This is a genomic window from Streptomyces mashuensis (assembly GCF_014654785.1).
GTDB lineage: Bacteria > Actinomycetota > Actinomycetes > Streptomycetales > Streptomycetaceae > Streptomyces > Streptomyces mashuensis.
On the sequence record NZ_BNBD01000019.1, the window covers coordinates 56377 to 103619 of the forward strand.

The window sequence follows — 47243 nt, forward strand, 5'->3', positions numbered from 1 at the left end:
CACCGTGAGGCCCTCGGCCCCCACCAGCTGCTGGGCCAGCGCGAACACCGTCGTCCCGCCGGCCAGGGCTATCGCCGCGCCCGGCGGCACCAGCCGGGCCGCCGCCCGTGCGATCTCCCGCTTGGCGCCCGGCTCCAGCGCCGCCTTCGCCTCGAAGTCCGCCTCCTGCGCGGTGGCCTCCACCACCGGGACCGCACCGCCGTGCACCTTCTCCAGCACGCCCTGCCGGGCGAGGGCGTCCAGGTCCCGGCGGACGGTCATGTCCGACACGCGCAGCCGCCGCGTCAGCTCGTTGACGCGCACCCCGCCGCGCCGTCTGACCTCGTCGAGGATCATCGCACGCCGCTGTTCCGCCAGCAGGTTGCGGTTGTCGCCCACCCGGTCCGTCCTTTCCCGGTCGACCCGTCACTCGCCGTGCGCGGCCTCATCCTCCCACGCGGCAACGGCCCCTCCCGGCGGGATCACGGCAGGTCGGGCAGGTCCTCCGGGTACAGCAGCGTCAGGTCGTCGGTGCTCGGCGCGGCCAGCTGCGCCACCCGCCCGGCGTGCCGCTCCACCATCGCCTCGAACGTCTGCCGGGCCGTACGGCCGTTGCCGAACGCCGGGCCCCGCGGAATCGCCGCGAAGTACCGCAGCAGCGCCTCGGCGGCGCCCTCCCCGATGCGGTACTCGTGCTCGTCGGCCTGCTGCCGCACGATGCGCAGCAGCTCCTCCGGCGCGTAGTCGCCGAAGGTGATCGTGCGGGAGAACCGGGACGCCACACCCGGGTTGACGGTCAGGAACCGCTCCATCTCGGCGGTGTACCCGGCGACGATGACCACCACCTCGTCGCGGTGGTCCTCCATCAGCTTCACCAGGGTGTCGATGGCCTCCCGGCCGAAGTCCCGGCCGGAGTCCTCCGGGCACAGCGCGTACGCCTCGTCGATGAACAGCACCCCGCCGCGCGCCCGGTCGAACGCCTCCTGGGTGCGCAGCGCCGTCGACCCGATGTGCTCGCCCACCAGGTCCACCCGCGACACCTCCACCAGGTGGCCGCGCTCCAGCACGCCCAGCGCGGCGAGGATCTCGCCGTACAGCCGGGCCACCGTGGTCTTGCCGGTGCCGGGGGAGCCGGTGAAGACCAGGTGGCGGCGGACGGAGGCGGCCTTGAGCCCGGCCTGCCGCCGCCGCCGGCCCACCTCGATCATGTCGGTGAGGGCGCGGACCTCGCGCTTGACGCTGTCCAGACCCACCAGCGCGTCGAGCTGCCCCAGCACCGCCGCGGCGGGCCGCACCCCCGGCGGCGCCACGGGCGCGGCCGTCGCCGGAGGGGCGGCGGGCGCCGGGACGCGCGGCGGGGCCAGCGGCGCCAGCACCGGCGGCCGGCGGCCCGCGGCGCGGCCGCCCGGAGCGGTGCCGACGGCCCGGGACGCCACCGGCTCGTCGCTCGTGCAGCCCTCGGCGACCGGGCCGCTCTCGGAGAACTCGTAGCCGCCCCGCGCGCACCGCTCGGTGCGGCAGCCCGTCAGCCGCGCCCGGCAGCCGTCGATGACGTGGAAGCCGTAGCCCCCGCTGCCGGTCACCCGGCACCCGTCGAACGTGCCCCGGCCCTCCGCCGACACGTAGAACCCGGCCTCCGTGGGCGAGGTCACCACGCACCGCTCGACCACCGGGTCCGCGCCGGTGGTGACGATGACGCCGGTGGACGTGGCGTCCACCACGCAGTCCGTGACCGTGCCGCCGCTGCCGTGACCGCGGAACCACACGCCGGTGGTGGCCTCCCGCACCCGGCTGTCCGCCAGCCGCGCCGTCGCGCCGCCGCTGACCGACACCGCCGTGCCCTTCACCCGCGTCAGGTCGCTGTCGGTGACCTCCGCGTGCGAACCGCGGTCGAGGACGAACAGGGCGTCCGGCACGTCGTGCACCCGGCTGGCGGTCAGGACGGCGCTCGCGCCGTCGCTCACCCACACCGCCGGGTAGTCGCCCGTGCTCTCGTGGATCTCGCACTGCGCGGCCTCGACCCGGGTGCCCGGGTCCCACACCGACAGGCCGTTGCGGCCGAAGCGGTGCACCGCCGTGCGGGTCATCGTCAGCACCGACCGGGCCCGCAGGTCGACGCCGTTCTCCGGTACGTCGTGGAGCCGGCAGCCCGACAGGTGCAGCACCGCGTCGGTGTCGAGCGTCACCCCGTCCCCCATGGTGCGGTGCACCCGGCACTCGGTCAGCCGCCCGGAGGCGCGCCCGGCCACCTGCACACCGGTGCCCCGGATCTCGTACACCTCGCAGCCCGTGGCCTCCAGGGTGCTGCCCTCGCCGGTCAGCGACAGGCCGGCGCCGCGCGCGTGGTGCACCCGGCAGCGCTCCAGCCGGGGCCCCGCCCCGTCGCGCACCGTCACGCCCGCCTGCCCGGCGGCCACCACCTCGCAGTCCTCGAACACGCCGCCCGCGCCGTCCCGCACGCCGATGCCGACGCCCGCCGGATTGTCGACCAGGCAGCCGCGCACGGTGGGCCGGGCACCGCCGCACACCTCGATGCCGACGGCCGAACGCGTCACCACCCGCAGCCCCGTCAGCTCCGGCGCCCCGCCCTCGACCAGCAGCGCGGGGACGGCCGCGTCGTGGCCCTCCACGCGCAGGTCCGCGAGCGTGGCCGAGCCGCGGACGGTCACCGGCACGCCCTCGGTCGGGGCGATCACCACCGCGCCGCGCGCCCCGTCGGCGCCGCGCAGCGTGACGGAACGGGTCAGCACCAGGTTCTCCCGGTACGTTCCCGGGGCCAGGGACAGCACGTCGCCGTCGGCGGCCGCCTCCAGGGCCGCGGCGACGGATACGTACTCCCCGGTGCGCCGCCGCCAGCGCGACGTGCCGGTGTGCGTCACCTGGACCGAGCCCTGTGCCATGGTGCTGATGTGCCCCCACCTCGAGTGTGCGTGCCTCCGGGACGGATGAGTACCGGCCGCACCACCGTAGCGCGGGCGGGGCACGGGAGTTGGCCGCTCAGCAGGTTGTGCGGCCGTAGGGGTCAGCTTCCGGTGTCCGCCCGGCCCCAGGTCTCTCCCGCCAGCTGCCAGGCCCGGTCCCACTGCTGGTACCGCTGCCGGACGAGGCGCCGGACGGCCAGCCGCCGCGCGCCCTCCACCAGCCCGGCCGCGGCGCCGGCCGCGGCGAGCCCGGCCAGCACGGCGTGCGCGGTGGCGGTGCCGGCGTCCAAGGGCCGGGACGAGGCCCGGCCGTGTTCGTCCGTCCACAGCGCGAACCGGCCGCCCGGGGCCAGGGCCTGACGGACGGCCACCGCGCCGGTGCGTTCCCGGCCGTCGGGGCCCGGCCAGCGGGCCAGCACCCGCCGGTAGCCGTCGCGCCCGGCCGCCGGCTCGCGGCCGGGCGCGTCGGTACTGCCGGGCAGCAGACGGACGGCGGTGGCGCTCACCGCGTGCCGGTGGCGCTGCTGCTCCCGCACGGTGTGCTGCAACGCCTGGTGGGCCCGCGCCCCGGCGGACCAGCCGGCGGCCGTGCCGAGGAGCAGCATCAGCACCACGGCGGCCACCCCCGTCCACGCCTCCAGGGCGTCGCTCCGGCGGCGCAGCGGGTTGCGCCGCCACCGCCACAGGGCCTTCGTCGCGGTCTTCGTCGCGCGCATGGTGCTCACCCCCTTACGCGTCCGTAAATACCTCACACAGGCCATCGCATGCGGAGGAAGGCGGCGGAGGGCGGAAAATCACCCCTCGTGGAGACCGTGCGCGGCGGCACGTTGACGCGCCGGCCGTCAGGAGAGGACGCCCCGGGCTTCCCGGGCCTCCTGGACCTCCTGCGTCTCCTGCGTCTCCACGGCCTCCAGGACCTCCACGGGGTCGCCGACGCGCAGCACGCCGCGGTTCTCGGGCACGAGGTTCTTGCCGAACACCAGCTTGTCGCCGATGCGGCGGTGCCGGCCCAGGGTGCGCAGCGGCTCGCCGCCCTTGGCGGCGGTGGCCTGGTCGACGGTGGTCACCACGCAGCGGCCGCAGTCCTTCACGGCACGGAAGGTGACCTCGCCGATACGGACGCGGCGCCAGCCGTCCTCGGCCCAGGGCGCGGTGCCGTCGACGACGATGTTCGGCCGGAAACGGCTCATGGGCAGCGGCCCCTCGTGCGCCCGGTCGCCCTCGGCGATCAGAGAGTTGAGGGCGTCGAGCGAGGCCGTGGTGGTGACCAGCAGCGGATAGCCGTCGGCGAGGCTCACGGTCTCGCCGGGGAGCGCGTACCGCGGGTCGATGGGGCGGCGCCGGGCCGGGTCGTCGAGGTGCACGAGGTGGGCCTCGGTGCCCAGGTGGGCGCTCACCCAGGCGTCGGCGGCCGCGCCGGCGCGGACCACCTCGACCTTGTCGCGGAACAGTTCGACGGTCATGGTGCCGTGCTCGGCGGCGTCCGGCACGGCCACGTCGAGGGGCCCGGCGCCGGGGCCGGTGAGGCGCACGCCGCCGCCGGGCAGCGGTGCGGCGGCCGCCAACGCCAGCCGGGGCCGCTGCCGTTGCGTGATCATGCGCCCGTCGGGGGCGGCCACCATCCACCTGCGGTCGCCGGCCAGGCCCCAGGGCTCCACGGCCGCCTCGGCGGGCGCGAGGCCCGTCATGGACTTGACCGGATAGAAGTGGATCGCGTTCAGCGCAGGCATCGACATGCGCCCATCTTGCCAGCCGTATATGCCGATCGGGGGTGGGCGGGTGGACGGGGCCGGCCGGCCGGACACGGGCGCCGGCGAGCGCACAAAACACCGGAACCGCCGGCGAGCGGCGGTTCCGGTGCGGTCGGTGCAGCGTGCTTCCAGTGCTTGGTGCTTCCCCCCGGGTGGACGGCGGTCAGTAGCCTCCCTGCTCGGGGTACGGGCGGTTGCCGTACGGGTCCTCGTACGGCGTGGGCTGCGCGGGCCGGGGCGCGACCGGGCGCATCGCGTCGAAGCCGGCCGGGCCGGCGCCCGCCGCGCCGGGCCGCTGCTGCTGGTACTGCTGCGGAGCGGCCGGGCGCGGGGCGCCCTGCTGCGGCACGTACGGGCCGGGGGCCTGCTGCAGGCCCGCGGGCGGCGCCGTCGAGGCGGCCTGCTGGCCGTACTGCGGCACCTGGGCGGCGACCGGCGTCGGCTGCGGGGCCTGCTGCGCGGAGGGGCCGGAGGGCAGGGCCGGGAGGGCGGGCAGGTTGCTGCCGCCCATGCCGGGACCCATGCCCGCGCCCATGCCGTGCATGCCGTTGCCGTGCGTGCCGGGGCCCATGCCGTTCATGCCCGGCCCCATGCCGCCGGCCGGGCCGGCGCCGAGCCCGCTGCCGAAGTCGTAGGGGGAGGACACCCGGATCGGGGCGATCTGCGGGGTGCCGCGCTCGGCGACGAGGCTGTCGTAGATGGGGGTGTCCGGGAAGGACGACGAGGCGTAGTAGCCGCCGCCGTAGGTGCTGCGGGGGGAGGTCATAGCCCATAAGTTAAGCCCTTGGTGTGTTGGTTGGGGAGGCCGGTATGGGGGTTGATTGCGGTGTTCGGAGGGGGCCCGCGTCACCAACCCGAGCGAACCCAGGAAAATCGGTCGTCAAGGTGCGTAGGGATCGTGTAAAGACGGCCGGTTCGATGCAGATTTCGGAGGGGTGGGAGCATGGGGATGTCCAAGGGCGCCAATGTCCGGATTGCCGCACGGTCGGTGCGGGTGGAGGTGGGCCGTGACGCCGGGCCGGGCGTGCCCGACGTCGACGCCTCGGCGCTGCTCCTGTCGGGCGGCCGGGTCCGCTCCGACGCGGACTTCGTCTTCTACAACCAGCCCGTGCACCCCTCGGGTGCCGTGCGCCACGAGGGCAAACGCGGCGGCGGGCCCGGCGGGGGAGCCGTGACCGACACCATCGCGGTCGACCTCGCCCGTCTGGAACCGGCCGTCGAGACCGTCGTGCTCGCCGCGTCGGCCGACGGCGGGCCCTTCGGGCGGGTCCCCGGACTGCGCGTCAGCGTCCTCGACGCGGACACCGGCGGCGAGCTGGCACGGTTCGACAGCCGGGACGCGACGGTGGAGACCGCCTTCGTGCTCGGCGAGCTGTACCGGCGGCAGGGCGAGTGGAAGTTCCGCGCCGTCGGCCAGGGCTACGACACCGGCCTGGCGGGCCTCGCCACCGACTACGGCATCACCGTCGACGAACCCCGGACGGCGGCGGCTGCCGTGCCGTCAGCGGCCGTCCCGGCGAGTGCTCCTGTCTCTCCCCCTCCCCCCGCCCCCACCCCCACCCCCGCCCCGCCCTCCCCTGTCCGGCTGACCAAGGTGACGCTCACCAAGGAGGCCCCGGCCGTCTCCCTGGCCAAGCAGGGCGGCACTTCCGGCGCCATGCGGGTGAACCTCAACTGGCGGATGCGCGACGACACCACCGGCGGCACCGGCGGCTGGGGCCGGCGGCTGACGCGGGCCCTGGCCGGGCCCGCGGCCGTCGACCTCGACCTGGGCGCGCTCTACGAGCTCACCGACGGCAGCAAGGGCGTGGTGCAGGCCCTCGGCAACACCTTCGGCGCCCTCCACCAGGAGCCGTGGATCCACCTCGACGGCGACGACCGCACCGGCGCCGTCGAGACCGGCGAGAACCTGACCATCAACCTCGACCACCGCGCCGCCTTCCGGCGCATCCTCGTCTTCGTCACCATCTACGAGGGCGCCCGCAGCTTCGCCGGCCTGCACGCCACCGTCACGCTGACCCCGCAGCACGGGGCGCCCGTGGAGTTCTCCCTCGACGAGTGCACCGTCCCCTCACCGGTCTGCGCGCTGGCGCTGATCACCAACGAGGGCGGCGACCTGGTGGTCCGGCGCGAGGCCCGCTACCTGGTGCCGCGCCCCGGCGTCAGCATGCAGCGCACCCTCGACGACACCTATGGCTGGGGCCTGTCCTGGACGCCCGGCCGGAAGTGACGGGGAAGCACGCGGGCCCCCACCCGGCCTGACGCCGCGCCGGCCGGTCACGGCGCGGCCTCGGGACGGGCGTACGTGCGCCCCTTCCAGGCGGCGCCGCGCCCGCGGTGGTGCTGCACCGCCGAGTCCACCGTCATCAGCGTGTACAGCAGCGCGGTGACGGGCAGCAGCGGGGCGAGCCACAGCGGCTGCCGGTAGTAGCGCAGCATCGGCATGTACGTCCCCGCCATCACCGCCCACGCCGCCGCACCCGCCACCGCCGTGACCACCGACCCCGTCACGGCACCGGCCACCACCGCGGCCGGCGGCACCAGGTAGATCACGACGAGGCCCACCACCGTGCCGGCGAGCAGCAGCGGGTTGTACAGCAGCTGCGCGTACGCGCTGCGGGCGACCATCCGCCACAGCGGGCCCAGCCCCGTGTACGGCCGTACGCTCTCGACCCCGTCGGCCAGCCCCAGCCAGACGCGGCCCCCCGAGCGCCGCACCACCCGCGCCAGCGACACGTCGTCGATCACCGCCTGCCGCACGCTGCCGGGATAGCCGGCCCGTTCCGCCGCCGCCCGTCTCAGCAGTGCACAGCCGCCGGCGGCCGCCGCCGTGCGCGAGCGCGGGCTGTTGACCCGGCGGAACGGGTACAGCTTGGCGAAGAAGTACACGAAGGCCGGGACGACCAGCCGCTCCCAGAACGTCACCACCCGCAGCCGCGCCATCTGCGACACCAGGTCCAGCCCCGCCGACTCCGCCGCGGCCACCAGCTCCCGCAGGCTGCCGGGCGCGTGCGCGATGTCGGCGTCGGTGAGCAGCAGGTACGTGGCGTCGGTCCGGGACGCGGCCAGCGCCATGCCGTGCTGCACGGCCCACAGCTTGCCCGTCCAGCCGGGCTCCGGCTCCCCGGGCCGGTCCACGGTCAGCGGCAGCCCGCCGTGTTCCGCGGCCAGCGCGCGGGCCAGCTCGCCGGTGCCGTCGGTACTCCCGTCGTCGACCAGGAAGACCTCCGCCCGGCCCGGATAGTCCTGCGCCAGCAGCGACGGCAGGCTGTGCGGCAGCGTCTCCGCCTCGTCCCGCGCGGGCACCACCACCGCCACCGACGGCCAGGCCGCCGGAGGTCTGCGCTCCGGCAGCCGCACGTCCGTACGCCAGAAGAAGCCCTGCCCCAGCGCCAGCCACACCCACGCGGCCAGCGAGACCACAGTGATCCACATCAGTGCGTTCACGCGCCGCAGTCTTCCGCACGGGGCGTGCCCGGCACGGGAGGCTGTGGAAAACCGCCTGCCACGGGGTGCGGAACCGCCTCCGGACGGCCCCCCGCCAGCCGCCGCGACCGGTCCCGCCTGCGGAATCCACAGCCCGATCGATTAAAGTGACCGGGTGAAGATCGCGCTCCTGGACTCCGGTACCGGCCTGCTGGCCGCCGCGGCCGCCGTACGCCGGCTGCGCCCCGACGCGGATCTCGTGCTCTCCAACGACCCCGACGGCATGCCGTGGGGCCCGCGCACCCCCGAGGACATCACCGGGCACGCCCTGGCCTGCGCCCGGGCCGCCGCCGCCCTCCGCCCCGACGCGCTGATCGTCGCCTGCAACACCGCGTCGGTGCACGCCCTCGAGGCCATACGGGCCGAGCTGGAGCCGGGCCTGCCGGTCGTCGGCACCGTGCCGGCCATCAAGCCGGCCGCGGCCGCCGGTGGCCCCGTCGCCATCTGGGCCACGCCCGCCACCACCGGCAGCCCGTACCAGCGCGGCCTGATCCGCGAGTTCGCCACCGGCGTCGACGTCACCGAGGTGCCCTGCCCGGGCCTGGCCGAAGCGGTCGAGCGTGCCGATGCCGAGGCCATCGGCCTCGCCGTCCAGGCCGCCGCCGCCCTCACCCCGCACCACGTGCGCGACGTCGTCCTCGGCTGCACCCACTACGAGCTCGTCGCCGACCGCATCCGGGCCGCGATCCGGGTCGCCGACGGTGTCGAGCTGCGGCTGCACGGCTCCGCCGACGCCGTCGCCGCCCAGGCGCTGCGCCGCATCGGCGCCGTACCGGCCCCCGGCGCCGAGCCCACCGGCCGGCTGACCGTGCTGCACACCGGACGGGAGGCGCAGCTCGACCCGGTCATGCTGGCCTACCCGGAGGGCCGTTCCCTCGTCGCCACCAGCCCGAGCCCCGCGCACTCGTAGCCGCCTCATCCGGCCACCTGTGCGCGGGGTCCTGCCGCGCCCGCGGAACGTGAGTAGGCTGCCCTCTATGAGGGACACCTCCCAGGACGGTCCCGGTCGCGAGGACCGGGCCGGCATGGTGCCGCCCGAGGTGTGGACCGGCCGCGCGACCAACCGCGGCCAGTGGCTGCTGGCCGTGATCGGTGCCGCCTGCCTGGCCCTGGGCATCGACCTGGCCGTGGACAGTGCCTGGACCTCGGGGCTCGCGCCGCTGGTCATGTCGGTGGTGGGCTGCGTCGCGGCCGGACTGCTGATCCTCTACGGCACGCTCGCCTTCGTGCACGTCGCCGTCCGCGTGGACCAGCACTGCCTGGAGATCCGCTGCGGCCACATCGGCGTACCCCGCAAGCGCATCCCGCTCACCCAGGTCGTCGACGCCGAGCTCGCCCCGCGCGTCACCCCCCGGCACTGGGGCGGCTGGGGCTACCGCTGGCGCCCCGAGCGGGGCACCGGCGTCGTCGTGCGGCGCGGCGAGGGCATCGTGGTGCGGCTCGGCGACGGCCGGACGATCACGGTCACCGTGGACGACGCCGAGGCCGCCGTCCGCGTGATCAGGGCCCGGCTGCTGCTGCTCGGCCGCAACGGCCGCCCGGCCTCCGCCTGAGCCGCCGTCCCCCTCGACGCCCCCGCATCCCCTCTGACCTGCTCCTTCCAGCGGTCTCCGGTGCCGGCCGGCGCCCGGTGAACCAGTAGGCTCGGCCCATGCCGATCCCCCATTTCCTCCAGGAACTGCGTGCTGCCGTCGGACCCACCCTGCTGTGGATGCCCGGTGTGAGCGCGATCGTCCTCGACGACGAGGACCGCGTCCTGCTCGGCCGCCGCGCCGACACCGGACAGTGGTCGATCATCGGCGGCATCCCCGAGCCGGGCGAGCAGCCCGCCGCCGCCCTGGTCCGGGAGGTCTACGAGGAGACGGCGGTCCGGTGCGTCCCCGAGCGGCTGCTGCTGGTCGAGGCCCTCAAGCCGGTCACGTACCCCAACGGCCACGTCTGCCAGTACATGGACATCTGCTTCCTGGCCCGCGCGGTGGGCGGCGAGGCGCGCGTCAACGACGACGAGTCGCTCGAGGTGGGCTGGTTCGCGCCGGACGCGCTGCCGCCGCTGGAGGAGTTCGCGCTGCGGCGGATCAAGCAGGCGCGGCAGGGCGGCCCGGCCTGGTTCCAGGGCATGGGCGAGCTCTAGCCTCGTATCGAACATTCGTTCCTCCGGCGACGTACCCTGGCAGGCATGGTGCTCCAGCTCCAGGGTTCGCTGTTCGACGTCGCGGACGACGTCGCGCTGCGGCGTCCCCTGGCCGAGGCCCGGCGCACACCGCTGACCGAGGGCGCCTGGATCGACCTCCTCCCCGGCTGGCTGGCCGGCTCGGACCTGCTGTTCGAAGCGCTGGCGCAGACCGTGCCGTGGCGGGCCGAGCAGCGGCACATGTACGACAACGTGGTCGCCGTGCCGCGCCTCCTCGCCTTCTACGGGCAGGACGACGAACCGCCCCACCCCGTCCTCGCCGCCGCCCGTGACGCGCTGAGCGCCCACTACGCCGAGGAGCTGGGCGAACCGTTCCGCACCCTGGGCCTGTGCCTCTACCGCGACGGCCGGGACAGCGTGGCCTGGCACGGCGACCGCCTCGGGCGCGGCGCCGCGGAGAACACCATGGTGGCCATCCTCTCCATCGGCGCACCGCGCCCCCTGCTGCTGCGCCCGCGCGGCGGCGGTGCCGCCCGCGTCCGGCAGCAGCTGGGCCACGGCGACCTCCTCGTCATGGGCGGCACCTGCCAGCGCACGTGGGACCACGCCGTTCCCAAGACGAGCCGGCCCGTCGGGCCGCGGATCAGCATCCAGTTCCGCCCCGCGGGCGTCGGCTGACGGCTCGTCAGGCCAGGCCCTGTGCCCGGCCCAGCGCCCCGCGCAGCGTGATGCCGTACCGAGTCCGGAGCCGGTGCAGCTCCCAGTAGGACAGCGCGGTGACGGACAGCGGGGGACCGGCCAGGAACAGCAGCCGTATCCAGAGGGGCGCGGACACGGGTGCGTCGTCGAGGACCTCGAACACGGTCATCGTCCACACCAGGACCGGCGAGACGAGGGGCGGCAGGACTTCGTGGACGTCGGCCGTGCGGAAGGTGTGGTGCACGCACATCAGCGCGCAGAAGAGGAAGAGGGGGATGGCCAGCAGGGTCAGCAACGGCCCGGCGAACATCCGGAGCGCGAACCCGGCCATGCCCGAGGCGCCGACCGCGTCCTCCAGGCCGTGGTGGATGAGGAACCACCAGCCGCCGCCCACCGCCGCCAGCGTCACGAACGCGAGCATGGGGTGGAGGAGCCGCGCCACGTACAGGGGCCGGACGGCGGGGCGTGCCGCGAGGGTGAAGGCGAGCAGGGCCAGGGGCCCGACGAGGCACATGACGCCCGCGCTGTACACGACCTCCACCAGCTTGTCGTTGAGGAACCTGCCCTTCGACTCGCGCATCGGGTAGGCGAACAGCAACCAGGCGGTGGCCGCGAGACCGATGACGGTCCGGCCCACCTGGGCGGCCGCGATGGCCTCGTCGCCGACCCGGTCCGGCCGGGACGGGCGGAAGGCGCGGAGCGCCAGGAGGAACGGTGCGGCCAGGCATCCGCCGCAGCCGGGCTCCTCGGTGTTCCCGTCGGCGTTTCCGGCGTTTCTCTCGTTGCCCATCGCTGTTCCGGTTCCCCCGTGCTGCACGACTCCAGGCGCCCGCCCGCGGGCGCGAACACCGCGGCTGACCTGCGCGGCGACAAGAGCTTGGAGCATACACGCGGAGGCCGGTGCCGCCGGGCGGCGGACGGGGGCAGCCGCCCGGCGGCAGGGTTCAGGCCCTCGCCGGGGCCGGGGTGTGGTGGCGGCTGATGTTCTTCTCCAGCAGCGCCAGGCACTCCGCGACACCGACGCCCGCCCCGTCGCCGGTCGCGGGCAGCCGCCCGTCGTTCCGGCGGAGCGCGCGCAGCGCCTCGTCCATCGCGGCCTGCGCCGCGAACAGGCACGGCGTGCTGTAGATGGCCACGTCGACGCCCAGCTCCGTCAGTTCCGGCAGGCTGAGCCGGGGCGACTTGCCGCCCGCGATCTGGTTGAACAGCAGGGGTTTGTCGCCGATGACCTCCCGCACCATGCGGATGCGGTCGACGTCGCGCACGCCGTCGACGAGCACGACATCGGCCTCGGTGGCCGCCAACGCCTTGGCGCGGCGCAGGATTTCGTCCTCGTCCGTGGCGTCCGTCCGTGCCACGACCACGAGGTCGCGGCGGGCGGAGAGCACCAGGTCGAGCTTCTCCAGGTACTCCTCCAGCGGCAGGATCTGCTTGCCGTCGACGTGCCCGCAACGCCGGGGCCGCTTCTGGTCCTCCAGGATGACGCCGGAGGCGCCGATGGCCTCCAGGTGCTGGACGGTGTGGCAGGCGGTCTCGGGGTCGACGTAGCCGTCGTCGATGTCGACGAGCAGGTGCTGGCGCGGGAACGCCAGCCGCAGCCGCTGGACGAACGCGACGATGTCCGGCCAGGCGATGAACCCGATGTCGGGCAGGCCGTAGTGGGAGGCGGCGAAGCCGAAGCCGGAGACGAACATGCCGTCGTAGTGCTGCGCCGCCACGGAGGCGGAGAACATGTCGAAGACGCCGATGAGGGGGGTGGTGCCGGTGGCCGCAATGGCCGTGCGTAGCCGGTCGGGATGGTTCACGGTACCCTCCGGGTTGGGTTGCGCCGACGCGTGGTGGTGATCGCTGCCCGCTACAGCTCGCGATCACTCGCCGGCGTCACGGACCGATGGAAGGAAAGTCCCCGGGCTGAGCTGTCGTCCCGTCAGGTACGGCGCGAACCCGGGGACTTCCTGTTGTGCGATGTGCCATGTGCGAGGTGCGCAGCGTGCGTGGTGTCGGCCGACTGCCCCCGGACGTTAGTCAAGACTTGGTCATGAAGCAATGATGCGAAGGTAAAGCGGGCGTGGTTGCGCCTGTTTTGCGCCGTCGCGGCCGACAAGCGGCCCGCCACGGCCCGCCGCCCCGTGGCCGTCCATGCGTCCCCCGGAGGCCCGTTCGCCAGTACGGCCGTTCCAGAATTCGAAGGCAATACCGGCGGGGAATTCAATGCGTGAAGAGATCCGGGGTGGCCCCGCGGCCGTCTCCAACCCTGTTGGGAAAGAGATCGCTTTGCTAAAGTGTCCTGTGCTCATTCTTCCTAGAGCCAGCCCGGGGGTCATACGGATGTGCTTCAAAAGCATATGATCGAACGCCCGCTCAAAGTCAGCGAGTGCGGCCGTTCCTGTGAACGGATAAGCGAGTCGACGATCTGGACGCCGGGGATGTCCTGACCTACGACCAGGCCCCTGATCAGGCCATTGATCAGGGAGATGCCACGGTCTCCCACGGCACCGTCCCAGCCGCTTGGCGCACCGTCAAACCCCCCCGGTCGTAAGGCGCGCCCTCAGTGCAGGGGCGTTCATGCCTTCCCGGGCTGGATCCAGGAACGCGCATGAGAAACATTCGGGCGTCCCGCGAGTTCTCTCTCGCATTGCGATTGCTATTGCTCAACCAGTTTGGCATCGACATTGGCTTCTATCTCCTGATGCCGTTTCTCGCGGCGTATTTGGAGCAGGGCCTGGGAATGTCGGCCGCACTGGTCGGCCTGGTCCTGGGGGCACGCAACCTCAGCCAGCAGGGCCTCTTCATCCTCGGCGGCTCCGCCGCCGACCGGCTCGGGCCACGCGTGGTGATCATCACCGGCTGCGCCCTGCGCACCACCGGTTTCGCCCTCTTCGCCTTCGGCAACTCGCTGCCGCTGCTGCTGGGCGCCTCGGTGCTCACCGGCGTCGCCGCGGCCCTCTTCTATCCCGCCGTGCGCACCTACGTCGCACTGGAGTCGGGCGACCGCAAGTCCGAGGCGTTCGCGCTCCTCAACGTGTACGCCACCACGGGCTCCCTGATGGGGCTGCTGCTCGGCAGCGTCCTCTTCCTGGCGGACTTCCGCATCTGGGCAATCGTCGTGGCGTCCGTCTTCGGCGTCCTGACCGTGGCCCAGGCCATGACCCTGCCCCCGCACCCGGTGGCGCCGCGCCGCACCTCCGGCTCGGTGCTGGGCGACTGGCGCGAGGCGTTCGGCAACCGCCGGTTCCTCCTGTTCTGCCTGGCGACCACCGGCATGTTCACCATGGAGAACCAGCTCTACCTGCTGCTGCCCGACGGCGCGTTCGACGCCTCCGGCTGGAAGGGCTCGGCCGGCGTGCTGCTGGCCGCCGGCGCGGTCGCCAACGTCCTCTTCCAGCTGCGCATCACCCGCGCCCTGGCCCGCAACGGCGGCGGCACCCGGTGGGTGAGCCCGGGCATCGTCGTCATGGGCCTGAGCTTCCTGCTCCCCCTCTTCGTCTGCCTCGGCGACCCACCGGCGAGCAGACGCGAGGCCGTGGCGCACATGGTGGTGATGGTGGCCGGTTCCGTGATGCTCTTCTTCGGCATCATGGTGGCCCACCCGACGGTGCTGGAAATGGTGCCCACCTTCGGGCGCGACACCCTCACCGGCACCTACTTCGGCCTCTTCTACGTCTTCTCCGGCCTGGCCGCCACGGCCGGCAACGCCGTCGTCGGCCGCACCATGGACCTCGGCGAGAAGGCCGGCCTGGGCTGGCTGCCCTGGGTGTGCTGCCTGACGTTCGGCCTGTTCTCCGCGGGGGCCGTCGCCCTCCTGGGCCGTACGGGGATGCTGCCGGCGATGCCGGTGCCGGCCCCCGCCGCCGCACCGGTGCCCGAGCGCCGCGCGGCCCCGGGATCGTCGCTGGTCAGGCGCGCCGGCTCCCGCGTGGTGCGGGTGGCCCCCATGGGCTCGAAGGCCATGAGGACCGCCGGAAAGGTGCCGGAGAACAGCACCGCGGCCCTGGAGTCCGGCCCGGCGGCCGGCGACGGGCGGCCGCCGGGCACGGCCCACCTGCCCGGCCCGTTCCGCGCCGGCGACGACACGGCGGAACAACCGCCCCGGTAGGAGGCGACCGGCAGGAGACGGCCGGCCGGCAGGACGTTTGCGCCGCCGGGCCCCACGGGGCCCGGCGGCGCACCCGTATGCCCGTCGTTCCCCACCCCTCCGCCCGGCGCGTACGCCTTGCGCGGGCGGACGGGCCGCCGCACAGTCGAGTCATGCCCATCGCAACGGTGAACCCCGCGACCGGTGAGACGCTGAAGACCTTCGACGCACTGGGCCCCGAGGAGACCGAGCGGCGCCTGGCCGCCGCCGCGGCGGCCTTCCGTACCTACCGCACCACCCCCTTCGCCGAACGGGCCCGCCTGATGGAGCGGGCCGCCGCGCTCCTGGACGAGGACCGGGACGACGTCGCCCGCACCGTCACCACCGAGATGGGCAAGCCGCTGGCCGCCGCCCGCGCGGAGGCCGCCAAGTGCGCCAAGGCCATGCGCTGGTACGCCGCCCGCGCCGAGGACCTGCTCGCCGACGAACGGCCCCCCGAGGACGAGGTCCGCGACGCGGGCGCGGCCCACGCCCGCGTCCACTACCGCCCCCTCGGCGTGATCCTCGCCGTGATGCCGTGGAACTTCCCGCTGTGGCAGGTCGTGCGGTTCGCCGCGCCCGCCCTCATGGCCGGCAACGTGGGCCTGCTCAAGCACGCCTCGAACGTGCCCCAGACCGCCCTGTACCTGGAGGACCTGTTCCGCCGGGCGGGCTTCCCCGAGGGCTGCTTCCAGACGCTGCTCGTCGGCTCGGGCGACGTCGAGACGATCCTGCGCGACCCCCGCGTGGCCGCGGCCACGCTCACCGGGAGCGAGGGCGCGGGCCGGGCGGTCGCCGCCGTCGCCGGCGACGAGGTCAAGAAGACGGTGCTGGAGCTGGGCGGCAGCGACCCGTACGTCGTGATGCCCTCCGCCGACCTCGACCGGGCCGTGGCCACGGCCGTCACCGCCCGCGTACAGAACAACGGCCAGTCCTGCATCGCCGCCAAGCGCTTCATCGTCCACACCGACGTCTACGACGCCTTCACCGAACGCTTCACGGAACGGATGGCCGCCCTGACCGTGGGCGACCCCATGGCCGAGGGCACCGACGTGGGCCCGCTGGCCACCGAACGCGGCCGCGCCGACCTGGAGGAGCTCGTCGACGATGCCGTACGCCGGGGCGCCACCGCCCTGTGCGGCGGACGGCGCCCCGGAGCACCGCCGGAGCTGACCCGCGGCTGGTACTACGAACCGACCGTGCTCACCGGCATCACTCCGGCCATGCGCATCCACCGCGAGGAGGCGTTCGGCCCGGTGGCCGCCCTCTACCGCGCCGACGGCCTCGACGAGGCCCTCGACCTGGCCAACGACTCACCCTTCGGCCTGAGTTCCAATGTCTGGACCCGCGACGAGGACGAACAGCGGCGCTTCGTCCGGGACCTGGAGGCCGGCGGCGTCTACTTCAACGGCATGACGGCCTCCCACCCCGCCCTGCCGTTCGGCGGCGTCAAACGGTCCGGCTACGGGCGCGAACTGTCGGGCCACGGCATCCGCGAGTTCTGCAACGTGACCACGGTCTGGCACGGCTGACCGGCCGGCGGCGGTCAGCAGCCCCAGCGCAGGGCGGGCGTGCACACCGGCGCGTCCCACAGCCGCAGCAGCTCGTCGTCCACCCGGCACAGCGTCACCGAGGCGCCCGCCATGTCCAGCGACGTCACATAGTTGCCCACCAGCGTCCGCGCGACCGGCACGCCGCGCTCCCGCAGCACCCGGTGCACCTCGCCGGCGAACCCGTACAGCTCCAGCAGCGGCGTACCGCCCGCGCCGTTGACGAGCACGAGCACCGGCCCGCCGGCGCCCAGCTCCTCCAGCACCGCCTCCACCGCCACGTCCGCGATCTCCCCGGACGTCATCATCGCCCGCCGCTCCCGGCCGGGCTCGCCGTGGATGCCCACGCCCAGTTCCAGCTCGCCGGCCGGCAGGTCGAAGGTGGGGCTGCCCTTGGCCGGGGTGGTGCAGGCGGCCAGCGCCACGCCGAAGCTGCGCGACGCCTCGTTGACGCGGCGCGCGACGGCCTCCACGCGCTCCAGCGGCGCGCCCGCCTCGGCCGCCGCACCGGCGATCTTCTCCACGAACAGCGTGGCCCCGGTACCGCGCCGCCCGGCGGTGTACAGACTGTCGGTCACGGCCACGTCGTCGTTCACGAGCACCCGGGCCACCTGCACGCCCTCGTCCTCGGCCAGCTCGGCGGCCATGTTGAAGTTGAGCACGTCGCCGGTGTAGTTCTTCACGACGAACAGCACGCCCCGCCCGCTGTCCACGGCCACGGCGGCCCGCACCATCTGGTCCGGCACGGGCGACGTGAACACCTCCCCGGGACAGGCGGCGTCCAGCATCCCCGCCCCCACGAACCCGGCGTGCAACGGCTCGTGCCCCGACCCCCCACCCGACACCAGCCCCACCTTCCCGGCCACGGGGGCGTCCCGCCGTACGACGACACGCCGCTCGACGTCGACGTTCAGCCCGGGATGCGCGGCGGCCATGCCACGGAGGGCATCGGCGACGACGGTCTCGGGGACGTTGATGAGCATTTTCATGCGGGGCTCCTCGGGCGATCGGGGCGATCACAGGATCACTCAGGATGACATGCCGGGCAACGCACGACGAGGATTCACTGTTCGAGCGCCCGGCAGCGCGCCCGCCCCACCGCCGCGGCCACCGTCAAGGGCACCGTGAGGACCGCCGCCACCCAGAACAGGGGGCGGTAGGCGTGGGCCTGGGCGGCGGGGGCCGCCAGGGCGCCGGCCGCGGCGCTGCCCACGTACAGGGCAACGCCGAACAGGGCCACGCCCGTTGCCCGGGCCGTCGGGGACAGGGCCGTGGCCCACGACTGGATCGTGGAGTGCATGAAGGACCAGCCGCCGCCGAGGAGCAGCGCGACCACGACGAGCGCGCCGGTGGACTGGCTGTACCCGGCGAGCAGGTACGCCACGGCCATCTGCACCCCGCCCGCCACGATCAGGCCCGCCGGGGACCACCGCCCGACGAGACGCCTGACCGTCTGTGCCGCCGCCATGGAGCCGGCCCCGTACAGGGCCGAGACCGCGCCGGCCACGGGGGTGGGAGCTCCATGCGCCTCCAGGGCCGGCGCCAGATAGGTCAGGAAACCGAGGAGCACCGCCCCCTCCAGCATCGCCACCGCCATCACGTACCACTGCCACGGCGAGGACAGGACCGTGCGGAAGGGCGCCGGCAGGGAGTCCGAAGGGACCCGTTCCGGCTCGGGTAAACGGCGGAGGGCCACCGCCAGGTAGGCGGCGAGAACGCCGGGCAGGGCGAACACCAGCCGCCAGGTGAGGTAGTGCGCCAGCACCCCGGCTACGGCCGTGGCCACGGCCGTGCCCAGCGCGAACGCGGTCATCAGCTCGCTCAGGGGACGCTGCCGTGTCGCGGCGGGCACCGTGTCGCCCACGTACGTCAAGGAGGCGGCGATGGAGGCGGCGAAGAACCCGCCGGCCAGGGCACGGGCCCCGATCAGTACCGGGGCGTCGGGGGCGAGGGCCGAGGCCAGGGCGGCCAGTGCCGCGCCGGTGAGCGACACCCGCATCACCCCTACGCGCCCCCACCGGTCGCCGGCCGCCCCCCACACCGGCTGCATCAGCCCGTAGGCGAGGTAGTAGCCGCTCGCGGCCGGCATCACGGTGGCCAGCGGGGCCCCGAGCCGGGAACCGATGACGACCAGCATGGGAGCGATGCAGAAACGGTCGAAGTTGCTGACGAAGCCGGCGAGGTGCAACAGCCGCAAGGAGGGCGCGGGCAAGGTCGCCACCGGTGTCGGCGCGGTGGTGGTCACGGGGTGGACGCTCCGTTCCGAGAGGGGGGTGAGGCGCTGTGCCGTCAGTTCAGCACCGGGCCCCTCGGGGCGGAGACCGCAGGCTATTACGATCACTCACACCCTTGCCGCTTCGGTATCGCGCCTGACGGGGGGAGAGGGACACCATGACGGCCGACGGCCCCCGCCGCGAACTGGGGGCCTTCCTGCGGTCCCGCCGGGAGCGGCTGACACCGGAGGACGCGGGCATGCCGGACGCCCCGGGCCGCCGGACCCCGGGACTGCGGCGGGCCGAGGTCGCGGAGCTCGCCGGCATCAGCCTCTCCTGGTACACCTGGCTGGAGCAGGGGCGGGTGCACACCTCGGAACAGGTGCTGCGCGCGGTGGCGCGAGCGCTGCGGCTGGACGCCGCGGAAACCGCGCACGTTCTGTCGTTCACGCACGAGAACGGGCCGCCCGCCGCCGCGCCCACCTGGGTGTCGCCCAACCTGCTCACCCTGGTGCAGTCCATGACGCCGCACCCCGCCGTGGTCCTCGACCCGCACTGGGACCTGCTGGCCTGGAACGCCGGGTACGCCACGCTGCTGACCGATCCGGCACGGCTGCACCCCAAGCAGCGCAACCTCCTCTGGCTGGTGTTCCGCTGGCCACCGGCCCGCACCCTGCTCGCCGACTGGGAACACGACGCCCGCGCCCTGCTCGGCCAGTTCCGTTCCCGGGCGGCCCGCCGGCCCGACGACCCACGGTTCGCCGAACTCCTCGGCGAGCTGCTGTCCGACGAGGACGCGGCCCGCTGGTACGAGCGCCGGGAGACAGCCGCCTTCCAGCCCGCCGTCCGCCGCTTCCGGCACCCGACCGCGGGCGAACTGCGCCTGCGCTACGTGAAACTGGCCGCCGTGGACGAGCCCGGCCACCACTTCCTGGCCTACCTGCCCGACGACCGGGAGTCCGAGGAGGCCCTGCGCCGCCTACAGGCAGACGGATGAGCCGGGGCCCGAAGAGCCGTCACGGGCACCGGCGATCCGCTGCTCCTCATGTGCTGAGCAACCGGTTGAAGAAGGAACGGTAACGTCGCAGTGCCCCGCGCAGTTCCTCCGTGTCGATCTGCTCTCCCTGGCTCCATTGGGCCTCCAGGTCCTTCTTGTGCTGGGAGAAGGTGGCGGCCAAGGTCTGCATGACGTCCGCGACCAGGGCGTCGGCCTCGTGCACGGCCTCGCGGGGATCGTCCACGAACCTGATCTGGATGTCCTGCCAGCGGTCGCGGAAGCCGCGCTCCTCGTCGTCCGTCAGCAATTGCGGAGCCTCGTCGTCCGCGGCGCCGGCGACCCCTGACGTCCCGGCTTCGCCCCGGGCGTCGGCAGCGGTCGCACCGGTGGTCACGTCGGTGCCGGACGCGGCGGCCTCGTCGGACTCGTCGGCAACGGTCGTGTCCGTGGCGGACTCGTCGCCCGGGCGCCCGGCTTCTTCTTCCGGTTCTTCCGGTTCTTCCGGTGCTGTGCTTTCGCCCGGGTAGACGGGCGGCCCGGTGCCGGTCGGCTGGGCGAGATCGTCGGTGGACAGGCCGGCCGTGCGGTCCCGGTCCTGTTCCTCGTTGTTGTGCATGGTGTTCCTCCATGCGGCCTCGATCGGCGTCAGGAGCGGGAAGGCTGCGCCCGGCCGCCGCCGTCGGAGAGCAGTTCCTCGAACAGGGCGCGGTAGTGCACCATCGCGCCCCGCAGCTGCTCGGTCGTGGCCTGGCTGCGTGTGGAGAGGGTTTCCACCTCGTGCGCGGCCCTGTAGTGCTCCAGTGTGGCGCCGTGCTGCACCGAGAGGTCCTTCATCTGCTGCTCGAACCCCTCGGTCGGATATCCGCGTTCGTGCATGAGGGACGTCACCAGCCGGTCCGCGTCGTGCACCGCGTCCACCGGCCGGTCGACGAATTCCTCCTGCACGCTGCTCCACTCCCGGGTGTACCGGTCCCGGGAGGCCGGGGGCAGCGGTTTGATCTCCAGTGATTCGTGTCGCCGCTCGCGGGCCCTGAGCTCGCGCTCGGCGGCAAGCCGGCTGTCGGCGCCCTCGACCGTCCGGTCGTACTCGGGACCGAAGCGCTCACGGAGGCGACGGCGCCGCATCAGCGTCGTGGCCGCCACGGTGGCCAGGGCGACCACCACGACGACAGAAATGATGATCGCCAGAAGCGTTCCCGTTGACATGGGCACACGCTCCCCAGGGAGTAGTGAAATGCACTCCTGGAATGCCTTTAAAGTATTTTACTCCTTTTCTCCTCTCTCCCAGGTGACCGGCAGGCTCTTCACTCCGTAGATGTCCGCGGTCTCCGGGCGCAGGGCCACGTCACCGGCCGGTACGGCCAGGCGCAGCGTGGGGAAGCGGCCGAACAGGGCGGGGAGGGCGACCCGCATCTCGATGCGGGCCAGTTGCTGGCCCAGGCACTGGTGGATGCCGTGGCCGAAGGCCAGGTGGCCGCCGTCCTTCCTGCGGATGTCGAGCACGTGGGGGTCGGTGAAGCGCTCGGGGTCGCGGTTGGCGGTGTTGTACGACAGGATCACCGTCGTGCCGGCCTCGATGGTGCGGCCGCCCACCTCGACGTCCTCCAGCGCCGTCCTCATGAAGGTCTTGGCGACGCTCAGGTACCGCAGCAGTTCTTCCACGGCCCCGTCGGTCAGGGCGGGGTCGGCGCGCAGCGCGGCCAGTTGCTGCGGGTGCTGGAGCAGGGCGAAGGTGCCCAGCGACAGCATGTTCGCGGTGGTGTCGAAACCGGCCGCGAGCAGGAGCAGGCTGATCCCCTTCAGCTCCTCGTCGGTCAGGTCGCTGCCGGTGAGGTCGCTGAGCACGTCGTCGGTGGGGTGCGCGCGTTTGGCGGCGACCAGCTCCGCGAGGTAGTTCTGGGTCGCGGTGTAGGCGGCCATCAGCTCCTCGTCGCTCGCCTCCCCGCCCATGAACGTGTCGATCTGCTCCTGGAAGGAGCTGCGGTCCTCGTACGGCACTCCCAGCAGCTCGCAGATGACCATGGTGGGGATGGGTTTGGCGAACGCGGTCACCAGGTCGGCCGGCGGTCCGGTTCTCTCCATGGCGTCGAGGCAGTCGGCGGTGATCTGCTCGATGCGCTCGGTGAGCTGCCGCATCCGCCGCACGGTGAATTTGCCCGCCAGCGGCTTGCGGTAGCGGCGGTGCTGCGGGTCGTCCATGAGGAGGAACTCGCCGGGCGGCGCGGGAGGGACCTCGATGTCGCCGTAGTCGATGAGCGGGTGGTGGCGCATGAGCTCCTTGCGCGAGCTGAACCGGGAGTCGGCCAGGACCGACCTGACCAGGTCGTACCCGGTGATCAGCCAGCCCTGGTGCCCGTCGGGGAAGGCGTAGCGGCTGATCGGGCCGTGCTCGCGGGCCTGGACCAGCTCCGCCGGCGGGTCGAAGGGGCAGGTGCCCTGACGCTCCGTCGGGAGCGTCGTGACGGTGTGGAGGGACTCGCTCATGACCATTCCTCGTCTCACGGCGGTGCGTGCAGCGCGTGCAGTGTGCGTTCAGCTCGCCTCGAAAGCTACGTTGCGTTTATGTGTGCGTCAATGTGTCTCGCGTCGTTCCCGCTGGTCGCTGCCGGTAAATTGATGCAATGACGCTGAACTCGAATGCAACGGCTCGTTGCAATGGATGAAGCTGAAGGCAATGTCGGCGCGCACCTCCGCGGCATCCTGCGGACCCCATGCACCCCGGCGAAGTGGTACGGTATTCAACTATGTATGGCAGGGATGAGGCGGTCCAGGTCGAGGTGCTTCCGGCGCGTGACGTGCCCCTGGGCGGGCCGCGGGCCATGACGGTGCGGCGGACGCTGCCGCAGCGCGGCCGGCACCTGATCGGCGCCTGGTGCTTCGCCGACCACTACGGCCCCGACGACGTCGCCCGCACCGGTGGCATGGACGTCGCACCGCACCCGCACACCGGCCTGCAGACCGTGAGCTGGCTGTTCAGCGGGGAGATCGAGCACCGCGACAGCCTCGGCACCCACGCCCTCGTCCGGCCCGGTGAGCTCAACCTCATGACCGGCGGACACGGCATCGCCCACTCGGAGGTCTCCACCCCGCGCACCACCGTCCTCCACGGCGTCCAGCTGTGGGTGGCCCTGCCCGGCCGGCACCGCGACACCGCACGCGACTTCCAGCACCACGTGCCCGGCCCCGTGCGCATCGACGGGGCCGTGATCAGGGTCTTCCTCGGACGCCTCGCCGGTGACGTCTCCCCGGTACGGACGTTCACCCCGCTGCTCGGCGCCGAGATCACCCTCGAACCCCACGCGACGGTCACCCTCGCCGTCGACACCGCCTTCGAGCACGGCCTCCTCGTCGACCGCGGGGACGTCCGGCTCGCCGGCACGCCGCTGCGCCCCGCGGAACTCGGCTACGTCCCGCCCGGCACCGGCGCCCTGACGCTGGTCAACGAGTCCGGCGCGCCCGCCCGGGCCATCCTGCTCGGCGGCACCCCCTTCGACGAGGAGATCGTCATGTGGTGGAACTTCATCGGGCGCACCCACGACGACATCGTCGAGGCCCGGGCCGCCTGGGAGGCGGCCTCCGAGCGCTTCGGCACCGTCGAGGGGTACCCGGGCAGCCGCCTCCCCGCCCCGGCCCTGCCCCACGCCACGATCAGGCCCCGCCGGCGCCGGTGACGCCGCCCAGGTCCGCGACGCCGTAGCCGCGCGCGTGCAGGGCGTCCAGGAGGGCGGGCAGGGCCTGGGCGTCGAGGACGGGGTGCCCCTCCTCCCGGGTGCCCATGTGCATCTGGATGATCGCGCCGGGGCGGAGGACGTCCAGCACGCGCCGGACCGCCTTCTCCACGGTCATGCCGCCCTGCGGGCCGAGATAGCCCTTGGTGTCGGTCGTGAACTCGATGTCGGCGAAGCCCAGCGCGTTGACCTCCGCGATCTGCTGCGGCGTGGTCTCGCTGTAGGGGAAGCGGAAGAACGGCAGCGGTGCGGTGCCCGTCGCGGCCCGGATGGCGCGGTCCGCCTTGAGGACGTCGGCCGCGCGTTCGCCGGGGGTGAGGTCCCCGAAGTGCGGGTGACTGTAGGAGTGGTTGCCGATGCCGTGCCCGGCGGCGGCCAGGGAGCGGGCGGCGGCCGGGTGGCGTTCGGCGAAGTCGCCGGTGAGGAAGAACGTGGCGGGGGTGTGACGCTCGCGCAGCACGGCCAGCACCGTGCCGATCCCGTCGGTGTTCCAGGCGGCGTTGAACGTCAGAGCGACGATACGGCGGTCGGTGCGGAACGTCCGGTTCTCCGAGCCGTCCAGAGCGGACGGCGACGGACTCGTCATCCCGAGTGTCATGGCCGCCAGGACGGTGGTCACTACTGCGGTGAGGCGCTTCACGGGAGGACGCTATCGGTGGCGCGGCCGCGAGGTCGCCCGCCGAAGGGGTGGGTTCAGGGGCTGTCGGTCCACCGGTACAACGGGGCAAAAGGGATTGGCTCATTCACCCCGGGTGACCATCCCGCCCCGCTACGTCATCCGTCGTAGCTTCCCCTCTTCCGGTGCCTGATCTGCCATCGTGGTGATTCGCTGCCGGTACGCATTCCCGATGAGAGGGGCATACGGGACATGGTCGCTGGCCCATTGGCACCCGGGGTGTACGTCAAGGAACGACCGAGCGGAGTCCGGACGATCACCGGGGTGGGCACGTCCACACCGGCCTTCCTCGGCTACACCGTGGGTGGCCCCGCCGCCTCCACGCCGCCGACACCGATCAGCAGCTGGTCCGAGTTCGTGGACACGTTCCACTTCCGTTCCCCCTTGGGGGCCGAGCAGCTGGCGCACGAGTTGGAGGGGCTGCCCGCGGCCGTCGAGGCCGCGACCGCGGAGCTCGAGCGCCTCGAGGCCGACTTGAAGACGAAGGCCACCACCGGCGAATCGCCGGTCCTCACCGTGCCGGAGTTCGACAAGCTCGCCGAGGTCCAGGCCGCCGACTGGGCCGGCGAGACCGTGAGCGCGGAGGACAGGAAGGCGGCCGAGGAGGCGGCGGACAAGGTCTCCGCGGCACTTCCCGACCCCTACCACCAGTGGATCGCGGCAGGCGAGAAGGTGGTGGCCCTCAACCGCCGCCGGGACGAGCTGCTCTTCCTGGCGGCGTTCTTCGAGGAGTCGGAGAAGTGCCACCTGCCCGAGGCCGTGTACGGCTTCTTCGCCAACGGCGGCAGCTCCTGCTACGTGCTCCGGCTCGACCCCACCAAGCCGCTCGCGAGCGAGGTCGAGGGGAACCCCGACCAGCGCACCGGCCTGGCCGGCCTGAAGACCGTCCCCGACGTCACCATGGTCGCCGTCCCGGACCTGTGGAGCAGGGAGACGCCGACACAGCAGGGCGCCGAAATCCTCGGCAAGGTGGTCGGCCACTGCGTCACGATGCGCAACCGGCTCGCCCTCTGCGAACCGCCCGCCGGCACCGCCGCGGTCGACGTCCGGTCCTTCCTGTCGAAGCTGGCGAGTCCCGACACGGACGACGCGGCATTCACAGCGCTCTACTACCCGTGGGTCGACGTCCCCGGGGTGGACGGCGTGCCGCGGACGGTACCGCCCTCGGGGCACCTGGCGGGGGTGTGGGCCCGTACGGACGCCGAGCGCGGTGTGTTCAAGGCGCCCGCCAACCAGAACCTGCGCGGCGTGCTGTCCCTCCCCGTACGGCTCACCGACCAGCGCCACGGTGAGCTCAACGACCAGGGCGTCAACTGCCTGCGCCTCTTTCCCGACCGCGGCTTGCTGGTGTGGGGTGCGCGGACCCGGTCCAGCAGCCGGGACTGGCGGTACCTCAACGTCCGGCGTCTCGTGTCGTTCCTCGCCGACTCGATCCGCCAGTCGTCCTCGTGGGCGGTGTTCGAGCCGAACGACGACCGGCTGTGGGCGATGCTGCGGCATTCGGTGGTGAGCTTCCTGACCGACCAGTGGCGGCAGGGCGCGCTGCTGGGCCGTACGCCGGACGAGGCGTTCCACGTGATCTGCGACCGCACCAACAACACCCCGGACACGATCGACGCCGGCCAGGTGATCTGCGACATCGGCGTCGCCCCCGTCCGGCCCGCCGAGTTCGTGCAGTTCACCATCACCCAGATCGCCGGGCAGCCCGGCGCCACCACCTGATCGGGAGGGACCCGTACGTGTTGACCGGTGACACCTTCAGCAGCAGCACCTTCGCCATCGAACTCGGCAAGTTCCAGGTCGAGACCGTCCAGGACGTCTCCGGGCTGACCCTGGAGCAGGACGTCGTCGAGACCCGGCAGGTGTCCGCGACCGGTGAGCTGATCGTGCGCAAACAGCCGGGCGCGCGCCGGACGGGCGAGATCACCGTCACCCGCGGCATGGACAAGAGCACGGCGTTCACCGACTGGATCAAGGCCACCCTGGTCGACGCCGACCTCGACAGCGCCCGGCAGAACATCACCATCGCCCTGAAGGACGCGCAGAAGCAGACGGTCCGCCGCATCCACCTCAGCAACGCCTGGGCCTCCCGCTGGGAGGGACCCCAGCTGGGGGCGGCCAACTCCGGGACCGCCACGGAACAAGTGACGATCACCTACGAGGACATCACCGTCGAATAGCACCGGCCGGCCGAGAGGAGCACAGCGCATGGCCACGAGGCCCCCGGGCGTCTACATCACCGAGAAGTCCAGCGGCGTCCGCATGATCACGGGGGTGGGCACGTCGACCCCCGCCTTCCTCGGGTACACCGAGGTGCCGGACGGCGAACCCGCCGAAGGGGCGCCCCGGCCCTTCGACGAGAGCGAACGCGTCGTTCCCCAGCCGGTCCGCGGCTGGCAGGAGTTCGCCGACCGCTACAGCATCACCCCCCTGCGCGACGAACTGGCCGCCCTGCTGAAGAAGCAGAAGGCCGGCGAGACCCCGACCCCCGACGAGCTCAAACGCATCCAGGTGCTCCAGCGCTGCTTCACGCTGGCCGAGGCGGTGTACGGGTTCTTCGCCAACGGCGGCACGTCCTGCTACGTCGTCGGCTTCCTGGGCCCCGACCGGGCCGTGACGGACCTCGCCGGCGACGCCGACGCGCGCACGGGGCTGGGCGGGCTGGAGACCGTCCCCGAGGTGACCATGGTCGCCGTCCCCAGCCTCTGGGACATGACCGTCGCCGCCACGCAGAGCGCGACCCCTCCCCAGCCGGCCCTGCCGGCCGGTGCCGCACTCATCGGCCAGGTGCTCGCCCACTGCACCAAGCAGCGCAACCGGCTCGCGGTCGTCGACGCGCCGCCCGGCCTGCTCGCCGACCCGCTGAAGGAGTTCGTGGGCACGCTCGCCTCACCCGACACGGACGACGCGGCGTTCACGGCGCTGTACTACCCCTGGGTCATGGTCCCGGGCATCGACGGGGTGCCGCGGACGGTGCCGCCGTCCGGACACCTGGCGGGGGTGTGGGCCCGTACGGACGCCGAGCGCGGCGTGTTCAAGGCGCCCGCCAACCAGAACCTGCGCGGCGTCCTCGACCTCCCCGTCCTGCTCACCGACGACCAGAACGGCACCCTCAACGACAAGGGCGTCAACTGCCTGCGCGTCTTCCCCGGCCGTGGCCTGCTGGTGTGGGGCGCGCGGACGCGATCCAGCAGCCGGGACTGGCGGTACCTCAACGTCCGGCGCCTGGTGTCGTTCCTGTCCGACTCCATTCAGAGGTCCACCACCTGGGCGGTGTTCGAGCCGAACGACGACCGGCTGTGGGGGACACTGCGGCATTCGGTGGTGAGCTTCCTGACCGACCAGTGGCGGCAGGGCGCGCTGCTGGGCCGTACGCCGGACGAGGCGTTCTACGTGATCTGCGACCGCACCAACAACACCCCGGACACGATCGACGCAGGTCAGGTGATCTGCGACATCGGCGTCGCCCCCGTCCGGCCTGCCGAGTTCGTGCAGTTCACCATCACCCAGCTCGCCGGGCAGCCCGGCGGGAAGAGCTGAGGGCGCGGTCGTGCAGAAGATCGTGGTGAGGGAGGGCGACACCGTCGCCCTCCTGCCGGCCCTGACTCCACTCGCGACGCTCGTCCCGCCGCCCCCCGTACCCGTCCCCAAGGGCTCGGCGGGCTTCCGTGTCGAAGGGCACGCCGCCTGCGTGCCGGACGACATCGAGTCGATGGTGATCAACAACGTTCCTTACACCACACAGGCCTTCCCCAATGCGGGCTCCGGGCGCGTCCAGCTGACGGTTCCGGCGCAGAACCGTGCCACGTACGCCCGGACGAGCCACGGCACCGTGGAAGTCGTCGTGAACGGCGGCCCCCTCGACCTGGTCTTCACCGTGGAGGCCGTGGCGAGCAACCCTTCCGGCGGTGCGGACGTCATCGGCACCCAGTACCGCGGCAAGGCGACACTCACCTGCCCCCGCACCCGCCCGGTGACGGCCGGATAGCCGGGCATACGGGAGAAAACCTGCCCGCCGTGGCAGCATGGCACCGTGATCAGCATCCATGTGACCAGCGTCTTCGTCGACGACCAGGACAAGGCCCTGGCCTTCTACACCGACAAGCTCGGCTTCGAGAAGAAGACCGAGATCGACATGGGGCCGGCGCGCTGGCTCACCGTCGTCTCCCCGGCCGCCCGCGACGGTGTCGAGCTGCTGCTGGAACCGGACATGCACCCGGTGGCCAAGCGGTACAAGGAAGGACTGGTCGCGGACGGCATCCCGGCCACCTCCTTCGCGGTGGACGACATCCACGCCGAGCACGAGCGCCTGACCGGCCTCGGCGTCACGTTCACCCAGCCGCCGACGGACATGGGCTCCTTCACGACGGCGATCCTCGACGACACCTGCGGCAACCTGATCCAGCTGACGCAGCTCCCGCAGTGAGGCCGGCGCCCGGGCTCAGCCCGGGAGCTCCGTCGCCCACACGAAGTCGTAACGCCATTCCTGCCCGCCGACCCGTACCCTCTCGTCGCGGTTGCGCAGCTCCACCTCGAAGGCCGCTCCGGGCAGGAGCAGCACCTCCTTCTCCTCGGGCCTCCGGGAGAACCAGGCGATGTCCCGCCCGCTGTGGCCGGTCAGCTCCAGCCGGTAGAGCACCCGGCGGCCGCCCGGCTGGGGGTGCTGCATCGGCAGGAACTTCTCGGCCTCCTTGCGCTCCCGGGTCGTGCTCGTGAAGCCGCTGAACGTCGTGCGCTTACGGGGCACCAGCTCCCACCCGGCGCGGAACACCGTGCCCCGCACCGGCGGGAGCCTGTCGAGGGACTCGGTGAGCATGTCGGCGTGCGTCTTGGCCTCGGCCCGCAGCGTGTCCGCCAGCTCGTGCATCCGGCCGCGGACGGCCTCCAGGTGCCTCGCGCGTTCCGCGTCGTCCAGGCCCGGGGCGCGGTAGGCGTCGATGAGCCGTTGCAGTTCCGCATCGCGCCAGGCGGCGTACGGGGTCTCGACCTGCTGCCCCTGCGCGAACAAGTCGATCATCTGGTCGATCAGCCGGTGCACACCCACGCCGGCCAGGGGGCCGCGGGCGGCCAGGACACGGTTGACGAGCTGGTGGTTCTCCCCCGTGTACTCCGCCAGCGCCAGCAGATGGGGCAGGCGCAGCTCGGCGCCCAGCCGGGCGCGCTCCGCGTCGGCGTCCGGGCCGGTGAGCCCCTGGTCGCCCAGCCAGTCGGTGAGGCCGGCGTCCGGCCGCCGCCCGAGCAGCGCCCGCCGGGCGCGGCGCGCCGTGCGTACCGTGCGGTCGTCCACCGTGACCAGGCCGCCGTGCTCGGGCTCGGCCAGGGCCCGGTCCGCGTACAGCGCGGCGTACGGAAGCTCCGGCAGCACCGCACCCGGCAGGGTGTCCTTCACGAACGCGTCGAAGTCCCGGTACATGCGGGGTACGTCCCGGGAGGTGGCGGTGAGGTCCGACAGGCCGGTCAGCCCCGCCGCCTTCGCGCCCCGCAGGATCTCGTACAGCGAATGGTCGCGCGCGGTGAGCATCCACGAGGCGACGGCGAGGAGGAACTCCCGCTCCGACAGCCGCGCCCCGTCCCCGCCGCCGGGTACGGTCCGCAGCCAGCGGAAGGCGCTCAGCATGCGCGTGGTCGTCCCCGAGATGCCCGCGACCAAGGGGGCGCCCCGCCCGTGGTGCTTGCGGTACCAGCTGCCGGTGGGGCTCATGGTGAAGAGGGCCTGGCCGGGGACCCAGGGCAGGGGGAACTCCGGTCCCTGCTCGCCGGGCCGGGTCGTCGCGGCCCACACGGCCTCGGGCGTCACCTCGTGCCGGGCGGGGACGAGGCGGCCTTCCTCCTCGGCGAGGCCCTCGACGTGCAGCGGGGTCGTGCTGCGGCGGGCGTGGGCGGCCTCGGCGTCGCTCAGGGGCACGCCCAGGTCGCGGTAGTCGCGCACCGTGCGCTTGCCCGGCCCGGTCTCGTGCCCGGGGCGTTCGGCCCGGTGCTGCTGGCTGCGGCCCATCGACAGGGTCGTGCCGACGCCGTGTTGCAGGGTCAGGTTGCCGAGGGCGAAGACGTCGGCGGCGAACAGCCGCCGCACGTCGTGCGGCAGGTGGCCGAGGCCGCGGGCCGGGCCGGTGAGATGGGCGCGCTGCGCCTTCAACGCTTCGACGTCGAGCCCGAGTTCGCGGGCGAGCCCCGAATCGCCGTCGAGGACGACGCGGTGCAGCAGCGTCTTCAGCGACACCTCGCGCTCGTCGGGGTGCGGCTCGGGCTGGGGCCCGTACTTGTAGTACGCGGCGTTGTAGAAGGCGGTGACCAGCTCCCGGACGGTGGCGGGCGAGCCCGGCGCGGTCCACTGCAGCAGCCGTTCCCCGGGATCGCCCTCCGTGCCCACCTGCCCGGCGCTCCCCGGGTCGTCCTTGACGAACGCCCCCGCCGCCGCCTGCGGGCCGAAGCCCCGGCTCAGCACCTCGTACAGCCGCAGCACCGCCGCCCGGGCGGCCCGCCCCACCTCGGGGGCGGCGGCCAGCGCCGCGCCGAGCCGCTGCTCGTACAGCTCCGCCGCCTGGTGCCAGCCCGGCGAGGCGAGGAGGCGGCGGTGGCCGAACGGCGGCCCGCCGGCGCGCTGCCCTCCGGGGCGGGCCAGGGCCCGGGCGGTCGCGGCGTTGCCGATCTCCTGCTGGAGGCCCCTCAACCGCTCGGTCAGCGCTGCCTCGTGGCCTGCCACGGGCTGCGGCGGTGCAGGAGCCGGGACTGGCGCCGGAGCCTGCTGGTGCGGGGCGGGCGCCGCTCCCGGCGCGGGTCCGGGGCTCATGACGTCCTCTCCGGGGGGAACCGGGACTCGTCCACGTAGCGACCGAGCTTGGCGTACTCCTGGCGGACGGCGGCCAGCAGGTCGGCCATCGCGACCGGCCGGCCCTCGTCGGCCGCGCGGTACGCGGCGGTGACGACGGAGCAGCGGATCGCGCCACCGGACAGGTCGAAGGCGCCGGCGAGGGCCGCCAGGGCCTCCGCGCCGACGTCGTCGGCGCGGGGCACGGCCGGGCCCAGGCAGCGGTCCCACAGGGCGCGGCGCCGGGCTTCGTCGGGCGCGGGGAAGGGGACGACGAGGTCGAGGCGGCGCAGGAACGCCGGGTCGACGTTGGCGTGCATGTTGGTGGTGAGCAGCGCCAGGCCGTCGAACGACTCCAGGCGTTGCAGCAGGTAGGAGGTGCCGGTGTTGGCGTACCGGTCGTGGGCGTCCTGGGTGGCGGTGCGCCGGCCGAAGACGGCGTCGGCCTCGTCGAAGAGGAGTACCGCGTCGGCCGCTTCGGCCTCCGCGAAGATCTGCTCCAGGTGCTTCTCGGTCTCGCCGATGTACTTGTCGACGACGGTGGCGAGATCGACCGTGTAGAGGTCGAGGCCCAGATCGCCGGCCACGACCTCGGCGGCCAGGGTCTTGCCCGTCCCGGAGCCGCCGCTGAACAGGGCGGAGACGCCGCGGCCGCGGCCGCCGCCCGGCCGGAGCCGCCACTCGCCCAGGACGAGGTCGCGGTGGCGGACGCGCCGGGCGAGGTCCCGCAGCTGCTCGTGCGTCCGTTCGGGCAGCACCAGGTCGGGCCAGCCGACGGCGGGCCGTATCCGGCGGGCGAGGCGGTCGAGCGCGCCGGTGCTCCAGGGGCGGGTGGCGCTGCGCACGGCGGCCGCGTCGACGGGGACGCCCTGCGCGGCGGCCTGCCGGCAGGCCGCCGCGGCCATGGCCCGGATCCGGCGGGGTCCGGCCCGGTGCCGGGCACCGGCGGTCACGGCCGCCTCGTCCGGTTCCTGCGTATGGGTGCGGAGTTCGTGGCGCCACACCGCGGCGCGTTCGGCACCCGTCAGGGGCGGGCACTCGGCCGCCACCGGCGGGACGGGCGTCCAGCGGGCGTCCCACGGCCGGCTCCCCGTGAACACCACCGGCACCGGCGGGTCGGCGAGCGGGGCGAGCAGCGCACGGAGGGGCGGGCCGCCGGGCGGGCCGACGGGCACCCCGACGGGCCCGGCGATCAGGCCGCAGCCGCGCAGCCGCGCCTCCAGCAGTGCCGCCCGGACGGAGGCGCCGGGATCCGTCTCCCGGTCGAGGGCCGTCAGGTCGAGGACGAGCGCGGAGAGCCCCTGCCGTGCCAGCGCCGCCTCGGCGACCGTCGTGGCCGTGCCGTCGCGGTCGTGGCTCTCCCGCAGGTGGACGGGCCAGGGGTGGGCGAGCAGCCGGGCCACGTGCCGTACGACGCCGGCCAACGGCCCCTCGACCGGGCAGGGGGCCGCAGCGGGGCCGAAGGAGACGGGCAGGCCGGCCGGCAGGGAGTCGTCGCCCAGCAGGTGTGCGGTGACCCGGTCGGGGACGCGCAGCCCTCGCGTCGGGTACGGGCGACCGGAGTCGAACACGTCCAGCAGACCGCCGGCGCGCAGGGGCGCGCCGGCGGCGAACAGCCGGCGGGCCGTCGCGGAAGCCGGGGGAACGCCGCACAGGGTCAGGGCCAGGCCCACGGTGGCGTGCCGGCAGGTGACGTCGTCGTTGAGGTAGCCGTAGCACCGCTCGAACCGGGTGTCCACGTCCGGGGCGAGCGCGACCAGCAGGACGTCGAGCGCGAGGTCGTCCAGGCCGAAGTCCCCGGCGAGCCGGCGCACCGGCGGTGCGGCCCCCGCCGCCGTGGCGGCGTCCTCCCGGTCGCGGACCGCGGCGGCCAGGGCGGCTCCTGCGGAGGCCGGCGTTAGTGGGCCGGCCGGGACGTCCAGCAGGTGCGGGGCCATCTCGTCGGACACGTACAGGCCCCGGAACGGGTCGAAGGGGGTCTCCGGCAGGTCCGGGCCGGGGTCTTCTCCCGTGCGCAGCGCGATGGCCTGCCGCACCCGCTCCTCGACGACGGCCAGGCGGGCCAGGAGCCAGTCGGCGGGCCCGGGCACGGGCGCCGTCCGGGTGCGTCCCCCGGCGGGTGCGGTCACCGCGCCTCCCCCTGCTTCAGCTCCTCCCTGACGACCGGCGGCTCCTCCACCCACTTCGTGTACTCCTCCGGCACGAATGTCAGCAGGGGAAGCGTGACGACCACGTTGAGGGTGGGGACGAGGGTGTGCCCGACCGCGCTCCACAGCTCGGTCAGGGCACGGTCCTCGGTCGGCGGCCGCCCCACGTCCAGCAGCGCCGACAACTCCATGTCGGCCAGCTCCGGGGGCAGTTCCACGGGGAACTCCCGGCTGCGGGCGAAGCCCACCAGCAGGTCGCCCAGCATGCGGTGGGCGATGAGCGCGTCCGGGGCCCAGGCCACGACCAGGTACGACAGCTGTGCGTACCGCGGCGGGTCGAACTGCGCCCGCTTCCGGAGCGGCAGCGAGCGGCGTTCGACGGGCGGGTACTGGTACACGGTGCCGGTCTGCCGCCGGTCCATGTCCTCGCGGATGTCGTACAGGTAGAGGCCGACGGCCTCCGAGCCGGCGGTCTCGCCGTGCCCGGCCTCGCGGCCCGGCGGCTGGAACGTGACGGGGAACCCTTCGGGCAGCCACGTCAGGCCCTCCCGTACGCGTGACTCCAGTGTGCTGTCGACCAGTTGGATCATCGTGGCCCCTGTCCGGTGCGGAGGAGGAACGGGCGGGCGGCCCGGGCGCGGGTCAGGAGGTGACGGGGACGGCGACCGCCTGCCGTACGTCGAGGGCCGTCGCGGTCCGGCCGGCGGGGGCGAGCGTCGTCGTGTCGACCACGGACAGCACGGCCCCGGTCCCGTCGGTGACGTACACCAGGTGCTTGTCCTGCTCGCCGGTACGCGGGTCGGGCACGCTCCCGGTGAGCCCCCGTCCCGCCGGAACGGTGAAGCGGGGGATGCCGTTCGCGGTGTCGACCATCAGCAGGGTGCCGCTTCCCTCGCAGGTGACGAACAGCCAGGTTCCGTCGGGCGACACCGACACCGACTCGGGCTTGACGATCAGCGGGTGCTGCCATGTGGTGACCAGCTCCGGCGGGCCGAGTGCGGAGCCGCCGGGCGACACCGCGTCCTGCACGGAGGACCGGCCGAGGACGGTGATGCTGTCGTCCCCGTGGCAGGCCACATAGATCCGTGCACCGCCCGGGCCGCTCGCCACCCCCATGGGGTCCTGGCCCACGCCGACCGAGGTCACGTGCTGGTCGGCCAGGCGTATGCAGCGGAGGGAGGCCGCGGCGCGGTCGGTGGCGCAGGCGTACGCGCCGTCGTCGGTGACGGCGACGTCCCACGGCCGGGACTGTCCCACGGTGCCCACCGGGACGGGGATCACCTTGGAGGTGAGGACGGTGACGTTCTTGCTGTCGAGGTTGGCGATGCAGCAGGTGCCGTCCGCCGTGACGGTGACCGAGTACGGGACGTCGCTCGCGGTGAGGGGCACCGACTCGGCCTTGTCCACCTTCAATCGTGTGGCGTCGAGGGTGAGCACGGCGAGGCATGTCCCCGGTGCCGACCGGTCTTTCTTCTCGCCCTGGTTGACGACATACACGGTCCGGTCGTCGCGGCAGGCGAGTCCGCTGGGATGGTCGAGGTGGGCGTCGGCGGCCTCGACGGGGGTCATGGTCCTCTGCCCCTCGCCCGTGAGGTCGACGCCGTACAGCTTGCCGACGGCGGCGTAGAGGTACGTGCCGTCGGGGGAGAGCGCGAGCCCGGGAGGGACCGCGACGCCGTCCGTGACCGCGATGGTGCTCCGGTGCACGGCCGGCTTGGTGGAGATGTCGAACACCTCCACCGTGGCCTTGTTCTGCGCCGCGCTGGAGACGTAGAGGGTGTTGCCGTCGGGCGACAGGGCGAGTCCGTACGGCCGCAGCATCGCGGGGGACTTGGTCACCGTCATGTGGTGGGTCCAGTCGTCGTCCGTCGTGTCGCGTCGCAGGACCGAGACGGTGTTGTTCTGGTAGTTGGCGACGCACAGCCGGAGCCCGTCGGACGTCACGGCCATCTCGTGCGGGCCCGACAGGTGACCGTCGTCGGCGGTGACGGTCCTCTTCCGCTCCCACTGCGACGGGCCGGTGCGGTGCAGTTCGGTGATCTGCCCGCCCTCGTCGCCCGGGCTCGTCCTGGCGAAGTCGGCCACGTAGAGGGTGGTGCCGTCCTTCGCCATCGTGATGCCGGTCGGCTCCTCGCAGTCCACCACCTCCGCGGCGATCGTGTACCGGCCGCCCCGGGGGTCGACGAGGGAGAGCGTCGCCGTGCCGGAGTCGGCGGTCACCGCGTACCGGCCGTCGGGCGTGATGGCGACGCCGTGCGGCTCGGCGCCGGGGGCCAGGGCGACGGGCGTCACCTTCACCTGGCTGTCGGCGGTGAGGTCGCCGCCCCCGTTGTCGGTGAGGACGAGCAGGGACGCCGAGCCGGGGCTGGTCGCGCAGGCGAAGCTGCGGTCGGGCGCGACGGCCACGTCCCACGGCTTGTGCGGCGCGCCCAGCGTGACGGCGGTGCCGGGCTGTAGCATGCCGAGGTTGAGCACCGCGACCTTGTCGGAGGCCGAGTCGGCGGCGTAGGCCCAGGTACCGTCCGGTGCCGCCGCCGCGTTGACGGGCACCGATCCGGTGCCCGTCGTCACCTCGCCGCTTTTCCGCGGGGCGGTGCGTACGGTGACGATCTCCCCGGTGGCCTGGTCGGTGATGTAGGCGAAGCGGCCGTCGGGCCCGGGGACCACGCCGGCCGGTACGGCACCGACGGGTGTGTCCCTGGTGACCGGTGGGAGGGTGTCCGTGTCGATGGCGGTGAGGGTGCCCGAGGTCTGGCCCACGACCAGGATGCGGCTCCCGTCCGGGGTGAAGGCCACGGTCACCGGGTGCGGGCCGACCGGTACGGCGACGGAGGTGCCGACGTGCCCGGTGTCCGGGTGCACGGTGGCGACGGAGACCGACGCGGAGCCGTAACCGGCGACGCAGAGCCGGTTGCCGTCGGGGCTCAGGGCGAGGGCCCGCGGCTCGGCACCCACGGGAACGGGCGTGCCCACCACGGCCCCGCCCGCCCCCAGGTCCAGCACGGTGACCAGGCCGCCGGCCCCGCCGGCCCCCCGGCTCGCGACGTACGCGAACCGTCCTCCCGGCGCCACCACGACCGCCCGCGTGACCCCGGGGACGGGTACGGGCGCGGCGGCGGACGGAGATCCGGGCGTGCCCACGTCGACGACGGTCACCGTGTCGTCCGTGTCGTCGACGACGCACACGTACCGCGCCTGTCCGCCCGGGGCGGCGGCCAGCGCGCTGGGGCCGGAGCCCACGCTGAGCGGCGGGGCGGGCGCCTCCGCCTCCTTGTCGAACACCATCACCAGGCCGCCCGCCCGGTCGGCCACGCACACCTGGCCGGCGACCAGCCCGGCGACCACGGCGCACGGGTTCTGCCCGGCGGGCACGGACCGCAGCACCGGAAAGCCGTCGGCGCCGAGGTCCACCACGGACAGCGTTCCCGCGTCGTGGTCGGCGGTGTACGCGCGCGTGCCGTCCGTACTGGCGGCCACGGCCCGCGGGTTGGCACCCACCGGCACGGTCCGCACCGCCGGGCGCTCCGGGTCGCCGGCGTCCGCCACGACGAGGAGGTCCGCGCCCCAGGCGGGGGCCACCAGCCGGGGACCGCCGGCCGCCAGGCCGCCGCGGTCGTCCTGTGTGCTGCTCATGAGGGCACCTCCGCGACGGTCACGCGGTGTTCGACGGAGTAGACGGTCTCGTCCGGGGCGCAGTCGATGCGGTCGGCGGGGGCCGACACGATGCCGCTCTCCGGGTCGACCGGTATCAGTTCGACCGTGGCGACGCGGCCCACGCCCGGCACGCCCTCCAGGACGCGGAAGGCCTCGCCCACGTACACGGGGCGCCCCAGCGGCCAGCCGGTGCCGTCGGGGCCGCCGCCGACGGGGCTGAACCACCGGTACAGTGCGCGTTCCGCGGCGGCGCGCAGCTCCGCGCGCTCCTCCGCGGTGCGGTAGTCGGCGGGCACGATACGGGCGTCGAAGCGGACGCCCCGGTACCCGGGCTTGACCAGCCACACCGGGACGCCTTCCGGCTGGCAGGCCCGCAGGGCGCGGCGCAGCGTGTCGCACGCGTCGCGGCTGGGCGTCAGCATGTGGAAGGGGAACCAGCCGCGTTCGTCCGTCGTGACGAAGGGCACGATCCTCAGCGTGACGCCGGCCCGGGTGCTGCCGCCGCTGGTGTCGGTGTAGCCGTTCTTCCCGCCCTGCGACGCGGTGGTGTTGCGCACACCGACGATGCCGGCGCCCGGCGGCCTCACCGCGCAGATGCCGCCCGGCGGGATGTCGTTGGCGTCGGCGCCGAGCGTGGTCCGGTACGGGCCGGCCACGGTGACGGGTGTCCCCTCGGGCAGCGGCACGGCCCCGTACTGTCCGGGGCCCGCGGGCCCGTCCGTCATGTGGGGGCCGAAGTACACCTGGCCCGTGCTGGCGTTGACGACCACGTCCTCGTCGGCCTCGCGGGAGTTCTCGAAGGACACGACGGTCCGCCACTCCGTGGTGCCGACCTTCACCTTCGGGAGCGGCTCGCACACGGGCGAGTACAGCAGGGGGAAGAACTGGCCCGGCTTGCCGTCGGACCGGAACGGCCCCCGGTCGGTGGTCCGTTGCTCGAACTGCGCGGCGGGCACCTCCTCCGTCGCCCCGGAGTCGGCGTACACCGTGTACGTCGTGGTGGGCGTGCCGGCGGGGTCGAGGATCTGCACGGCGATCCAGCACGCGGCCTCCTCCGTCGGGAAGTCGGACCCCAGCCGGGCAACCGCGTCCTGCGCCCTCGTGGCGAACTCCCCGCGGGCGACGGCGGCCTGCCACGGGATCGCGTCGCCCAGGAGGACGGGGTGGCCGGAGACCGGCCGGCCGCCGGCCACGGTGACCGGCTGCGCCGGTGCCGCGGCGTACGCGAGCGGGGCTTCGGTGTCCCACCACGGGACCTCCTTGCGGGGAGCGAACACCGACACCGCGATCCGGGCCTCCGCCGGCCGGTCGCCGTCCGCCGTCACCCACAGCGTCAGGTTGGCCGGGTCGTGCCCCGCCCCGATCTCCACCAGGCCGAGGACGAGCCGCCCGCCGTCCTTGAACGGCCCGGTGATCCCGCCGTCCGGCCGGTAGGGGCCGGCCTCGAACATCCCGGTGGCCGTCGTGACGCCGCCGACGAGGGTGAGCCGTGCTGCCGGGGCTGCTTCCGGGGGGCGACGTGCGGCGTCCTCCGTCGTCGTGAAGACCTTCGTCCCGTCGGCCGTGGTGACCTCGGTGCCTGCCGGTGCCTTCGGCGTGCCGGGCGCCAGGGTCAGGACGACGGTGGTCCGCGCCGGCTCCCACTTCACGTAGTTGCGGGCCGGGTCGAGGGCGTCGTGCGGCGCGGCACGGACGTGGTGGATGCGGGCCATGCCCGCCGACGCGGCCAGCGCCAGCTGCTCGTAGTCGGCGGGGACGACCGCGCGTTCCGGCAGTGGGGAGCCCAGCGGCAGGCGCCGCGCGCAGGCGGCGGCCGTCTCGCCCTCGGTGCCGCCGACGGCCGGCGCGGGGTTGGTCACGGAGGAGACGTACGGCAGGGGGGTACGGAGCACGGTGAGGGTGCGGGCGGGCACGTTGCCGCGGGCACCGCCGCCGGTCAGGTAGCGCCGGACCCGTACGGTCGCCCCCGCCGGCAGGGGCGCCCCGTGCCGGCGCGGCCCCCGGGCCCCGGCCACGACGGGGGCGAAGACGGCTTCTCCGGTGCGCGGTTCCAGGGTGAAGTGCCGGTCGTCGGGGCCGGAGCCGGCGAGCGAGGCGACGTACGTCCACTGCGCCGTGCGGTCGCCGAGCACGGCCTCCACGACGAGCGGGTCGGTGCTGCGGGGCAGCGGCGGATGCGCGAAGCGGAGCCGTTCACCGGGGGTGCCGGTGGCGGTCCCCAGCGTCTCGTTCCGTACGAGCCTGGCCTGGACGACGGGGACGGAGACGGCGAGGGCGGGTTCGAGCACCAGCTGCGTCAGGGGACTCTGCCGGGGAGGGTCGGTGCGGTAGCGGATCAGCCCGACGTCGCGCAGCCGTTGGAGGTAGAAGCCGCCCTGCCCGTCCGGCCGCCGGAGCAGCAGCTGGGCCGGCGCGTGGGACGGGGGAAGGCCGAGCACCACCTTGCCCTGCGCACCGGGTGCGGTGGCCGTGTCGTCGACGACCTGGCAGGGGATCCAGTGCGTGCCCTGCCACGCCTCCCAGTGGCCCGGCGCGGGCCCGCCGCCGGCGTGGCGGGTGCGGCTCAGCCCGACGTCCAGTGTGACCCGCGTGCCCGGCACCGGCACGGAGAGCACGGCCAGGGGGTAGGGGGACTCCGCGGTGCCGTCCCGGCCGGCACCGGATGCGGTGTCGTCGGGGTGCGGGAAGTCGCCGAGGTACGGCAGGTTGAGGTGGAAGGCCGGGCCGGCGAACGCGGCCGTGCCGGGCGTCACGACGGCACCGGAACCGAAGGTGGTCAGCGTGCCCTCCAGGGCGCCGTCGGCCGACCCGGCCGGCGCGAAGTCACCGGCCGCGATGAGGACGCAGGGGTTGAGCACCGCCTCCGTCAGCGTGCTGAAGACGACCGGCTCCTCGTCGCCCACCGGCCGCGTGGCGACCTCCTGGCCGGCGGGCACGACCACCGGCTCGGGCGACGGCGCGGCCAGCTCGAACACGGCCTCGGCCCGCGCGGTCGCGGGCCGGTACGGCCGTACGCCCAGGAGCCGCAGCACCTGGAGCCGGCGCTGGTCGGGCGCCAGATTGAGCCGGTCGCGCAGGGCCACGGCCATGTCGGCGCACGTTTCGATCAGGGCCCGGCCGGGGTCGGTGCGGTCCTGCCCGGTCCAGGTCCGCACGGCCCGGTGCACGGCGGCGACGGCGGTGGCCACCACCTCGTCGCGCGTGCGCCCGTCGTACTCGGGTGTCGGCAGACTCATCCCTGCGGTGACCTCTCGTCTCGGCGTCTGGTCAGGAGCCCCCGGGCCCGGTGACGGCGACCGTGAAGGGGATGTGGGCCGGGCAGTGGGCCCGCACCAGCCGGGCGAGGCTGCTCTCCAGCGCCCGCTGCTCCTGCTCCGGGTCCTCGTCCTCGTCCTGCTCCTGGTCCTGGTTCCGGGCCGGCGTGCCGGTGGTGTTGAGGGTGACGGTGAGCATGCGCCCGGCCGGGGGCGCGGGGTCGCCGTCGCCGAAGACCTTGCCGGGGTCGACGACGACGAGCGCGGGCGGCGCCCAGCCGTGGATCTCCTGGGCCTCCAGCAGCAGCCCGTACCGCGTCCCCCGGTACGCGGCCAGCCGGGGCGCCAGGTCGACGGCCTTGCGCCGCTGGAGCTCCGTCCAGCCCGGCTCGACGCGGGCCCCGGTGATCCGTATCAGCCAGTCCAGGAAGGCCGGCGGCGCGCGCCAGGGGTCGAGCACCGCGTCGAGGCCGTCGATGCGTTCCTCGGCGTGCCCCAGGGCCTCGCCGAGCGCGGTCGCGAACGCCTGCGCCACCACGTCGTGGCCGTAGACGGCGGGCAGGGACAGCGGTCGGGCGGGGGGTGGCGGCATGCGGGGTCCTCTCTTCTCGGCGAACCGGTCTCAGCCCTCGGTCGTGTCGGGCTCGATGTCCACGGTGTCCAGGAGGACCAGGCCGCCGTCCGACACCTCGACGGACGGCACGGTCCCTCCGCCGATGCCGGCCGTGAGGGCGACGGAGGTCGCCCCACGGATCTCCGGCACCCCCTCCAGCACCGTGAAGACGTCACCGGCGTGGACCCGCCGCCCCCACGGCCACCCCCGCCCGTCCGGGCCGCCGGCCGTGGGGTGGAAGAAGCGGCGCAGCGCCTTCTCGGCCTCCTCCAGGGCCCGGCCGACGTCGGCCGCCGTGCTGCTCCAGGGCCGTACCGTCGCGGCGATGCCGAAGGAGTGGTAGCGGGGAGCGCCGACGCGCAGCCGTTCGCCCAGAAGCCGGGACGCCTCGACGACGTTCTTCACCTCGGCCAGGGTGCCGGGCGGGACGTCGAACGCTCCGGCGGCCGGGCGGACGCCGGGGTCCCCGTGGACTTGGGGCACCAGGAGCACGTGGAGCGGGTCGTCCTCCCTGCGCCACAGGGCGGGTTCGGTGCGCGTCCCCTTCAGGAAGAAGAAGACGCCACCGATGGTCACCACGGCGTCCGGCGACACCTGGCACTGCGGGGACAGGCCGGGAAACGCCTCGGAGACGAGGGAGGTCACGCCCCGGCTGCCCGGCCGCGGCAGAAAGGCCCTGTCGGTGCAGGTGTAGGCGCGGTGGTGGAAGGTCTCGCCCTTGAAGAAGAACAGCTCGTACGCGTCGTCCGCCCGGGGGTCGGGCAGCAGGGTGACGGCGTCGACGTCCGAGGTGAAGGCGGCGGGCAGGCCGGGGAATGCGGTGGCGACCGGCTGTGCCTCGCCGCCGTCCCAGAGGCACTGGCCGAGGTAGAACCACAGCCGGGGCGCGTCCTCGGCCGTGCGTACGACGGCGTCGAGGCGCCCGGCCTCGCGCACGGGAACCGGCACGTCGTCGTCACCGGTGACCGCCGGGTCCTGTACGGGCGGGGGCAGGGGCAGGGACAGCGGGGTGATCGTGCCGTCGTCGTCGTAGTAGTGCACGGCCCGTTCCGGCCGGTGGGCGGCGACGAGCGAGGCGAGCACGGCGGCCGGCCGGGGCGGTGCCGGCAGGGCGTCGGGCACCCGCGAGTCGGTGGGGCGGGTGAGCGCCGTGACCCGGACCCGGGCCAGCCCCGCCACGTGCTCCTCGACGAGCTGCTCGTGGTCCGCGGCGGTGACGGCGCGGCGCAGCGGCGCGAGGCCCAGTCCGGCGCGTTCCAGGGCCTGCTGCCAGTCCTCGGCGTCCCCGGGGGCGGTGACCACGTCCTGCACGGCGGCGGTCAGCCCCGTCTCGCCGGCCACGGTCAGGGGTGTCCCGGCCGGGACGCTGCCCTTCCGTCCCCGGTGGCAGTGGTACTCGGCGCTGACGCGGGCCCCCGCCGGCGGCTTTTTTCCGTGTTGCCGGGGCCCGTCCTCCGTGGGCACGAGCGGCCCGAAGACGACCTCGCACGCGGCGTCGTCCCACCAGTGGACCGTGCTCTCCGGTCCCGCCTCGGCGAACGTGCGCACCGCCGTCCACGGGGTGCCGTCGACCCGTACGACGAGCGGCGGCCCGAACGGGGGGTCCGGCACGGGGGTGCCGGGCCCCCAGGGCCGGTGGCGGGTGGGGAAGCGGCCTCCGGGGCCGCCGTCGGCGACCCCCAGCAGCTCGGTGACGGCGACGGGCTCCTCCACGGCCTCCACCTGCCCGGTGACCTGCCCGGCCTCCAGGACGAGCGCCGCCGTCGTCCGCAGGACGACCGGTTCCTCGCCGCCGGTCCGGACCTCGGTGCCGGCCGGGATCTCCGGCCGTACGGTGGCCTCGCCGGTCCGGGTGAACAGGACCGTGACCCGGCCCGGCGACGCGGGCAGCGGGGTGATGCCCATGAGGCGCAGGACCGCGGACCGTTGCCGGCCGGTCATACGGTCGACGCGGTAGATCAGCTGGTCGGTGCGCTCGGCGCAGGCCTCGACGAGGGCGATGCCCGGGTCGGAGACGTTGTGGTCGGTCCACTCCGGCGCGCGCTGCGGCAGGGCGCGCTTGGCGGCGTCCACCAGCGGCTGGAACCGCAGGTCGTCCAGGTCGGGAACGGGCACGTCGGGTGTCGGCAGGTCGGTCACAGCTCACTCACCGGGGGAGTCTCCGGGCAGGGTGTAGAAGGGGAAGACGAGGTTGCGGGGCTCGTTGGTGGCGCGCAGCCGGTAGCGGACGTCGACGTACAGCACGCCGCTGTCATCCGTGTCGGTGCTGAACAGCAGGTCGTCCACCTCGATCCGGGGTTCCCAGCGGTCCAGGGCCCGGCGCACCTCCGCGTCGGCGCGGGCCACGGTCGTGGCGTCGAGCGCGTCGAAGACCAGGCTGTGGATGCCGCAGCCGAACTCCGGCCGCATGGGCCGCTCGCCGGGCGCGGTGGACAGGACGAGGCGGATGGCCTGCTCCACGTCCTCGCTGCCGCGCGCCAGGCCGATCCGCCCGGTGCCGGTGACCACGGCGGGGAACGCCCACCCCGCGCCGATGATGTCCAAGGGGACCGCCTTTCCGGTCAGTTGATGTCCACGGTGTTGCCGGTGACGGTGGTGCGCTGCCCGCCGAGCGTGAGGTCGCCGTCGCTCGTCACGGTCACGGTGCCACCGGTGATCTCGACGGTTCCCGCCGTGAGGACCAGGCGTCCCGACGGGCCCGCGTCGACGGTGAGGGTGCCGTTGCCGCGGGCGTCGAGAGAGATCCGCAGCGTCGCCCCGCCCCCGCCGTCTCCTGCCGTGAGGGCGATGGTGCTGTCCTTCCGGTCCAGGTGGGCGTCGAGCTTCCCGTCGCCGGTCCGCAGCCGTACGCCCTGCGGGCCGTCGGTGGCGCTGAGCAGTTCCAACCGGTCGCCCGCGCGCGATGCGAGGGAGCGCCGGTTCGCGCGCCCGGTCCCCGCGTCGACCAGCGGCAGCTTGTGGTCGGTGGGGCCGTCGACGCCGTTGTAGAGCCCGCCGATGACGTACGGCCGGTCCAGCCGCCCGTGCTCGAACCCCACGAGGACCTCGTCCCCCGCCTCCGGCGCGAACACCCCGCCACCGCCGGCCCCGCCCCACTGCACGGTGCGGACCCAGTCGGTCACGTACTCCTGCGACAGCCACGGCAGGCGCAGCCGCACCGCACCCCGCTGCCCCTGCCCGGGCTCCTTGATGTCCGTGACGATCCCCACCGCCACGCCCAGCGCGCACAGCGGCGGCGGGTACGGCACGACGGGCGGCGGCAGCGGGCCGACCCCGACCAGCGTCCGGTACCCCTGGTCCCCGTCGAAGGAGTGCCGGCACGACGTCACCGTGTACTGGCCGGCGAACGGCTCGCCCACCCCGGTGAGGGCCACCGGCACCCCCGCCGCGAGCTCGGGTGTGCCCACCACCTCGGCCGACACCTGCGCCATGGCCGCGGCCGCCTCCTGCGCCAGCGCGCGGGCCGCCGCGTCCACCCGCGGGGCCGTGGCATGGCCCCGGCCGCCGACCAGCAATTCCGGTTCCGGGCCTGGGAACGCCGTGCCGAGCCGTCCCGGTGTGACACCGAGGCGCAGCCGGTCGCTGTCCCCGGCCCCGGCCCGCGTCGACAGCGCCGCCTTGCCCTGCGGGTCCCAGCCGCGTACCTCCACGCCCGCCACCTGGCCCTCGGACGACACGGCGGCCCGCAACGCCAGCAGGTTCTCCCCGTACTCCAGGACGAACGGGCTGCGGTCCGCCCCCGTGCCGGGCGCGGGCGCCCCGCTCGCCGCCGCCGGCCGGCGCATGTGGACGGTGCCGCCCTCGACCGACAGGCGCAGCCCCCGCTCGTCGGCGAGATGGTTCAGCAACTCCCAGTCGGTGAGGTTGGGCTGTGCCAGGTGCGGGATGCGGGTGCGCTCGGCGTCGATCCGGCCGGCCTTCAACCCGTGCCGGGCGGCGAGCCGTTCGGCGACCTCGGCCACCGTCGTCTCGACGTGCGCGGCCACGCGCCGCCCCCGCATCAGCCGGTGCCCCCGGTCCATGGCCCGTACGGTGGTGAAGGTCCCGTCGGCGTCGGCCTCCGTCTCCAGGGCCGTGACCTCGCCGTCGAACACGCCGGTCCTCGACCGGCGCAGTGCGGTGGCCACCGCCACCGTCAACGGCACCCCCACCGCGATGCCGGCCGAGGTCAGCAGCCGGTGCTCCGGGTCGCGGAACCGCAGCGTCGCCCGGGCGGGCACGCCCAACGCCGTGTCCACGTACGCCTCCACGAGCCGGCCCGCCCACTCCTCGCGCAAGGGCGAGCCGAAGGCGACGACCGGTTCCGCCGCGTACAGCCGCTCCGTCACCCGGCACCGCCTTCCGTGGCGCGTTCCTGGAGCACCGGCAGGACGAGCACGGTGCCGGCCGGCACCCGGGCCGGGTCGTCCACGTCGTTCGCGCGGGCGATCTCCCGCCACCGCGCCGGGTCCCCGTACGCGTGCCAGGCCAGCCCGGCCAGGCTGTCGCCCGCCACCACGAGATGCGTGTCCACCGGCCCGTCGGCACCCGACGTCGGGTTCTGCCGGGGCACCGAACCGCCCACCTCCTCCAAGGAGACGGTGCAGACGGCGCGCAGCGGCGTCCCGTCGAGCCCGAACCGGGTGTACACCGCGTCGACCTGCGTCACCAGCGCGAGGAACCCGGTCGTCCGCGCGTGCCCCCACTCCAGCCGCACCCACGGGGCCGACGCGGGCTTCGCCGCGGTGCTCCGCGCAGTCGGGGCACAGCAGTCGAGCAGCTTCTCCACCCGGTCCTGCACGCTCTGCCGGGAGCCGGTGGCGTCGAGGAACACCTCCAGCGTCATCGTCCGCGGCTGCGCGCCCACGAACTGCGCCCGCGCCGCCTCGCCGCTGGACGGCGCCCGGCTGCGGTCCCAGCGGGCCTGCTTGCCGACCTGCACCCGGTCCGGGTTGAACTGGAACCGGACCCGGTCCCGCTCCGGCCCGGGGCTGCTGCCCGTGCCGGCCGGAGGGTCGTGGATCACGAGGGCGGCACGCACCGGTGCGCCACCCAGAAGCTCGGACAGCATGCGGTCCTCTCGTCAGACGGTGATGCCCAGGAACCCGTTGTGGGTGATCTCCAACGTCTCGCGGGCGGGCTGGGACTGGTCGACGTCGAACGCGGGCCCCGTCCAGCGCACCGGCAGCACCCCGTCGAGCAGCCACCGCACGATCGGCCGCCGGTCCGGGCCCAGCGCGACGAGCTGACCCGGGAGCCGCACCGGCTCGATCACCTGCTGCTGGAGCCAGGCCCAGATCAGCACGGTCTCCTGCGACAAGGGCCTGCTCAGCACGACGTTGGTGTAGCGCAGCCGCGTCGGCAGCTGCCACACGTGCCCGTTCGTCCCGCCCTCCACCCGCTCCTCCACGTCCATGGCACAGCCCAGCCCCTCGCACGACGTGAAGGAGCCGAGGGCATGACTGCCGATGGACAGCTGGAAGTGGGAACTGACGGCGAACGGCTGGTCCGGCATGGGCGGCTACTCCGGTGTCATCGCGGTACGGGACTTCCCCAGGCGTCGTCACCCGGCGGCGGTCCGGACCACGGCGGCCAGGACTCGTGCGCCGCGCTCCGGCGCCGCCGTGTCAGCCCCAGGACGGGGGCGACGGCCTCGGCGAGGAGCCCGGCGTGCTGCCGGGCGATTTCGCGGGCCACGGCAGTGGGATCGGGGACGGGGGCGGGCGCGGGAGGGACGGCCGGCGTGGGCGGCGCGGCCGGTGGCCGGTGCCGCGGGGGCGGGCCCGGGGCAGGGGCGGGCCGGGGGTTGCCGGTGCCCGTGTCCGGCCGCCGGACCGCGAAGGGCATGGCGGTGTCGGGCACGTGGGGGACGGGCTGCCCGATACGGAGACGCCGCGGCGCGTTCGGCGGCTGACGGTGCGGCCCGGGGTGGCTGCCGTACGGCTCACGGCCCGGGGCGTCCGCCGGGCCGGGCGGAGGGCGCCGACGGGCCGGGCCGAGCGGGGGCATGATGCCGGAGGCCCGCTCTGTCACGGGGGCGTCCGCAGGGCCTCGGGTACGTCGGCGGCGCCGGCTGTCGCCGGGCGCCGAGTCCGTCGCGAGCCCGCCCTCTTCGCCGGCATGCGGCTGGGGGACGGCGGACCGGTGGTGCGCGGCGTGTGCGGGGCCGGGCGGGGGACCGCCGGTACGGACTGGAAGGCCCGCGTTCGGCTCCGGGCGGCGCGGGGAGCCGGGGTACGTGTCGCGCGCGAAGTCCGCCGGAAGGCCGGCCACATGCGCCGGCGGCCCCTCGTACGGCGCGGGCCGGCCGGGGGCGCCGTGCACCGGGGGGTGTGGGGTGTCCGTCGCCTTCCGGTCGCTGACCGGTGAGCCGGGGCCCGTCGGTGTGTTGGCGTTGCGCCGGGTTGGGCTGTGCACTGTGGGCCCGTTGTAGGGCGCGGGTCGGCCGGGGGTGCTGTGCATCGGGGGCTGCTGGGTGTCCGTCGCCTCTCGGTCGCCGCCTAGCAGACCGGGGCCCGTCGGCGTGTTGGCGTTGCGCCGGGC

Annotated in this window: 39 protein-coding genes (1 of these 39 running past the window's edge); 14 read left to right on the top strand and 25 right to left on the bottom strand. The window is 74.1% G+C overall.

The annotated features are described in order from the left end of the window. From IE305_RS29375 to IE305_RS29395, 5 genes are all read right to left on the bottom strand, one after another. Positions 1-378 carry the beginning of a DeoR/GlpR family DNA-binding transcription regulator gene (locus IE305_RS29375; RefSeq protein ID WP_190132851.1) on the bottom strand. The gene continues 441 nt to the left of window position 1, outside the view, so the window shows 378 of its 819 coding nt (coding positions 1-378); it begins with the start codon at positions 376-378; its stop codon lies off the left edge, out of view. A gap of 83 nt (positions 379-461) precedes the next feature. Then, complete coding sequence (locus tag IE305_RS29380; protein WP_190132852.1) at positions 462-2879, bottom strand: right-handed parallel beta-helix repeat-containing protein; 2418 nt, start codon at positions 2877-2879, stop codon at positions 462-464. Between the two features lie 122 nt (positions 2880-3001). Then, the gene (locus IE305_RS29385) at positions 3002-3616 is read right to left on the bottom strand and encodes an Rv1733c family protein (RefSeq protein WP_190132853.1); all 615 of its coding nucleotides are present in this window, start codon (positions 3614-3616) and stop codon (positions 3002-3004) included. A gap of 126 nt (positions 3617-3742) precedes the next feature. Beyond that, positions 3743-4636 carry an MOSC domain-containing protein gene (locus IE305_RS29390; protein WP_190132854.1) on the bottom strand — a complete coding sequence of 298 codons (894 nt, stop codon included), beginning with the start codon at positions 4634-4636 and terminating at the stop codon, positions 3743-3745. 178 nt (positions 4637-4814) lie between these two features. Beyond that, positions 4815-5417, bottom strand: a complete 603-nt coding sequence (locus tag IE305_RS29395; protein ID WP_190132855.1) for a DUF6643 family protein — start codon at positions 5415-5417, stop codon at positions 4815-4817. A gap of 183 nt (positions 5418-5600) precedes the next feature. Between IE305_RS29395 and IE305_RS29400 the strand changes: the two genes are divergently transcribed. After that, positions 5601-6881, top strand: coding sequence for a TerD family protein (locus IE305_RS29400; RefSeq protein ID WP_190132890.1), 1281 nt, complete (start codon positions 5601-5603; stop codon positions 6879-6881). Positions 6882-6928: 47 nt separating this feature from the next. Here the strand turns inward: IE305_RS29400 and IE305_RS29405 are convergent, their stop codons facing one another. After that, on the bottom strand, positions 6929-8086 hold the full coding sequence (locus tag IE305_RS29405) for a glycosyltransferase (protein ID WP_190132891.1): 1158 nt from the start codon (positions 8084-8086) through the stop codon (positions 6929-6931). Positions 8087-8252: 166 nt separating this feature from the next. Here IE305_RS29405 and IE305_RS29410 point away from each other — a divergent pair, with 166 nt between their 5' ends. From IE305_RS29410 to IE305_RS29425, 4 genes are all read left to right on the top strand, one after another. After that, positions 8253-9047 carry a glutamate racemase gene (locus IE305_RS29410; protein WP_190132856.1) on the top strand — a complete coding sequence of 265 codons (795 nt, stop codon included), beginning with the start codon at positions 8253-8255 and terminating at the stop codon, positions 9045-9047. A 67-nt stretch (positions 9048-9114) separates the two neighbouring features. After that, the gene (locus IE305_RS29415; RefSeq protein WP_190132857.1) at positions 9115-9690 is read left to right on the top strand and encodes a hypothetical protein; all 576 of its coding nucleotides are present in this window, start codon (positions 9115-9117) and stop codon (positions 9688-9690) included. Positions 9691-9788: 98 nt separating this feature from the next. After that, positions 9789-10268, top strand: coding sequence for an NUDIX hydrolase (locus tag IE305_RS29420; protein ID WP_190132858.1), 480 nt, complete (start codon positions 9789-9791; stop codon positions 10266-10268). 45 nt (positions 10269-10313) lie between these two features. Continuing rightward, a complete protein-coding gene (locus tag IE305_RS29425) occupies positions 10314-10946 on the top strand; it encodes an alpha-ketoglutarate-dependent dioxygenase AlkB (RefSeq protein ID WP_190132859.1) in 633 nt (210 codons plus the stop codon). Positions 10947-10953: 7 nt separating this feature from the next. On the opposite strand, the gene IE305_RS29430 is transcribed toward IE305_RS29425, so the two are convergent. Then, positions 10954-11757: a hypothetical protein gene (locus tag IE305_RS29430; protein ID WP_190132860.1), complete on the bottom strand. Its 804-nt coding sequence runs from the start codon at positions 11755-11757 to the stop codon at positions 10954-10956. 154 nt (positions 11758-11911) lie between these two features. Next, the gene (locus tag IE305_RS29435; protein WP_190132861.1) at positions 11912-12772 is read right to left on the bottom strand and encodes an isocitrate lyase/PEP mutase family protein; all 861 of its coding nucleotides are present in this window, start codon (positions 12770-12772) and stop codon (positions 11912-11914) included. Between the two features lie 791 nt (positions 12773-13563). Here IE305_RS29435 and IE305_RS29440 point away from each other — a divergent pair. Continuing rightward, entirely contained in the window at positions 13564-15063 is a 1500-nt protein-coding gene (locus IE305_RS29440; protein ID WP_190132862.1) for an MFS transporter, read from the top strand. Between the two features lie 152 nt (positions 15064-15215). Next, positions 15216-16613, top strand: a complete 1398-nt coding sequence (locus IE305_RS29445) for an NADP-dependent succinic semialdehyde dehydrogenase (protein WP_190132863.1) — start codon at positions 15216-15218, stop codon at positions 16611-16613. A gap of 14 nt (positions 16614-16627) precedes the next feature. On the opposite strand, the gene dhaK is transcribed toward IE305_RS29445, so the two are convergent. Both dhaK and IE305_RS29455 read right to left on the bottom strand, forming a co-directional pair. After that, entirely contained in the window at positions 16628-17620 is a 993-nt protein-coding gene (dhaK, locus tag IE305_RS29450; RefSeq protein WP_190132864.1) for a dihydroxyacetone kinase subunit DhaK, read from the bottom strand. A gap of 74 nt (positions 17621-17694) precedes the next feature. Beyond that, positions 17695-18876, bottom strand: coding sequence for an MFS transporter (locus tag IE305_RS29455; RefSeq protein ID WP_190132865.1), 1182 nt, complete (start codon positions 18874-18876; stop codon positions 17695-17697). A gap of 146 nt (positions 18877-19022) precedes the next feature. On the opposite strand from IE305_RS29455, the gene IE305_RS29460 reads away from it, so the two are divergent. Then, positions 19023-19841: a helix-turn-helix domain-containing protein gene (locus tag IE305_RS29460; RefSeq protein ID WP_190132866.1), complete on the top strand. Its 819-nt coding sequence runs from the start codon at positions 19023-19025 to the stop codon at positions 19839-19841. A 46-nt stretch (positions 19842-19887) separates the two neighbouring features. Here the strand turns inward: IE305_RS29460 and IE305_RS29465 are convergent, their stop codons facing one another. Genes IE305_RS29465 through IE305_RS29475 form a run of 3 tightly spaced genes read right to left on the bottom strand, consistent with a single transcriptional unit; the run spans position 19888 to position 22325 of the window. Further along, positions 19888-20457 carry a hypothetical protein gene (locus IE305_RS29465; RefSeq protein WP_190132867.1) on the bottom strand — a complete coding sequence of 190 codons (570 nt, stop codon included), beginning with the start codon at positions 20455-20457 and terminating at the stop codon, positions 19888-19890. A 29-nt stretch (positions 20458-20486) separates the two neighbouring features. Further along, on the bottom strand, positions 20487-21047 hold the full coding sequence (locus tag IE305_RS29470; protein ID WP_190132868.1) for a hypothetical protein: 561 nt from the start codon (positions 21045-21047) through the stop codon (positions 20487-20489). Positions 21048-21104: 57 nt separating this feature from the next. After that, positions 21105-22325 carry a cytochrome P450 gene (locus IE305_RS29475; RefSeq protein WP_190132869.1) on the bottom strand — a complete coding sequence of 407 codons (1221 nt, stop codon included), beginning with the start codon at positions 22323-22325 and terminating at the stop codon, positions 21105-21107. Positions 22326-22585: 260 nt separating this feature from the next. Here IE305_RS29475 and IE305_RS29480 point away from each other — a divergent pair, with 260 nt between their 5' ends. Next, complete coding sequence (locus IE305_RS29480; RefSeq protein WP_190132870.1) at positions 22586-23512, top strand: pirin family protein; 927 nt, start codon at positions 22586-22588, stop codon at positions 23510-23512. Here the strand turns inward: IE305_RS29480 and IE305_RS29485 are convergent. Next, positions 23490-24209 (bottom strand): polysaccharide deacetylase family protein, encoded by a 720-nt coding sequence (locus IE305_RS29485; protein WP_229891677.1) that lies wholly within the window; start codon positions 24207-24209, stop codon positions 23490-23492. The two genes, IE305_RS29480 and IE305_RS29485, sit on opposite strands and share 23 nt — an antisense overlap. Positions 24210-24509: 300 nt before the next feature. Here IE305_RS29485 and IE305_RS29490 point away from each other — a divergent pair, with 300 nt between their 5' ends. From IE305_RS29490 to IE305_RS29510, 5 genes are read left to right on the top strand one after another with little or no spacing between them, the layout of a single operon-like run. Next, on the top strand, positions 24510-25967 hold the full coding sequence (locus tag IE305_RS29490) for a phage tail sheath family protein (RefSeq protein WP_190132871.1): 1458 nt from the start codon (positions 24510-24512) through the stop codon (positions 25965-25967). Positions 25968-25984: 17 nt separating this feature from the next. Beyond that, the gene (locus tag IE305_RS29495) at positions 25985-26425 is read left to right on the top strand and encodes a phage tail protein (RefSeq protein WP_190132872.1); all 441 of its coding nucleotides are present in this window, start codon (positions 25985-25987) and stop codon (positions 26423-26425) included. Between the two features lie 28 nt (positions 26426-26453). Further along, complete coding sequence (locus IE305_RS29500; protein ID WP_190132873.1) at positions 26454-27785, top strand: phage tail sheath family protein; 1332 nt, start codon at positions 26454-26456, stop codon at positions 27783-27785. Positions 27786-27795: 10 nt separating this feature from the next. Beyond that, positions 27796-28233 (top strand): contractile injection system spike tip protein, encoded by a 438-nt coding sequence (locus IE305_RS29505; protein WP_190132874.1) that lies wholly within the window; start codon positions 27796-27798, stop codon positions 28231-28233. Between the two features lie 48 nt (positions 28234-28281). Beyond that, a complete protein-coding gene (locus IE305_RS29510; RefSeq protein ID WP_190132893.1) occupies positions 28282-28671 on the top strand; it encodes a VOC family protein in 390 nt (129 codons plus the stop codon). A 15-nt stretch (positions 28672-28686) separates the two neighbouring features. Here IE305_RS29510 and IE305_RS29515 read toward each other — a convergent pair whose 3' ends face one another. The 11 genes from IE305_RS29515 to IE305_RS29565 all read right to left on the bottom strand — a co-directional run bounded on the left by IE305_RS29515 (position 28687) and on the right by IE305_RS29565 (position 46215). Continuing rightward, positions 28687-30948, bottom strand: coding sequence for a hypothetical protein (locus IE305_RS29515; RefSeq protein ID WP_190132875.1), 2262 nt, complete (start codon positions 30946-30948; stop codon positions 28687-28689). 83 nt (positions 30949-31031) lie between these two features. Beyond that, positions 31032-33182, bottom strand: coding sequence for an ATP-binding protein (locus IE305_RS29520; protein WP_229891679.1), 2151 nt, complete (start codon positions 33180-33182; stop codon positions 31032-31034). Continuing rightward, positions 33179-33790, bottom strand: coding sequence for a Pvc16 family protein (locus tag IE305_RS29525; protein ID WP_190132876.1), 612 nt, complete (start codon positions 33788-33790; stop codon positions 33179-33181). Before IE305_RS29525 ends, IE305_RS29520 begins: the two co-directional genes overlap by 4 nt. Positions 33791-33842: 52 nt before the next feature. After that, positions 33843-36833: a beta-propeller fold lactonase family protein gene (locus tag IE305_RS29530; RefSeq protein WP_190132877.1), complete on the bottom strand. Its 2991-nt coding sequence runs from the start codon at positions 36831-36833 to the stop codon at positions 33843-33845. Then, on the bottom strand, positions 36830-40090 hold the full coding sequence (locus tag IE305_RS29535; protein WP_190132878.1) for a baseplate J/gp47 family protein: 3261 nt from the start codon (positions 40088-40090) through the stop codon (positions 36830-36832). Before IE305_RS29535 ends, IE305_RS29530 begins: the two co-directional genes overlap by 4 nt. A 31-nt stretch (positions 40091-40121) precedes the next feature. After that, positions 40122-40700, bottom strand: a complete 579-nt coding sequence (locus IE305_RS29540) for a phage tail protein (RefSeq protein WP_190132879.1) — start codon at positions 40698-40700, stop codon at positions 40122-40124. A gap of 30 nt (positions 40701-40730) precedes the next feature. Beyond that, positions 40731-42860, bottom strand: coding sequence for a baseplate J/gp47 family protein (locus IE305_RS29545; protein WP_190132880.1), 2130 nt, complete (start codon positions 42858-42860; stop codon positions 40731-40733). A gap of 3 nt (positions 42861-42863) precedes the next feature. Continuing rightward, a complete protein-coding gene (locus IE305_RS29550) occupies positions 42864-43265 on the bottom strand; it encodes a GPW/gp25 family protein (protein ID WP_190132881.1) in 402 nt (133 codons plus the stop codon). A gap of 17 nt (positions 43266-43282) precedes the next feature. After that, positions 43283-45049 (bottom strand): VgrG-related protein, encoded by a 1767-nt coding sequence (locus tag IE305_RS29555; protein WP_190132882.1) that lies wholly within the window; start codon positions 45047-45049, stop codon positions 43283-43285. Next, positions 45046-45771 (bottom strand): CIS tube protein, encoded by a 726-nt coding sequence (locus IE305_RS29560; protein WP_190132883.1) that lies wholly within the window; start codon positions 45769-45771, stop codon positions 45046-45048. Before IE305_RS29560 ends, IE305_RS29555 begins: the two co-directional genes overlap by 4 nt. Before the next feature lie 12 nt (positions 45772-45783). After that, positions 45784-46215, bottom strand: a complete 432-nt coding sequence (locus tag IE305_RS29565; RefSeq protein WP_190132884.1) for a phage tail protein — start codon at positions 46213-46215, stop codon at positions 45784-45786. Between the last annotated feature and the right edge of the window lie 1028 nt (positions 46216-47243).

Bases quoted from the DNA above. Each gene is read 5' to 3' on its own strand.
- IE305_RS29415 (WP_190132857.1), top strand. From the start codon at position 9,115: ATGAGGGACACCTCCCAGGACGGTCCCGGTCGCGAGGACCGGGCCGGC.
- IE305_RS29430 (WP_190132860.1), bottom strand. From the start codon at position 11,757: ATGGGCAACGAGAGAAACGCCGGAAACGCCGACGGGAACACCGAGGAG.
- IE305_RS29385 (WP_190132853.1), bottom strand. From the start codon at position 3,616: ATGCGCGCGACGAAGACCGCGACGAAGGCCCTGTGGCGGTGGCGGCGC.
- IE305_RS29480 (WP_190132870.1), top strand. From the start codon at position 22,586: ATGTATGGCAGGGATGAGGCGGTCCAGGTCGAGGTGCTTCCGGCGCGT.
- IE305_RS29560 (WP_190132883.1), bottom strand. From the start codon at position 45,771: ATGCTGTCCGAGCTTCTGGGTGGCGCACCGGTGCGTGCCGCCCTCGTG.
- dhaK (WP_190132864.1), bottom strand. From the start codon at position 17,620: ATGAAAATGCTCATCAACGTCCCCGAGACCGTCGTCGCCGATGCCCTC.
- IE305_RS29380 (WP_190132852.1), bottom strand. From the start codon at position 2,879: ATGGCACAGGGCTCGGTCCAGGTGACGCACACCGGCACGTCGCGCTGG.
- IE305_RS29425 (WP_190132859.1), top strand. From the start codon at position 10,314: ATGGTGCTCCAGCTCCAGGGTTCGCTGTTCGACGTCGCGGACGACGTC.
- IE305_RS29405 (WP_190132891.1), bottom strand. From the start codon at position 8,086: ATGTGGATCACTGTGGTCTCGCTGGCCGCGTGGGTGTGGCTGGCGCTG.
- IE305_RS29525 (WP_190132876.1), bottom strand. From the start codon at position 33,790: ATGATCCAACTGGTCGACAGCACACTGGAGTCACGCGTACGGGAGGGC.
- IE305_RS29565 (WP_190132884.1), bottom strand. From the start codon at position 46,215: ATGCCGGACCAGCCGTTCGCCGTCAGTTCCCACTTCCAGCTGTCCATC.
- IE305_RS29400 (WP_190132890.1), top strand. From the start codon at position 5,601: ATGTCCAAGGGCGCCAATGTCCGGATTGCCGCACGGTCGGTGCGGGTG.
- IE305_RS29535 (WP_190132878.1), bottom strand. From the start codon at position 40,090: ATGAGTCTGCCGACACCCGAGTACGACGGGCGCACGCGCGACGAGGTG.
- IE305_RS29445 (WP_190132863.1), top strand. From the start codon at position 15,216: ATGCCCATCGCAACGGTGAACCCCGCGACCGGTGAGACGCTGAAGACC.
- IE305_RS29440 (WP_190132862.1), top strand. From the start codon at position 13,564: ATGAGAAACATTCGGGCGTCCCGCGAGTTCTCTCTCGCATTGCGATTG.
- IE305_RS29530 (WP_190132877.1), bottom strand. From the start codon at position 36,833: ATGAGCAGCACACAGGACGACCGCGGCGGCCTGGCGGCCGGCGGTCCC.
- IE305_RS29395 (WP_190132855.1), bottom strand. From the start codon at position 5,417: ATGACCTCCCCCCGCAGCACCTACGGCGGCGGCTACTACGCCTCGTCG.
- IE305_RS29460 (WP_190132866.1), top strand. From the start codon at position 19,023: ATGACGGCCGACGGCCCCCGCCGCGAACTGGGGGCCTTCCTGCGGTCC.
- IE305_RS29420 (WP_190132858.1), top strand. From the start codon at position 9,789: ATGCCGATCCCCCATTTCCTCCAGGAACTGCGTGCTGCCGTCGGACCC.
- IE305_RS29540 (WP_190132879.1), bottom strand. From the start codon at position 40,700: ATGCCGCCACCCCCCGCCCGACCGCTGTCCCTGCCCGCCGTCTACGGC.
- IE305_RS29470 (WP_190132868.1), bottom strand. From the start codon at position 21,047: ATGTCAACGGGAACGCTTCTGGCGATCATCATTTCTGTCGTCGTGGTG.
- IE305_RS29475 (WP_190132869.1), bottom strand. From the start codon at position 22,325: ATGAGCGAGTCCCTCCACACCGTCACGACGCTCCCGACGGAGCGTCAG.
- IE305_RS29500 (WP_190132873.1), top strand. From the start codon at position 26,454: ATGGCCACGAGGCCCCCGGGCGTCTACATCACCGAGAAGTCCAGCGGC.
- IE305_RS29465 (WP_190132867.1), bottom strand. From the start codon at position 20,457: ATGCACAACAACGAGGAACAGGACCGGGACCGCACGGCCGGCCTGTCC.
- IE305_RS29390 (WP_190132854.1), bottom strand. From the start codon at position 4,636: ATGTCGATGCCTGCGCTGAACGCGATCCACTTCTATCCGGTCAAGTCC.